Below are 56148 nucleotides of genomic sequence, written 5' to 3' on the forward strand. Positions count from 1 at the left end.
GAACTCTCTCCCCTAGGGTGGTCCCCGACGTCTGGTGGGGGGCAGTCTTCCCCCGCGATAGCTCCCTTAGGCGTTACCGGACAATTTCATCCGCGCCGCCTGGGTAAAGTCGAGCATGCGCTTGAGCGGCTTGATGGCCTGGGGAATCAGCGCCGGTTCAACGAAGATCTCGTTACTGCCCTCACGCAGGCACTGCAAGGTGCGCTCCAGGGTGTTCATGGCCATCCACGGGCAATGGGCGCAGCTGCGGCAGGCCGCTCCGTTACCGGCCGTAGGGGCTTCGATGAAGATCTTGTCCGGGCACAGCTGCTGCATCTTGTAGAAGATGCCGCGGTCGGTGGCGACGATGAAGGTCTTGTTCGGCAGGGTTTGCGCCGCGGCAATCAGCTGGCTGGTGGAACCCACGGCATCCGCCAGGTCGATCACCGCCTCCGGCGACTCCGGGTGCACCAGGATCGCGGCATCGGGGTACAGCGCCTTCATATCCGCCAGCTGCCGCGACTTGAACTCTTCATGAACGATGCAGGCACCGTCCCAGAGCAGCATGTCGGCGCCGGTCTGTTTCTGGATATAGCGACCCAGGTGCTGGTCCGGGCCCCAAATGATGGTTTCGCCGTTGTCCATCAGGCTCTCGACGATTTCCAGGGCGCAGCTGGAGGTCACCACCCAATCGGCTCGGGCTTTTACCGCCGCAGAGGTGTTGGCATAGACCACCACGGTACGTTCCGGGTGTTTGTCGCAGAACGCCGAAAACTCTTCTACCGGACAACCCAGGTCAAGCGAACAGGTCGCTTCCAGGGTCGGCATCAGCACACGTTTTTCCGGGTTGAGGATTTTTGCCGTCTCGCCCATGAAGCGCACGCCGGCGACAATCACCGTGCTGGCTTCGTGTTTGTTGCCAAAACGGGCCATCTCCAGCGAGTCGGACACGCAGCCGCCGGTTTCCTCGGCAAGTGCCTGGATCACCGGGTCACAGTAGTAATGGGCAACCAGTACCGCGTTCTGCGCCTTGAGCTCGGCGGCGATGGCGGCACGGTAGTCGGCCTCTTGCTCGGGCGTCAGCGGCTTGGGCTGCTTGGCGTCGAGGTGGGCTTGGACCAAAAGGCGTTCGGAAATCTGGGTCATGATCGCTGGACCTGCAGGCGCTTGTGCGCGTAAGTCGAGTGTATCACCGAGCCTTGGCAAATCGGCTACAGGCTCTGCAGGCAAAGCGCTGAATGGCATTGCAGGCAGAACCAAAGACCTTCTGCGGCCTCGGGTTTTTATGGGATGCCGAAGGCTACAGATAATCGAATGAATTCAAAAGGTTTTTTTAGTGAAACAGACTGCGGGGCGACTGACCTGGCGTCCCGCAGTCCAACATCAGCCTTCGGTCGGCTGCATTGCACCGAGGTTGGCCATGATCAGACTGGCAAATTGCTCGACAGTCATCTTCTGGCCGTTGAAGTCCACCATGCCGTCGGCATAGTGCAGATTGGCCAGGATGTCGTTGTCTTGCACCGTCGCCATCTGGCTTTGCAGGGCCATCATGCCGAGCATTTCACCGGCCTGGGACGCTTGCTGGGCAAGCACTTGCGCATCGCTCTGGCCTTGCAGGCGGGCCTGCAGGGTTGCAAGGTCACCAATCATTGGCTTGGACAGCTGCAGCTTGCTCTGCAACTGAGCGATGATCTGCTTGGACAGCTCAGCCGCTGGCAACTCCAGGGAGTCCGGCTTGGCCAGGTCGACGCTCAAGCTGAAGTGGCTTTCACCATTGGCCGTCTTGAACGAGAAATCCTCGAGGGCAATCTGCGGTTTGGCCGCCAGCATCTGCTGAACACTGGCGCTGACCTGGGCCTTTTCCGCCTCGGTCATCGGCACTGACGGCATTGCCTGGCCCTGCGCAGCTGCGGCCTGGATCTCCGGCAGCCGGCTCTGGTACCACGCAGCCAGCGCCTGCATCGCCGTCACATCAATATTTTTCAAGCTCCAGACCATTGCGCTGGAACCTACCGGTTGGCCGTCAAAGTTGATGTCTGCCACTTTGTAGGCAACATTGCCGGAAAGCTTGGCGCCATCGGCCTGAGATTCGCTGTTCTGCTCCAGGCCTTTCATCAGCAGCACCTTCTGCTGCTCACCGAGGGCCGCGCTGACCTCGCCGAACTTCATGTTCGTCGTGCCGACATAAAAACCGGCAGCGGTCTTGCTCATGTCGCCAACAAGGTTCAAATCCGCGAGTGTCACCTTCAATGGCGTGCCATTCTCGTCAACCAGATTGAACTGCACACTTGCCGAGCCGCCGCTGAACTTGACGTTCTCGGCATCGCGAGTACCCGCTGCGCGAATCTCCAGGCCGGAGAATTTCACCTGCGATTCTCCCGCCTCTTTCACCTCCATCGGCGGCATGATCAGCGTGCCGTCTGTCGAGCCGTCGTAGCCCAGGCTGTTCTGGCCATACAACGGCGGGACGTCGCCGCTGGCAGCAAACCACGCGGAAGTGGTCGCATCCTTTTCCAAGGCATAGTTGCTGTTAGCCATTACCGGCATGAGTTTCAACGCCTTGACCCGCGACCATGGCAAGGGACCATGCTCGATGCGATCGACAAAGCCCAGCTCGAAGCTTTGCAGTTCATTGCCGACCACCAGATTCCTGGCCTTGAGCCGATAATGCGCGGTGCTTGAGTACAGATGCGACTCCAGCGACGTCAGCTCCAGCGTCATATCGCTGCCGGCCGACTGCTTGAGCTGGGCGTTGGCTTGCGCCACGGCCTTGTCGAGCTCCGCAGGCAATTGTTTACCGGTGTACCAGGCACCCGCGGTGCATACCGCGGCCACGGCAACGACGAGCCCTGAAAGTACACCTACTGTCTTCTTCATGAATTGTTCCGCTTGTCCATTTGTTGAGAGTTGTTGCAGCAAGGCCTGTGGCCTATTCGTTGACGTCCATGAACTCACGGGCCCAGACGATGTAGTCGCCGGGAACGGTGTAGGTATGGGTAAGTTCGGTAGCGCTCAGGTCCGAGGCGCTGCTGGTGATCCGGCGCTGTTCGCGCAGGCAGTCGTAGGTAGCTTTGATCGCGGCAAAGTAAGCACCATGACCGTCGACGGCAATGCGTACGCCCAGTTGCGCCAGGCGCGCATCGTCGTGCAGTTGCGGGTTGCCGTAGGTCACCAGCATCAGGGGCACGCTCAGGTGTTTGGCAATCTGTTCGAGATGTTCGAAGTCACGGATACCGACCATGCACAGACCATCGGCGCCAGCGTTCTGATAAGCCACGGTACGCGCAATCACTTCTTCAACCGGGATCAGCGCAGCGTTGGTCCGGGCGATGATCGCCAGCTCCGGGTCGACGCGCGCCTCCAGGGCCGCACGGATCTTGCCGACGCCTTCGGCAATGCTGATCAGGTCGGTGGACTTGCGCCCGAACTGGGCGGGCAGCAGGGTGTCCTCGATGGTCAACGCCGCGATACCGGCACGTTCCAGCTCGGTTACCGTGCGCATGACATTCAAGGCGTTGCCATAGCCGTGGTCGGCGTCGGCAATCACCGGCAACTGGGCCACCCGGCCAATACGCGTGGCCTGCTCGGCAAACTCGCTGAGGGTGATCAAGGCAAAATCAGGTGCGGCCAGCACCTGCAGGGAAGCGACCGAACCACCCAGGATACCTACCTCGAAACCCAGATCGGCGGCAATGCGCGCCGACATCGGGTCAAACACGGAAGCCGTGTGGTAACAGGCAGGAGAAGCAAGGAGTTTACGAAACGCGCGACGCAGGTCTTGGTGGGAGGCTCTTGGCATGGTCTTTCCAATCTATCGACTTCATTTATTGGACAGAACATACCACTGCAGGGCCTATGGCCGACAGAGTCAGATAGCCGGCTTTTCGCTGCTCAAGTGCGCTGCTGTGCTCGTTTCAGCGTTTCGCTGGGCAGCTCTTTGAACAATTGCTGGTAGCTGCTGGAGAACCGCCCCAGGTGCCAGAACGACCAATGCATGGCCACTTCGGCGACGGTACTGGCACCGGCCCGCGCGCCCAGCAACTCGCGGCGTGCGCTGTTCAGGCGACGCAAGCGCAACCAGTGCGCGGGTGTCATGCCGGTAAAAGCCTTGAACGCTTGCTGCAACTGGCGCAACGACACCCCGGCAACCTGCGCCAGCTCCAGCAGGTTAAGGGTTTCTTCGGGACAATCGGCAGCCCACTCGCCCACCCGGCGCATGATCGAACGCTCTTCAGAGCGCCGCCACAGGGCCCCGCGATCCAGGCACACGCAGGCATTGTCGAGGATGAACAGGCAGTCTTCGAACAACTGCTCAGCCAGGGCTTCGCGGCTCGGCGGATCGATTTCCTGGCCCAGGCGCGTCAGGGTGCTGCTCAACCAGCGTCCGAACAGGGCGTTCTGCATCGAGTTGAGCGGGGCCATGAACAGCCCTTCGAGACGATTGATATCCAGCTTGTGGCGTTGAACGAATTCAGGACCGAACACCACGGCCACTTCCTGATAGTTCTCCGGGGTGATCCAGATATTGCGACTTTCGCCGTTGAGCAGGTACAGGCTGTTGTCGGTACGGTCGAAACAAAATGCCAGCGCGCCCGCCGGTGCACTGAAATTCTGCTCGACCCGGGTGTTCATGAATTCTTCGTAGATCTCTACCCCGTGCAAGTCCAGGCAACGGACCTGCCCGGCAAAATGCCCGGGTGACATCTGCTGGTAATGCTGGGTCCAGCTGGGGGTGGCACGCACTTGTTCGCCGACATCGGCGGTGCTGAAAGCTTGTACCTGGAACGGATTTACCGTTGTCATGAGTCGCTCATTACGCACTCTTTTGGTGCGTTTTATCCTGCGGAAAGTGGATAGATGGATGTGCAAGGCTCACCCAAGATAGACCTCAACGCGCTGCAGGGGAAGTCGTCCAGACGGCATACCAGCCTTGATCGCTGGTCCTGGCGCGGAATAAAACCAATAACGAGGTCTTTATGAATGCCCCTTTCGATCAGCTGTCTGCGTGGCTGAAAGAACACAAGATTACCGAAGTCGAGTGCGTGGTCAGTGACCTGACCGGGATCGCCCGCGGCAAAATCGCACCCACCAACAAGTTCCTGCATGAGCGAGGCATGCGCCTGCCGGAAAGTGTGCTGTTGCAAACGGTAACCGGGGATTTCGTCGACGACGACATCTACTACGACCTGCTGGACCCTGCCGACATCGACATGGTCTGCCGCCCTGACTCAAGCGCGGTGTATGTGGTGCCGTGGGCGCTCGAGCCGACCGCCATCGTCATCCACGACACCTTCGACAAGCAGGGCAACCCGATTGAACTGTCGCCGCGCAACGTCCTGAAGAAAGTGCTCAAGCTGTATGCCGACAAGGGCTGGCAGCCGATCGTTGCGCCAGAGATGGAGTTCTACCTGACCCAACGCTGCGAAGACCCGGACCTGCCCCTGCAGGCACCACTGGGCCGTTCGGGCCGCGCCGAAAGCGGTCGGCAGTCGTTCTCCATCGATGCCGCCAACGAATTCGACCCGCTGTTCGAAGACGTCTACGACTGGTGCGAAGCCCAGGGCCTGGACCTCGACACCTTGATCCATGAAGACGGCCCGGCGCAGATGGAGATCAACTTCCGTCACGGCGACGCCCTCGACCTGGCGGACCAGATCACCGTATTCAAACGCACCATGCGTGAAGCGGCGCTCAAGCACAATGTCACCGCCACTTTCATGGCCAAGCCTGTCGGCGACGAGCCAGGCAGCGCCATGCACCTGCACCAGAGCGTGGTCGACATCGCCACCGGCAAGCCGATCTTCGTCACTGAAGACGGGCAGATGAGCGAGCTGTTCCTGCAACACATTGGCGGCCTGCAGAAGTACATCCCCAAGGTACTGCCGATGTTCGCCCCCAACGTCAACTCGTTCCGCCGTTTCCTGCCCGACACCTCGGCACCGGTGAACGTCGAGTGGGGTGAAGAGAACCGCACCGTCGGCCTGCGTGTGCCGACCTCCAGTCCCGATGCCATGCGCGTAGAGAACCGTCTGCCCGGCGCCGACGCCAACCCTTACCTGGCCATCGCCGCAAGTCTGCTGTGCGGCTACCTGGGTATGGTCGAAAAGATCAATCCCAGCGCTCCGGTACAGGGCCGCGCCTACGAGCGACGCAACCTGCGCCTGCCGATCACCATCGAAGACGCCTTGGCCAACATGGAAGACTGCCCGAGCGTCGAGCAGCACCTGGGCAGCAAGTTCGTGCGTGGCTATGTCGCGGTAAAACGCGCCGAACACGAGAACTTCAAGCGCGTGATCAGCTCGTGGGAGCGGGAGTTCCTGCTGCTCAGCGTCTGATCCCTGCTGCGTAACAAACATCGATAAAACAATACCAAGAGGTGTCGATATGCGTTCATTGAAAACAGTTGCAAGTGCGACCCTGGCGCTGCTGGTCAGCGCCACAGCCCAGGCCCAGCCCAGTGTCAGCGTGTACAACTGGACCGACTATATCGGTGACACCACCCTGGCGGATTTCCAGGGCAGCACCGGTATCAAGGTCATCTATGACGTGTTCGACTCCAACGAAACCCTGGAAGGCAAGTTGCTGGCCGGTCGCACCGGTTACGACGTGGTCGTGCCTTCCAACCACTTTCTCGCGCGCCAGGTCAAAGCCGGCGCGTTCCTGAAACTCGACCGCGAACAACTGCCGAACTGGAAAAACCTCGACCCGGTGCTGCTCAAGGCCCTGGAAGAGAACGACAGCGGCAACCAGCATTCGGTGCCCTACCTGTGGGGCACCAATGGCATCGGTTACAACGTCGACAAGGTCAAGCAGGTGCTGGGGATCGATCACATCGACTCGTGGGCGGTGATGTTCGAGCCGGAGAACCTCAAGAAGCTCAGTAAGTGCGGCGTGTCCTTCATGGACTCGGCGGATGAACTGTTCCCGGCGATCCTCAACTACATGGGCATGGACCCGCGCAGCAGTAATGTCGAGGACTACAAAAAGGCCGAGGCCAAGTTGCTGAGCCTGCGTCCCTATATCACCTACTTCCACTCCTCCAAGTATGTCTCGGACCTGGCCAACGGTGATATCTGCGTCGCCTTCGGCTACTCCGGCGATGTGTTCCAGGCGGCCAACCGCGCCAAAGAAGCCAACAACGGCGTCAACATTGCCTACGCCATTCCCAAGGAAGGCGCCAACCTGTGGTTCGACCTGCTGGCCATTCCCGCCGATGCCAGCAACCCGAAAGAAGCCTATGCCTTTGTCAACTACCTGCTCGACCCGCAAGTGATCGCCAAGGTCAGCGCCACCGTCGGCTATGCCAACGCCGTTCCACCGTCCCAGCAGTACATGGACGCCGATCTGGTCAAGAACCCCGAGGTGTACCCACCGCAAGCAGTGCTGGACAAGCTGTACGTCTCCAACACTCCGACCCCGCAGATCATGCGCGTAATGACCCGCTCCTGGAGCAAAGTGAAGTCGAACAAATGAACCGGGAAGCCACTATGAATCCTGCTGCGCAACACGCCAGCTCCTACTACCGGGCATCGGTCGCGGCGATGCCTGAACACCCCTCACTGAATGCTGAGCTGAGCGCCGATGTGTGCGTGATCGGCGGCGGTTTTACCGGCGTCAACACCGCCATCGAACTGGCCCAGCGCGGGCTCTCGGTGATCCTCCTGGAGGCCCGGCGCATCGGCTGGGGCGCCAGTGGGCGCAATGGCGGCCAACTGATCCGCGGTATCGGCCATGAGGTCGAAGGCTTTGCCCGCTATGTTGGCCAGGACGGCGTGAAATACCTGCAGCGCGCCGGCATCGAATCGGTTGAAGTAGTCGCCAAGCGCATCCAGGAACACAACATCGACTGCGACCTGCGCTGGGGCTTCTGCGAGCTGGCCAACACCCCGGCCCAGTACGCCGCCTTTCGCGCCGAGCAAGACAGCCTGGCAGCGCTGGACTACCGCCATGAAACCCAATTGATCGGCCCGGAGCGGATGCACGAAGTGGTGGCCTCTTCTGTCTATGCCGGCGGCCTGATCGACCGCGGCTCGGGCCACCTGCATCCGCTCAATCTGGTGCTGGGCGAGGCGCGTGTGGCCGCCTCCATGGGAGTAAGGATCTTCGAACACAGCCCGGTACTGGAGATCAATCACGGCGCCACCGTTCAGGTTCGCTGCGCCCACGGCAGCGTCCGCGCCGGCAGCCTGGTGCTGGCTTGCAACGCCCACCTGGAAGAGCTGGAACCGCGCCTGAGTGGCAAGGTACTGCCGGCCGGCAGTTACATCATCGCCACCGAACCGCTGTCGCCAGCGCAGGCCAATGAACTGATCCCGCAGAACCTGGCGCTGTGCGACCAGAAAGTCGGCCTCGACTACTACCGGCTCACGGCCGATCGGCGCCTGCTGTTCGGCGGCGCCTGTCACTACTCCGGGCGCGACCCGCTGAACATTGCCGCCTACATGCGACCGAAGATGCTCAAGGTGTTCCCGCAACTGGCCGACACTCGTGTCGAGTTCCAGTGGGGTGGCAAGATCGGCATCACGGCCAATCGCTTCCCTCAGGTCGGGCGCCTGACGCAGCATCCCAATGTGTACTACGCCCAGGGTTATTCCGGCCATGGCCTGAACGTCACCCACTGGACCGCGCGCTTGCTGGCCGAAGCAATTGATGTCGGCCACAGCCAGGGTATGGATGTGTTCAGCGCCGTGCCGCACATGACCTTCCCGGGGGGCAAGGCGTTGCGTTCGCCTCTGCTGGCTCTGGGCATGATGTGGTACCGGCTGCGCGAGGTGCTGGGTTGATTGCGCCCGTTGCGAAGCAAACCCTTTTTCGGCGTGTCACGGAGTCCTGGGGACTATGACCTGGGTTGGGTTGTTATGGCTGCGGGCTTATCCATTTGGTGTAGCGCCGCTGCCGGCCCCTTCCGCCCTTACGGCGGCCTACTTTCCTCTTGGGGAAAGTAGGCAAAGCCGCCTGCTCCTGCATACGGCCCTACGCTGCGCTCCGGGTCCCTTCGCTCCGGTGCCCTCCAGGGGCATCGCGGCCTACGACTTGCTTCGCCAAGTCTACGACTCGCGAACTTCGGCCAAGGCCGAAGGGTGCTGCGCACCAGCCCCCTCCAGACACCTACACTCAGCCTCCTGAAGTCGCGAAGTTACGGGTGGCGCCTGTACTGACGCATCTTCGAAATCAGCGGCGGAGCCAGGCTGATGCCATCGCGGGGCAAGCCCGCTCCCACCGGGTTAGCTGGTCTCCCGGTGGGAGCGGGCTTGCCCCGCGATATCGACCTGCCAGTTACATCGCATCGCGGGAAAATCCCACTTCAACGTGTTGATCTTGATCTTCATCAACGCAAGTTCAGACACCGCGAACTGCGACTTCAGGAGCGAAGGGACCCGGAGCGAAGCGTAGGGCCGTATGCAGGAGCAAGCGGTTTTGGTTCCTTTTGCCAAGATGTATGGACCCGCCGTAAGGGCGGAAGGGGCCAGCAGCATCGCCACACCAAATGGATAAGCTCCCATCCGAAATCCCGTCTAGTCCAGTCCCAAGGCCCTACTCCCCTGGACTCCATGAATAACCTTCTTTTCTTTCCCAACGCTTGCGACTGACCCAATTGCAGCTACTTTCAGTTAAGTCTTTGTTTCAACATATCTCTGGCTTCGGAGGGAATCGAAGGATGATGACAGCTCGCAAGCTCCACCCTAAAAGCTGGCTGCTCGCCACACTGCTGCTGGCCATCGCTGGCTGCAGCAGTATCGACGCGCGCACCACCGAATACGTCGGTGCTCCCCACGCTGCGCCCACCAGCGCGAGCAACGTCGAGGTGTTGCGCAGCGAACCGACACGCCCGCACGCACGCCTGGGTGAGGTCGTCGTCGACGCCAGTGTCGAGCCAGCGCCACCCATCACCGAAGTCGAACAGAAACTGCGCGAACAAGCAGCCAGTATCGGCGGCGACGCCGTGGTCGTGGTCTACGACCGGATCCAGCCATTGTCTGCCTATGTCAGCGGCCCGCTGTGGAGTCGCGATATCCAGACCATCGAAGGACGCAAGCTCAAAGGTATCGTCATCAAGTACCAGTAATACCCTTGCGCTCTGCGCGTGCTGAACCTGCTTGCGCCCCAGGTCTTGCTACTGAGCAAGGGTGCCCAGGGCGACTTCAGCGTCAGCCCCGACGCAGCCCGCTACTGACGCCTGATTTGAAATGACTTGTTCAAGGAACCAAGCCATGGCGATCCGTTTTACTGCATGTCGCACGGCGTTACTCGTGCTTGCCGCTACACCGCTGCTGGGCCAGGCGGACAACGCTCGTGACTGGCAGAACATCCCCATCGACCTGAACATGGTGTTTGGTTACTACAACCGCATCGACGCCAACACCCCCATTGACACTGCGCTGCCAATCGACGGCCTGTCGCTCAAGGCTGACCTGTACATCTTGCGTCTGGCCCGCTCGTTCGACATCGATGGGCGCAACAGCGCCATCCAGCTGATCCAGCCTTATGCCGACATTTCCGCCTCCTTCGACGATGCGCGTTTTTTCGACGGGACCAAACACAACGGCGGCATGGGCGATACGCAGGTCGTCTTCGCTCACAACTTTTTTGGTGGCCCGGCGCTGACGGCCGAGGAGTTCGCCAAATGGACGCCAGAAACCTTCATGACCGGCGCGTTCTGGCTGACCGTGCCCAACGGCGACTACGACAAGGACCGGGTGATCAATATCGGCGCCAACCGCTGGGTGGCAAAACCGGAGATCGGCTTTGGCACGCCCATCGGGCCGACCTGGCTGGAGATCAACACCTGGGTCTCGCTGTTCGGTGACAACGATGACTACCTGGGTAACAGCAAGCTCGAGCAAAAGCCGCTGTACGCGGTCGAAGGCCACTACAGCTACACCATCAACCGTGCGCTCTGGGCTTCGCTGGATGCGACCTACAGTGCTGGCGGCGAAACCAAGATCGATGGGGTCGGCCAGGACAACCAGCAGGAGAACGTGCTGCTCGGCGCCAGTATGGGCTTCATGCTTTCACCGCAGTTCGGCGGCATGCTCGCCTATACCGACACGGTCTCGGAGCGCAACCAGTCGCCGGACGTGAATACCTGGACGTTTCGTTTGAACTATGTCTGGTAGGGGAACAGGATGAGCGCACTGACAGACATCAACGCCTTGCACGCGGCCATCGCCGAAGCGGTGCTCGGCCAGGACCAGGTGATCCGGCAGATCCTGGTGGGCCTGCTGGCCAACGGGCATGTGTTGCTCGAAAGCCTCCCGGGGCTGGCCAAGACCCGTACCGTCAAAGCCCTGGCCCGGCATCTGGACGCGCAGATGAGCCGCATCCAGTTCACCCCCGACCTGTTGCCCTCGGACATCACCGGCGCCGAAGTGCTGCAGCAGGTCAACGGCCAGCATCAGGTGCATTTCCAGCCAGGGCCGCTGTTCGGCAACCTGATTCTCGCCGACGAGATCAACCGCGCCCCGGCCAAGGTCCAGGCGGCTTTGCTCGAAGCCATGGAGGAACGGCAGATCACGGTGGCCGGCAACAGCCACAAGCTGCCGCAACTGTTCATGGTGATCGCCACCCAGAACCCCATCGAGCAGGAAGGCACCTACCCCTTGCCGGAAGCGCAGATGGACCGCTTTGTGATGAAAGTGCTGCTCGACTACCCCGCACCCGAGAATGAAACCCAGGTGCTGCAGCTCCTCCGCGAAGAGGAACGGCAAAACGACGCGCAAACCGTGGCCAACGCCTTCAACCTGGCCCAGGACGTGGTCTTCCAGGCGCGCGAGGAAATCGCCGCGATCCACGTCGCGCCGGCCATTGACCGCTACCTGATCGACCTGATCAACGCCACGCGCCATCCCGCCGACTACGACGCCGACCTGGCCCGCTGGCTGCAACTGGGCGCCAGCCCGCGCGGTGGCATCAGCCTGGACCGTTGCGCGCGTGCCGATGCCTGGTTGCAGGGGCAGGACTTCGTGTCGCCGGACAACGTGCGGGCGATGGTCCATCCAGTGCTGCGTCATCGCCTGCAACCGAGCTATGACGCGGTGGCCGACGGTGTCGGCAGCCAACAGATCCTCGACCGCCTGCTCGACAAGGTCGCCATTCCGGCGTGAGGAGCAAGCCATGCAGCTCAAGGCGCAAGCCGACGGCTTGGTGTATGTCTCATTGGCCCAGCTCATGGCCCTGGAAGCCGACGCCCAGGGCTTGAGCTTTCTCGCCCGGCAACCGCGCTCCAGCGTACTTGCCGGCAGCCATGCGTCGCGCTTGCGCGGGCGCGGCCTGAACTTCGACGAACTGCGCCGCTACCAGCCCGGCGACGACCTGCGCCACCTGGATTGCAAAGCCTCGTTACGCAGCGGCACGCCGATCGTGCGCACTTTTACCGAGGAACGTGACCGGCCGACACTGCTGGTGATCGACCAGCGCATGTCGATGTTCTTCGGCAGCCAGCGCAGTTTCAAATCCGCCGTTGCCGCGCAGCTCGCCGCTCTGGCCGCCTGGATGGCGCTCAAGGCCGGTGACCGGGTCGGTGCCCTGCTGTTCAACGACCGCACCATCGAGAGTCTTTCACCGCTGCGCAGCCGCAGCCGGGTGCAGGCCATCTGCGCCGCCACCGCGCGCCTCAATCAGGCCCTGGATGCCCAGGCGGGCGAAACGGATTCGGCGCAAACCCTGGATAACGTTTTGCGACGCTGCCTGAGCCTGGCTGCCCACGATCATCTGATCTGCATCATCAGCGACTTTGCCGGCGCCAGCGACCATACCCTGCACCAGTTGCGCCAGCTACGCGTGCACAACGACGTGATCGCTTTACAGGTCTACGATCCGCTGGCCCTGGACCTGCCGCGCAACGGTCGGGTGCTGGTCAGCCAGGGCCAGTTGCAGGTGGAACTGGCGGTGGAGCGACGCCAGGTGCACGCGCCATTGAGCGACTTTCTCAAGGGCCGCCTGCAGCAGGTCGCCGAACTGCTGCGCCGCAGCCAGGTGCCGCTGCTGATGTTCAGCACCGCCCAGACCGCCACCGAGCAACTGCGCCTGGAGCTGGGCAAGCGTCAGGGGCATCGCGCATGAAGGCCTCAGTGCCGAGCATCGACCAACTCCAGGAGCTGGCCCTGCCGCCTGCGCCCAGCTACCTGCCGCAAACCTGGGGTTGGGCGCTGCTCGCGGCCTTGCTGCTGCTCGCTCTGCTCGGTTATGGCGCATGGCGTTACTACCGCTGGCAACGGGACCGCTACCGGCGCGAGGCGCTAGTGCACCTGGCCGAACTCGAAGCCGCCATGGGTGACGATCAAACACGTCTGGCAGCCCTGCGCGAGTTACCCGAATTGCTCAAGCGCGTGGCCCTCTCAATGCCTGCCAGCCCCGCCGTCGCCACCCTGCGCGGCAGTGACTGGCAAGCCTTCCTGACCGCGCATAGCCGCGCTCCACTAACGGCGGATTTTGCCGAGCAACTGGCACGCCTGGCCTACGCCCCCGACAGCAGCTTGCGAACGGTCGACGCCAAGGCCCTGCTGCAACAGTGCAAAAACTGGGTGGAGCGCCATCATGTGGCAGTTTGACTATCCCTGGTTGCTGCTACTGCTGCCACTGCCGTGGCTTGGCTACCGATGGCTGCCACCCTACGTCGAAGCCCGCAGCGCCCTGCGCGTGCCGTTCTTCGACGCCATCAGCCGCGCCAGTGGCCAGGCGCCCGGTGTGCCCGGTAGCCGCCACAACGCCTGGCAACTGCTCCTGCACTGGCTGGTCTGGGCCTTGTTGACGGTAGCCATTGCCCGCCCGGTGCTGATCGAACCGCCACAGCAGCATGAGGAGCCGGTGCGCGACCTGATGCTGGCGATAGACATCTCGCAGTCCATGCAAACCACCGATCTCAAGGACGCCGACGGCAAGCCGCTATCGCGGATGAGTGCAGTCAAGGCGGTGGTCCAGGACTTCATTCGCCAGCGCCCCAAGGACCGGCTTGGCCTGGTGGTGTTTGGTAGCGGTGCCTACCCGCAGGCACCGCTGACCCTCGACCATGCCAGCCTGGCCCTCCTGCTGGATCAGACCGACGTCGGCATGGCCGGCCCGAATACCGCCATCGGCGATGCCATCGGCCTGAGCCTGAAGTTGCTGGAGCAGGCCAAGGAGCCGGAGAAAGTCCTGATCCTGCTCACCGACGGCAACGACACCAGCAGTGCTATCACGCCGGCGCACGCGGCTGACATGGCCGCCGCACGCGGGGTGGTGATCCATACCATCGGCATCGGCGATCCCCAGGCCGAGGCTGAAGCCAAGGTCGATCTGCAGAGCTTGCAGCAGATCGCTACGGCTACCGGCGGACGTTTCTTCCGCGCCGAAGATCGCGACAGCTTGCAGCAGGTCTATGCCACCCTCGATCAACTGACCCCGCATCAGGTCAAGACCCTCACCCACCATCCCAAGCGCGACCTGTTCTGGCTGGCACTGGGTGCCGCCTTGCTGCTGCTCGGTGGCTACCACCTGCTCGCGTTGTTGTTCTCCTATCGGCCACGCCGCACAACGCAGGAGGCAGTCGGGCATGGACATTGACCTGCAGGCCCTGCACTTTTTGCGGCCCTTGTGGCTCTGGTTGCTGTTGCCCGGGGTGCTGCTGCCACTGATCTGGCGCTACCGTCGTCGGCAACTGCGCAACTGGAGCAGCAACATTGCCCCACACCTGCTCGCCCACCTGCGCCTCGATGGCCAGGACCAGCATCACCTGCGTCCGGTCCACCTGATCAGCGCCCTGCTGATCATCGGCGCGCTGGCAGCCGCCGGTCCCAGCTGGGAGCAGGATCGCCCGGACTTTCTCGACAATCGCGCGCCCATGATTCTGGCCGTGGACCTGTCCGCTTCAATGGATGCCAGCGACATCGCTCCGAGCCGTCTGGAAGCGGCCAAGCACAAGCTGCACAACCTGATCCAGCGCCGCCAGGGCGCTGCCACCGGCCTGATCGCGTATGCCGGCAGTGCCCATCTGGTGTTGCCACCCACTCGCGACCCGGCCTTGCTCGATGGCTTTCTCCAGGCCCTGGCCAGCAACCTGATCGAGCGACCGGGCAAGAACGCTCTGGCAGTGCTGGAGCTGGCAAAGACCCTCAGTGCCGCCGAGGACAGCCCGACCACCCTGGTACTGGTCAGCGACGGCGCCGACAGTACCCAGCTGGGACAACTGGGCAAGGCTCTGGACGGTACCCGCCTGCAAGTGCTGATACTGGCCGTGGGCAATAGCGACAGCGGGTTGATCAAGGGTAGCGATGGTCAGCCCCTGACCGACAGCCAGGGACGGCCGCAATTGGGCCGCTTCGACAAGGATGGGCTCAAGCAACTGGCCGATGCCCTAGACGCACCGCTGGGCAGCCTGACCGTGAACGACGACGACCTCGACTGGATCGAGGCCCATGCTCAGGAGCATTTCCAGCGCGCCAGCCAGGACCGCCAGCCCCTGCACTGGAAAGACGCCGGTTACTGGCTGTGCTGGCCGCTGCTGCTGATCGCGTTCTTGTGCATTCGTCGCGGCTGGAGCCTGAACTGGAGCGCCTGCCTGCTGCTGGGGCTGCTGCTGCCAACGGACGGTGCGCGCGCCAATGGCCTGGTCGATGCCTTCTTCACACCTGACCAACAAGGTCGCTGGGCCTTCGAACATCATCACTACCCGGCCGCCGCCGCACACTTCACTGATCCCTACTGGAAGGGCATCGCCGCCTACAACGCCGCCGACTACGACCTGGCCCTGGCCAGCTTCGCCCAGCTCGACAGCGCCCCGGCGTACTTCTACCTGGGCAACATATACGTGCGCCGCTTCAAGTTCGACCAGGCCATTGCCGCCTACACCCAGGCACTACACCTGCAACCGCAGTTTGCCGAAGCCGAGGCCAACCTGGCGCTGGCCCGGGCGCTGCAGAAAGACTACGAGTCGGCCCAGGAGAATGCCCCCGACGTCAAAGCCGACAAGGTCGCCTATGACAAACCGGCGGGTAAAGGCCCGAGCAAGCAGGTAGAGATACCCCAGGTCGCTTCCGACGAACTGTGGCTGCAGAACCTGACCACCTCGCCTGCGGATTTTCTGCGGCGCAAATTCAGCCTGCAGGATCAGGCAGCCGTAAGGAGCGCACCATGAAGGCGCTGGTGCTCCTCCTCGCCCTGTTCAGCGCCAGCCTCCTGGCCGCCGAGCCGCAATTGCGGGTACGGGCGCAACTTTTGCCCGCTGACTCGGCGGTGGTGGGCGAGACCGTGCAGCTGCAACTGGACGTACTCACCGACACCTGGTTCACCAGCGCGCCACAGCTACCTGAACTGAACCTGCCAGGTGCACTGGTGACACCCCCGGGTGACTATTCCGAGCACTTGACCGAGCGTCTGGCCGGCACCCCGTTTTTCGGCATTCGCTATGTGTTCCAGATCACGCTGCAGCAAGCCGGCGATCTGCACATCCCCGCCCTGACGGTCAGTGCCAGTCCCGGTAATGCCCAGGCCCCGCTGAGCGCCAGTTCTCAGCCGCTGACCCTGCACGGCCAGCTACCGGCAGGCGTCGCTGCCGGCCAGCAAGTGCTGGTCGCCAGCCAGGTCAGCCTCAGCCAACAGATCAGCCCGTCCGTCACCACGCTGAAAGTCGGCGACAGCCTGACCCGCAGCGTGACCCTCAAGGCCGACGGTGCCCTGAGCCTGATGCTGCCGGTCATCCCGCTGGACGAGGTTGCCGGCCTGAGTCGCTACCTCAAGACCCCGCAAGTCACCGCGCTCGATGATGGCCGCGGGCATCCACTGGGCGGGCAGCGCATCGACAGCGCCAGCTATCGCATCGAGAAACCCGGACATTACCAATTGCCGGCCTTGCAAGTGCAGTGGTGGAGCAGCCAGGACAAGACCCTGCACAGTGCGCAGTTGCCGGCCATCAGCTTTACGGCCAGCGCCAGCCCCGCTTACCAGCCGCCGTTTTCGGTCAGCGAAGATCTGCAGCGACTCGGCCAGCAGACACGCCTGCATCTGTCCAGGCACTGGCTGACTGCAGCACTGGTGCTGACGCTGCTGGCACTTGTCAGCGTGCTGGTACGCCGCCATGGCGGGCAGTGGCAAGCGGCCTGGCAGCGTTGGCAAGCTGAGCGCAAGGCCCGTCAGCAAGCATCGGCCGCCTACGCCTGGCAACAGGTGCCCGGGCAATTGCAGCAACGCCCGGCGCAACTGACCGCCCTGTACCTGTGGTGGCGACGCAGCCAGGGTCGCTTGCGCCTGGGCAGTGGCGGTGATGAGTTGCTGCGCCAGTGCTACGGCGGCCACAGCGCCAGCGACGCCGCGCCAGAAAGCCTTATCCCGCGCTTGAACACCCTGCACCAGCAAACCACCGCGCATAGCCACGCAGCTTCCAGAACGCATTCATTGCGTCCCCTGAACCCGAAACACCACAAGGAGTCGCCATGAACCTCAACCCTCGCCAGCCGCTCTGGCTGCTGCTGTTACTGCTGCTGCACTGGCCCTTGCAGGCCGCCGAGCCCCTGCCCAGCTGGCGCGAAACAGCCCCTCGTGCAACCTTGCTCAGCTTCGTCGAGCAGGTGACGACCGAAGGTTCGAAACAGTTTGTCCCGAGTGAACAACGCATCGCGGTGTTCGACAACGACGGCACCTTGTGGAGTGAGCAACCAGCGTATTTCCAGCTGCTGTTCGCCTTCGACGAGGTCAAGCGCATGGCGCCGGATCATCCTGAATGGAAAGACCAGCAGCCCTTCAAGGCCGTGCTGGAAAACGACCAGGAAGCTCTGGCCGCCGCCGGCATGGACGGCCTGCTGAAAATCGTCGGCGCAACCCATACCGGGGTCAGCACCGAAGTGTTCATCGAGCGGACCAAAGCCTGGCTGGCCAAGGCCCGTCACCCCAAGAGCGGCAAACCCTTCACCGAGATGATCTACCAGCCGATGCATGAACTGCTCGACTACCTGCGCAGCCAGGGCTTCAAGACCTACATCGTCTCCGGGGGCGACACCGCCTTCATGCGCGCCTTCGCCGAAGAGGTCTACGGCATCCCGCCAGAGCAGGTGATCGGTTCCACCTTTATCACCCAGTACCAGATGGTCGATGGTCGGCCGTCAATCCTGCGCACGCCCAAAGTTGCCCACAACGACGATGGTCCCGGCAAGCCGGAGAGCATTGACGCGATCATCGGCAGACGACCGATCCTGGCCTTCGGCAACTCCGACGGTGACCTGCAGATGCTGCAGTGGACCGCCGCTGGCGAGGGGGCACGGTTCATGGGCCTGGTGCATCACACCGACGCTGCGCGTGAATGGGCCTATGACCGGCAATCGAAGATCGGGCGCCTGGACAAGGCCCTGGATGAGGCCAGAAGTCAGGGCTGGACCATCGTCGACATGGCTTCCGACTGGGCACGGGTGTTCCCGTTCGAGGCCACTTCGAAATGAGTTTATGCAGTGAAGCTGTCAACAGGTAACGCAGTGAGCAACTCATTGGTCGTCGCTTGACGATCTGGATCGCAAAAGGGAGCAAGTCGAATGACGGGCAATCGCAGATGGATACCAAGGCTCGCGCTGGTCGCAGCCTCCGTGCTTGGCATTACCGCAGGGGCCGTCAGTGCTGCGGACAAACCTAACATCCTGGTGATCTTCGGCGATGATATCGGCCAGACCAATATCAGTGCCTATTCGATGGGCGTGGTCGGCTACAAGACCCCGAACATCGACCGTATCGCCAAGGAAGGCATGATGTTCACCGATTACTATGCGGAGAACAGCTGCACCGCAGGCCGCTCCAGTTTCATCACCGGCCAGTCGCCGCTGCGTACCGGCCTGTCCAAGGTCGGCGCACCGGGTGCACCGGTGGGCCTGCAGGACCGCGATATCACCATTGCCCAGGCGCTCAAGTCGCTGGGTTATGCCACCGGACAGTTCGGCAAGAACCACCTCGGCGACAAGGACGAATACCTGCCGACCAAGCATGGCTTCGACGAGTTCTTTGGCAACCTCTACCACCTCAACGCCGAAGAGGAGCCCGAGCGCCCCTACTGGCCCAAGGACCCCAACGATCCCTTCGTCAAGAACTTCAGCCCGCGCGGGGTGATCCACGCCTTTGCCGATGGCAAGATCGAAGACACCGGCGCGCTGAACACCAAGCGCATGGAAACCATCGACGACGAGACCACGGCAGGCGCCCAGGCGTTCATCAAGAAGCAGGTCGAAGCCGACAAGCCGTTCTTCGTCTGGATGAACACCACGCGCATGCATGTGTTCACCCATGTGCGCGATTCGATGAAAGGGCAAAGCGGTATGCCCGGCAACGACTATGCCGACGGTATGCTCGAGCACGACGGTGACGTCGGCAAATTGCTGCAAACCCTCGATGAACTGAAAATCGCCGACAACACCATTGTCGTCTACACCACCGACAACGGCCCCAACCAGTTCTCCTGGCCAGACGCCGCTACCACTCCGTTCCGCAGTGAGAAAGACTCCAACTGGGAGGGCGCGTTCCGCGTGCCGGCGATCGTGCGCTGGCCAGGCAAGATCCAGGAAGGCACGGTTTCCAACGAGATGTTCTCCGGCCTCGACTGGTTCCCCACTCTGCTGGCCGCGGCCGGTGCACCGGACGTGAAGGACAAGCTGCTCAAAGGCTGGGCACCGACCTCGGGCGGCAAGGACTTCAAGGTTCACCTGGACGGTTTCAATCAGCTGCCTTATCTGACCGGCCAACAACCCAAGGGAGCCCGTGACGAGTTCTACTACTTCAACGACGATGGCGACCTCGTAGCCATGCGCTTCGGTGACTGGAAAGCGGTGTTCTGCGAACAACGCCGGCCTGGCGGTTTCGAAGTCTGGCAGGATCCGTTCGTATGCCTGCGGGTGCCGAAGATCTTCAACCTGCGCATGGACCCCTATGAACGCGCCGACGTGGTCTCCGACCAGTACAACGACTGGCTGGCGAAGAACGTCTACCTCACCGGCATCGCCACCATGAAGGCCAGTATGTTCCTGGAAACCTTCGTCGATTATCCGCCCAGCCAGCATCCGGCGAGCTTCAGCATCGACCAGGTGCGCAAAAGCGTCGACGCCAGGATCGAAGCGAAAATGAAACAGAACAAGCAATGATCCAGCCCTGATCGCGAGGCACCGCACTTCAACCTGCGGTGCCTCGCTCCCTCTCGAAAACACCCTGCGACCTTCTACCTTGCACATCCGGGCGGGACTGGCACCTTGCTTGGCGTTTCAGCTGCTAGGCTCAAGCACTGACAGTGCGCTATACAGCACTCTACGCAGACCCATACAAGGCCTTCGCCCCGATGCCGGTAGCCAGTACCTCCCGACGCCGCAAAGCCATCGTCAACACCAACGCCCGGACTCACACCCACCTGCCTCAGGCCGCCCTGCTGCTATTGGCTTCCGGCGCGGCGGCGTTGATATATCAGGTGCTGTGGATCAAACAGCTGTCACTGGTGGTCGGCGTCGAGGTCTATGCCATCACTGCCGGCATCAGCGCTTTTTTCGCGGGACTCGCCCTCGGCGGCCTGTGGCTGGGACGACATGCCGACCGGCTGCTACGGCCCATGCGCTTCTACGCGCTGCTGGAAGTAGCAGTGGCGGCCTGTGGTATCACCGCGACCTGGGGCCTGGGCTGGGCCGCCGGCCCTTTCGCCCGGCTTGAGAACAGCGTCGGTCTGCTGGCCTGGGCGCTGCCCTTTGCCCTGGTCGGCGTGCCCGCGTTGTTGATGGGCGGTACCTTGCCGGTACTGGTTCGTGCCGTGACCCGTGATGCCGACGACATCGGCCGCGCCGGGGGCCAGCTGTATGCTGCCAACACCGCAGGTGCCATCGTCGGTACCCTGATGGCGGCCTTCGTGCTGATTCCGCTGTTGGGGATTCGCGGCAGTGCCTGTGCCGCCGCGGTGCTCAACCTGCTGGCCGCCGCCGGGGCCTATTGGCTGGCCCGGGGCAGCAGCGCCAGCGAGCCTGCAAGCGCCCCGGCGCAACCGCGCAAAGGGACTGCCTACCTGGCGCTGCTGCTGTATGCCATGGCCGGCGGCATCGCCCTGGGCTACGAAGTGGTCTGGTCGCAGGCCATCGTTCAATTCATGAGCACCCGCACGTTTGCCTTTGCCGTGGTCCTGGCGACCTACCTCGCTGGCCTGGTGCTGGGTAGCGCACTGTATGCGCGGCGCGCCGACCAGATCCGCGATCCCTGGGGAGTGTTCGCCCTGTTGATAGGCGCTGCCGGGCTGCTGGCGCTACTGGAAATGGCCGGCCTCGGGCGCTGGCTGATCAGCCTGCAGAGTCAAGCTGAAGCGGCGGTGCTGGCCCTTGGCGGCAGCGCCCTGGCCGGAATGTGCGCACGCTTTGCAGTTGTCGCCCTGAGCATTGTGTTCTTGCCGACCACCCTGCTTGGCGCGGCCTTTCCGCTGGCCTTGCGACTGGTCAGCGAACAAGGGCACATCGGCCGTGACGTCGGCTCGGTGGTGGCGTTCAACACCCTGGGGGGCATTGTCGGGGTGATGCTCTGCGGATTCGTGCTGGTGCCACAGCTGGGATTGATACGCACCCTGGGCCTGCTCGCGGTGCTGGCGGCGCTGGTCGCCCTGCTGGCGGTGCTGCGCGGTGAACGGGTGAGCGCAGGTAAACGCCGGGCGGTGTTCGCCCTCGGCGCAGCCAGCCTGGCTCTGGCACTGCTGACACCGGTTGATCGCCTCGCCCAGTTGCTGCCCGGCGCACGCAACAGCGAGCTGGTGTTCTACCAGGAAGGCCGCGGCGGCACGGTGGCCGTAGTCGAGCAACAAAAGCGCCAGGGCAGTTTCCGCCGCCTGTACATCCAGGGTGTGTCCAACACCGGCGATGCCATGCCGTCGCTACGCTATATGCGCCTGCAAGCCCTGTTGCCCCTGCTGATTCACAATGGCGAGCCGCGCTCGGCGCTGGTCATTGGCCTGGGTACCGGGATCACTGCCGGTGCCTTGTTGCGCTATCCGGGGCTGGAACAACGGGTGGTTGCCGAATTGCTGCCCGGTGTGGTGAGCGCCTCTGCGCTGTTCCAGGGCAACTACAACGCCGCCAGTGATCCGCGCCTGCAGGTGCGCCTGCGCGATGGCCGCCGCGAGTTGCTTGGCAATCCACAGACCTATGACCTGATTACTCTTGAGCCACCACCGCCCTCGGCCGCCGGTGTGGTCAATCTGTACTCGCGTGACTTTTATCAGCTGGCTTCCAGCCGTCTCAATCACCAGGGCCTGGTCGCCCAGTGGCTACCCTTGCCGACCCAGAACGACGAAGACAGCCGCGCCCTGGTTCGCAGCTTTCTCGATGTGTTCCCGCATGCCTCGCTGTGGACCACCGAGTTCCACGAGATGCTCCTGATCGGTTCGCAGCAGCCCGTCGAGCTGGACCTTGCGCGTATCCGCCAACGCCTGCAACAGCCCGAAGTACAAAGCAGCCTGGCGCAGGTCGGCATCGATTCAGCGGCCAGCCTGCTGGCCACCTGGGTGACCGATCGCGACGGCCTGGAGCGCTATGCCGCCGATAGCGCTGCGGTGACCGATGATCAGCCGCGCATCGAGTACGCCCCCTGGGTGCGCAGTGATGAAATCACCCGCGTGCTACCGACACTTTTGGCCCTGAGCAGCCCACCTCCGCTGCTGGGTGCCGACACCTTGTTCAGTATGCAGCTGAGCGATCAGCGCCAGCGTCTGCACCGCTTTTATCAGGTTGGTCTCACGGCCTACCGGGGACAGCGTGAAGCCTGGGCCCGGCAGGTACGCGAAGTGGCCCGGGAAGACGGCCAGAACCCATACTTTCGCTGGTTTCTTGGCCTGCCTTGAACCCTTTGACGCTCTGCCCTCGCCTCACCCAAGTTGCCCTTAGTTCATCGGATCACGGAAGTCTGCATGTCCAAGCCTCACCGCAAGCGTACCGATACCCCGCCACCGGCCTCGCCCTCTCGCCGTTGGTTCTGGCCCGTGCTGGCGGGCCTGGCCCTGCTGCTGACCGTGATCGCCTGGGTACTGATCGATCAGACCGCCCCCGTCACAGCCGTGACCACCGCCCCTCCACCCTCTGTACCGGTACCGGTACCTGCGCCAGCAACGCTGGTCGATGAAGCGCAATGCCAGGGCTGTCATCAGGAGCAAAGCAAGCAATGGACAGGCTCGCATCACCAGTTGGCGATGCAGACTGCCACTGATCAGTCGGTCCTGGGCGACTTCGCCGACAAGGTGTTCAAGGGCGAAAACGAAGTCACCCGGTTCTTTCGCCAGGGTGCGGAGTTCTGGGTCAATACCGTCGGTACCGATGGCCAGAACAAGGATTTTCGTGTGGCCTACGCCTTTGGTGTCGAGCCGCTGCAGCAATACCTGATCGACACCGGCGAAGGTCACCTGCAGGCCCTCGGAGTGGCCTGGGATACCCAGAAAAAACGCTGGTTCCACCTCTATCCCGGCCAAGGTGTGGACTTCAAAGACCCTTTGCACTGGAGCAAGCCGCAGCAGAACGCCAACTTCATGTGCGTGGAGTGCCATACCACTGGCTACAAACGTAATTTCAATGCGGTGAGCGGCGCCTTCGACAGCCAATGGAACAGCCTCGGCGTTGGTTGCCAGGCCTGCCACGGCCCCGCCTCGCGCCACCTGGAGTGGGCTGCAGCCAAGCCAGCCACATCGGCCAATGCGGGCTTCAGCCGCAGCCTGGCGCCGAGCAACAACCTCAGTGAAGTCGAGACCTGCGCCCGCTGCCATGCACGCCGTGCGCCGTTGAGTGACGGCTTTCACAACGACCGCCGGTTGATGGACGACTACCTGCCCAGCCGTCTGACCCGCGAGCTGTATGCGCTCGACGGCAAGATCAAGGATGAAGTGTTCGAGTACGGCGCCTTTACCCAGAGCAAGATGTTTGCCAAAGGCGTGCGCTGCAGCAATTGCCATGACCCGCACAGCACCCAGCTCAAGGCGCCCGGGGATGGCGTGTGCCTGCAATGTCACAACCCGGCGGGCAAAAGCGCGATTGCCGGCATCGATGGCGCTGGTCTGAAAGCCAAGGATTACCAGTCCGTCGAACACCACCGGCACAGCCCCGGCCAGCCCGGCTCGCAGTGTGTGGATTGCCACATGCCGGGCAAGTTCTACATGGTCAATGACTGGCGTCATGACCACGGTTTCAGCATTCCGGCGCCGACCCAAGCGTTACAACTGGGCACACCGGATGCCTGCCTGAGCTGTCACCAATCCAGCGCTGGCCAACGCGTCGCCGAACAGTTCCGCCTCTGGTACGACAAGGACGCTGGTTCGACCTATGCCAGCAGCCTGGACCTGCTGCGCAGCGGCAAACCGGGCGCGGCGCAGGCATTGCTGGAACAGTTGCAAAGCTCCGGATTGCCGGCCATCCGCCGCGCCACTCTGCTCGCCGAGCTGGCCAACTATCCTAGCGAAAAAGCCTTCAAGGCCGCCGTCCACGACTTGAAACACAGTGACGCGCAAGTGCGCCTCAGCGCCCTGGAGGCGGTCGCGGCCCTAATGCCGGCGGAGCAACGTCAGGGCCTGCTGGCACCGCTGTTACGCGACCCGACCCTGGCCGTACGCATCGCCGCCGCCTATGCCCTGCTGCCGGCGCGCGCAACGGGACTGGGAGCGGACACATCGGCGTTCGACAAGGCCATCGGCGAATACGAAAAGGTACAGCTGAGTCTGCTCGAGCGCGCTGAAGCCAATCTCAACCTGGCCATGCTGTATCAGGCCAATGGCCGTGACGCCGATGTCGAGGCCTATTTGCGCAGCGCCATCAAGCGCGATGCCGACTTCATCCCGGCACGCGTGGCGCTGGCGCAGTGGCTCGACAGTCATGGCCGCAGCAGCGAGGCTCGCACCGAGCTTGACCAGGCATTGGCGCTGCACCCTGAAGCCGCACTGCTTCATCAAGCCAATGGCTTTGCCCTGATTCGCCAAGGACAACGCGAAGCCGCACTCAAGGCCTTGCACAAGGCCGTCCAGCTCGAGCCCGAGAACACCGCCTACGGCTATGTACTGGCGGTAGCGCTGCATGACCAGGGCCAGCCAGCAAAAGCTCGCGAGCAACTCTGGCGTAGCCTGCAACAACAACCCTACAACCGTGATGTGCGCCTGGCGCTGATCCACTACCTGCAGGAGAACCAGGAGCCGGGTAAAGCCGATGAGTTGCTTCAGGCCTTACGCCAGATCAACCCTCATGACCCGCTGCTGCAGCCAAGGCCGGTGCAGGGTGGCTGAGTTCAGCCTGCGGCAGGCAGCACACTCAACGGGTCAATCGGTTTACCGTTCTGGCGAATCTCGAAGTACAGCTGCACGCGATGGGTATCCAGATCGCCCGCTTCGGCGATCTTCTGGCCCTTGCTGACGGTTTGCCCTTCCTTGACCAGCAATTTGCTGTTGTGGCCGTAGACACTGGCATGGGACGTGCCGTGCTGGAGGATGATCAGGTTGCCATAGCCGCGGATATTGGTGGCGAATGCCACCTTGCCGCCAAGGCTGGCAAAAACCGGCTGTCCCTGGGTAGCGGCGATGCGAATGCCCTTGCTGAGCTTGTCGGCTGCGGAGTAACGGCCAATCACCGCCCCCTGCAGCGGCCACGCCCAACCGCGCAAGGTTACTTTGCTAGCCGGGGCAACGGGCTTGCTCTTGCTGGCCGTTGTGGTCGTTGTGCGCGTCGTCGTTTTCGAGCCACCAAAACGAATGGTCTGCCCCACATTCACCGCGTAAGGCGGGCTGATGCCGTTGTAGCGCGCCAGCTCCTTGAAATTCCAGCCATGGCGCGAGGCGATCGAATACAACGTGTCACCACGCTTGACCTTGTAGACGCCACTCGCAACCTTGGTGGTGGCGACACCTGAGCCGGTGGGTTGAGAACTGCATGCAGAAATCGCCAACAACATGGCGACCAGAACTAATCTGAACAACACGGCGCTTGCACCCACTGGTAAGGAAAAATGGCCGAAAACGAAAAAGCCCGCGACCTTCTCAGGACGCGGGCTCTCTCTTACAGCGTATGGTGGGTCGTGTAGGATTCGAACCTACGACCAATTGGTTAAAAGCCAACTGCTCTACCAACTGAGCTAACGACCCGTTGGATGGCGCGTATAATACTGATTTCTAACAGGAAATCAACACCCCATCGCAAAATATTTTAAAAATATCGTGTTGGGTCTGCAACGCCTGCCACTTTGAAGCCGTCGGCACGCAGGCGGCAGCTGTCGCATTTGCCGCACGCCCGGCCTTCATCGTCGGCCTGATAACAGGAAACCGTCAGGCTGTAGTCCACCCCGCGGGCCATACCGGCCTGCACGATCTGCGCCTTGCTCAGGTTCTGCAGTGGCGCCTGGATGCGGAAGCCCTGCCCTTCGACACCGGCCTTGGTAGCCAGGTTGGCCATGCGCTCGAACGCCTCGACGAACTCCGGGCGGCAATCAGGATAACCGGAATAGTCCACGGCATTGACGCCGATGAAGATATCCCGCGCTTCCAGCACCTCAGCCCAGCCCAACGCCAGGGACAGGAACACCGTATTGCGCGCAGGCACGTAAGTGACCGGGATACCCTCACTCGGCACCTCTGGCACATCGATGCTGCTGTCGGTCAGGGCCGAACCGCCGATACCGTCCAGGTTCAGGCCGATAACCTTGTGTTCGACCACACCCAGGTCACGGGCTACCCGCGCAGCGGCGTTCAGTTCGGCACGATGACGCTGGCCGTAGTCGAAGCTCATGGTGTAGCACTTGTAGCCTTCATCTTTGGCCATCGCCACCACAGTAGCCGAATCAAGGCCACCGGAAAGCAGGATAACCGCACGTTTTTCAGTCATTGCATTCACTCCTGTCAGCGTCCTGGCTCGTCGTTCCAGAGCAGCTTGTGCAACTGCATCTGAAAACGAACCGGCAAATTATCGGCCACGATCCAGTCGGCGAGGTCCGTGGCACTCACCTGATGATGACTCGGCGAAAACAGTACTTCGCCCGCACGTTGCTCAAGACCGTACTGAATGAGTTTGGACACCGCCCAGTCGTAGTCTTCACGCGAACAGATGACGAACTTGATCTGATCGTTCTGAGTCAGCAGTTCAATGTTCTCGTAGCGGTTACGGTGCACTTCTTCAGAGCCGGGGGTTTTCAGGTCAACCACCCGACTGACACGGCTATCCACCTTGGAGATATCCAGTGCGCCACTGGTCTCGAGGGAAACATCGTAGCCTGCATCGCAGAGCTGCTTGAGCAGTGGAATGGCATTGGGCTGGGCCAGCGGCTCACCACCGGTGACGCAGACATAACGCGGCCGGAAGCCTGCGACCTGCTCAAGGATCGAATCGAGGGTGCGAATGCTGCCGCCGCTGAACGCGTACTCACTGTCGCAATACTGACAGCGCAATGGGCAGCCGGTGAGACGAACGAAAACCGTGGGCAAGCCAGCGGTACGCGTTTCACCCTGCAAAGAGTAAAAAACTTCGGTAATACGTAATGTGTCTTGCATAGTCGCCACGGGCGTAACAGCTAAACAGGCTGTCCGCCTCCGTCAGGCACCGCTGAAAACCCGTCATCGCGTAGTTCTCAGCAGCGTATTTCAATAAAAGGGCAAAGATTCTAACGAAGAACCGGGCAATTAGTCCAGAAGCCTTGATTTTACTGGGTTTGAGCCGTTTGTCGGTTCGTTGCGTCACGTCCGGTGCACAGGGCTTGTGCCCCACTAGAACGGTACATGTAGGCCAAGTCGGATTGGCGAAATCTGCATTCACATATCAAACTGCCAGCACCATTAAGAGGAGATTCCCATGGAGCAGTGGCAGGTATTGTTGTGGGGCGGTATCGGCTTCCTCTTGGCTCGCTGGCAATACACGCGCAATGGCGATATTGCCGTACGCCAGCAAGCCGTGTGCGGGGTCTACTATGCCGAGCAGTTGGCAGGTCGTAACCTGGAGGACTGGGAAGTTAAAGCCATCGCCGGGGGCTACTTCTCGACACGCGGGCAATACCTGGATGCCAAGGATTCGAGCCGGTTCTTAGAAAGGCCATTCCAGCAACCATAGAGGCCAAGGCCGTGCAGGCGGGCCATCCAACAGTTAACCAATAGTCGCCGCGAAGCCGCCCAGACCACCGCCGTGCAAGACGCGGCGGCTCCGGTCCAGAGAGCTATTGCCCACCGCCGCCTCCTGGAATCGGTGAGGTGTACGGGCCAGGCGCTCGCCTACTTCCGCCTGTAACTGCTCCAATGCGGCTTGGCTCACGGCAACCAGCACACTGTGCGGCAGGACTACACGGCCACCTTGAGCATCGGCCTCACGGTAAAGGACAGCGCCACGGGTACTTAACTTCACCAGAGACGCACCAGCCCGGAATGACAGGTCAGCAGCCGATAGGCCAGCGCCAGGCAGAGTGGCTGGAATGATCTCACTACCCGCCAGCGCCACCAGCACCTCAAGGTCAGTCAGTACCAGTTCAGCGGGATCAACGCCAGCGGCAAGAAGCACCATCAGGCCCCGGCCAGCGGCCATGACAGGCAGGTCGGCGGCACCGGCGGTGTTCAGTTTCTCGCGGGCTACGAGGTCCAGCGCGGTTGCGGCCATAGTCTTGTTACCGGCGCCAGCGGCATCCCGCACCACGTCAGCGCCCAACACGCCGCGCACATGCAGAACCGCCAGCAGGTCGGCCAGCCAGGTCTGGATCGCCTCAGCCTGGCGGGCAGCGTGGGCATCGCTGGAGCGCAGGTACTCGGCCTGCTGCCCCCGGTACTGCCTCGCCTCATCGTCGTACTGAATGGCCGAGGGAAGGTCGGCCAGTGGCATGCCGGATCGTGCGGCCTGGGCAAGTACAGAGCCCAGCTCCCGCGCTACATCATCAGCGCCAGTGCGCTTGCCCTCGGCTCGGGCCGGGTCAATGAAGCGCTCAGCCATACGGCTCAGCCCGGCTTTCACATCGGCGTAGTTCTGGGGGACAGCGGGCGCGGTGAGTTCCGGCACGTCGAGGCGGCCCAGGGTAATGGCGGTGCGCAGGGCGCCTAACAGGGCTTGGGTGCGCGGCGATACGATTGCGTTGATAACTTGCTTATTGATCTTAGACATTTGTGTTCTCCGGTGCGTGTTCATGTAATTGGTTTGGATCGAGGTCGTGAATGCAGCCAGTCAGGTATTGATGCCGAGAGAGGAGCCTGGACGCTGGCGGCGAGTGGCTGCGGCATTGCCGCCTGCGATCACCTCAGCGGTGAACTGCTCGACTGTGCCGCTGCTGATAGCTGCCTGTGATTGGACGGCCTGCTGCGCCTCTCGGGCTTGGCGAAACTGATACGCCTGCATTGAGAGTTCGGTAAGGTCGGCATGAGTCAGGCCACGTTGTCGCCGGGCCATAGCCTCCGCCCTGGCAGCCTCGGTCTCAGGCGTTTCCTGCACCGACTGAATCATGCCAATCAGCTCGTGGATGCCCCCTGTATTGCTGGCCGGGATCATGCCACTGCCTCGACTGGCGAGCGCTTCCACTTGCCTCGGCGATCACCATCTTTGCCGGTGGCCTGTAACTGGGCTCGGGTGCAGAGCAACCACGCCAGTGCCTGAGCCTTCTCACCGAACGGGAATTCTTTTTGGTAAAGCACCCCGTCGCGCTGGACGTGGGCAATCCACTTTAGGCGTTTGGTCAGGGTCAAGCCGCGCACCTTGTCGTGGGACATCATGCGCAGTACGACCGCCAGAGCGTTGTGATCCAGGGTCAGCGCGGTGGCTGGATTGTCCTTGACGATGTGGGAATAACGGGCAGTCATGTTGGTTCTCCTTGGATGCCGCCCACGGCTTCGCCTACGCCAATAGAGGCGCATTGGGAAGGCTTGGGCATGGGTTTGCTAGGTTCGCGCCTGAGCGACTACAAGGCCCTGGGGGCGGGCTTGCAAGACTGGTCAGATAACGAACAATCTAGGGAAGGTGTACACGGGGGTGTACACGCGTGTACACCTGAAACACACCTAATTTCTATAAGTACTACGTACCCTAAAGAATTCTCATGCGTTCCTCAGTAGGTAGTTCGACACTGCGCTACGCCCCTGGCCAATAGCCTTGGCTATAGCTCCATAGGTGGCACCCTCAGAACGCAGGCGCTTGGCTATGTCGTGCCAGTGCTCACCTACCTGCTGGCGCAAGATGGCACGGGCGGAAGGACGCGCAGCATCCAATGCCCGGTCGTGCGCTTCGGTCATCAGATCCAGCACCTCCCCGGCGGTTGCATAGCGTCCACAGTAGCCAATAGCGTGCAGCTCTTGGGACAGCTCGCGGTGCAGAGCCTTCACCTTGCCGTGATGCCGACGCACTACAGCCTGAGCGTTCTTCGGAGTCGTGCCGGTGCGGTTGTAGTCCGCCTCTAGCTGGTCGACAAGTCGATCCATCTCCGCGCCTCGGAGGTTGGGATTCTGGCGGATCACTTGCATTAGGACAGCGACGCGGTCGAAGGGCGGGCGCTCGGTAGAGGCGGTTACTTCGGCAGCAGCTTGGCCTTGCTGTTTTAGTCGTTCGAGATTAGTGGTCATGGTTCCTCCGGTCGAAAGCTCCAGGCCGTCGGTATCAGGTTGCGGGGTCGGCTAGGCCGTACTCAGCAAGAAGCGCTGTGCGGTCGGCGGGATCGGTTTGAATCGGGAGTGCAGAGGTTGCAGATTTGGCGAGGGGCTGTCGCTTAGCGTCAAACTCTGCACGCAGCTTGGCCAGCTCGTTGGCACTGTCACCCTCACGGGCTGCCTTCGCGGCCTCTATGAGCTTGAGCAGGGAGACCGAGGCGCTAATGGTCGCGGCATCGACAGGGTAGCCCTGCTCCTTCGCGTCCTTGTAACGCTGTTGGGTGCCGTCGATAGTCGCTGCCAGTAGCTCCAGGCCGAGCCGGTCGAGATTTATTTTGCGAGGTCGGGCCATCAGGGCTTACCCCGCCGGGCGCCTTGGAGCACGATCAGCAGAGTCGTCTCGGCGCGGGCCGACTGGCGAACCTGCTCGGACGACAGGTTGATTGCCCAGGTACGATGCTGCGTGCCTAGCAGGTATTCACGCACGTTGGTTCCACTGATATTTCGGACCAGAAGACCGGCCTCATCGCGTAGCCATTGCACAGCGCGCAGGAGGCTGGACGCTGGGAGGTCGGGTAGATGCTTGCGCAAGACAGCGGTCGTAACCGGTGCATTCTGGTACTGCAAACGTCGCATTACCTCGACAATGCGGGCAGCAGCCAATGGCTTGCGGCCACGCCGCTTGTAAAGATCGGACACGGTGAATCCTCCTTATCAGGATACAAGTCACGTTATTAAAAAAGGGGAACGCCTTGCGTGGCGTGGGATACAAAGATGCTGCTATCGAACCTATCCAAGAAGACGACGAGTGCCGTTCGGTATCTCAGATATCGCCAAAGGTGGGTTCGTATGCCCAGACCGTTGCATGGCCGGGCGGACAGCGATGATGTTCAGTGCTGAGGGTAAAAAGCACGGCGCCCACTTAGGGTGGCAGACGCCGTGAACACGTAGGTACCGGACAGAACCAGCAGCAAAGCCAGGTGGATATCCCTGCTGCTATTGTATGTGACAGTTCTCCAGGAATAGCCAAAGACCCATGGCGCAAGGGCTGGCGGGCAGGTAGCCCAGACAAGGCCTGGAACGGCTCTCGGCGCGGAGCCAGCACAGATCAGGCCGGGAGTGCAGAGCCAGGCTAGATCAGGGGAAGGCAATGCCCTGACGCTCTAACAGCCGCTTCACCTGCATCGGGTTGAACGATGCGCCACGCGCAGTCCGATGCCCTTGATCGTTGAGCCACGAGGCCATAGCAGCCAGCGTCCGGCAGCCATCGAACATCCCGGCCTTGATATGTGAGGCCATGCTATCGGCCCAACGGTCCGCCTTCGCCTTTACTGCATCCACAGCAGCGGCCTGTCCCGCTACCTGCCCTACTGCGCGCCCCTTTGAGCGTCGTTCGACTTTCGCCAGCGCCTCTGTATCTCCGCCCTCGGCACGTGCCTTGAGGGACGCCAGAGCGGCCTTGGTACGCTGACTGATAAACGTGCGCTCTTGCTCGGCTAGGGCCGCGTAGAGATGGAGTTGCAAGGTATCTGCGTTGGGCATGGTGGCGACACGGAACTCAGCCCGCTTCATCATCCCAGAGATATGCTCTACGTCGCGGCTCAGGCGGTCCAGCTTGGCCACCACCACCGGCAGACCGTGACCAAACGCCTTGGCCCCCTCCGGGCGCTCCAGGGGATGCACGGTGCCGCTGACACCTGCCTCGGTATACTCGGCTACCACTTCCCACCCTGCCTGCTGCGCGGCGGTCTGGATGTACTCCCGCTGAGCCTCCAGCCCCAGCCCAGAGCGCCCTTGCTTCTCGGTCGATACTCGGTAATAGGCGACGACTTGCATGCTGCTGACTCCTTGCTGGGTGGCTTGGGGTCGAGCATAACAATCTGTTGTCGTTCGTCAAGGGCTTGTTAAACGCTCGCCATTGACTAGCGTCAGTAGACAGGTGCCACATCTAATTGCTAGCGTCACCACTCCTATCCGCAAATGGAGAGTCACTGATGGCCGAGGTTGCGTACTTCTATGTTTACAAGGATGCAGCAAAGGAATGGCGCTGGAAGTTTGTAGCAAAGAACTCAAAGACCATCGCCGTTAGCTCTGAGAGCTACCACAACCTAACCGATTGCGAGCACTCCATCAGCTTGCTCAAGGGGCAAGGCCCTACCGCCCCGGTCGTCGGAGACGATGAGTTCAAACGACTCCGCGCCAAGTAGCGGCGAGGGCTTATGGCGCATAGCGCTGTCAAAACCCTTGCTATACATGCCCTACGGGGGAGTTTGGCCTTGATCGGGTCAGACTCCCGCCGCGCACGATTGCAACGAATTTAGGCCGGAGGACTTTCAAGCAACTGGCGCACCTTGCCCAGCAGTTCCCGTTGAGCAGTCAAAGCCGACTTGCCACCGTAGATGCTGGTCATGCTCTGTTTCCCAACGTGCCCAAGGATTGCCCCGGCCTGCTGCTCAGTGGCCCCAGCATGACGCATCAGGTCAGCCACGGTGTGCCGGACACCGTACAAGGTGTAACCAGCAGGCAAACGACGGCCAAGTAGGTCATGCAACCGGCGTACCCGCTGCTCCGTCCTACGACCCGGGTCGGCTGGCTCTCCCCTCTCGGCCAATACCAGCCTGAATAGCCGAGCATCATCCTCATGCACGGGTAGGTCACGGCGGCTAGCGTCGGTCTTCCTGCCGGACAGCCCCGCCTGGAACACCAGCTCCTTGCCGCCCATGATGTCCTCTCGCACCACCAATGCTCCCGGCCCCTCTCTCAACAACTCGGACGGGCGCAAACCGTATCGAGCCAGGATGAGCAGCGCTGCGCAGTCGGCTTCCGGTGCGGTATTGCACATGTTCTGGATACACGCACGGAGCATCGCCACAGGGATCGGCTGGCGGGCCTCCTTCCTGGCACCAGCGCCGGAACGAATGGTCTTGGCAGTGGCGTCCAGCTTGGGCAGTTTGATCCCCTCCCAACCCGGCATGCAGCGAAGCACAGCCAGAATTGCATTGGTGCTGGTATTAAGAGACGACGCTTTCATGCCCTCGGCAAGGCGCCGCTGGCCATAGTCGAGGATGCTTTGCACTTGCTCCGCTGGGGTGGCTGGCCATCGAAGGGCGTCCCGGCACAGCGTCTGAACCTGCTGACCACGTCGAGGCGTAGCCTGGGCCAGGTATTTGTCCAAGGTTCGCTGAAACTCGTCGGCCGTGGTCTGCCCATGCCGCGCCCGTTGTGCAGGAATTGTAGACGCAGGTTGCTCTGAAACAGGCGCAGCAGGCGCCAAAGCAGGCACGCCCTGGGTGTTGGTGGCTTGGCCCAGCGCAGGTATCTCCCCACGTCCCAACGCCTCCAAGGACCGGTATACAGCCATCGCTTCCAGAGGGCTGTATTTAGTTGCATCTGGATGCTGGCCCTTTGAAACAGCTAGCCAAGCCTCCTTTCGCCATTCCAGTTCGGCAGCCCAGGTAGGAGTCAACCGCTGGCTTGGCTCAACCGCCTCAATGACCGACCGGGTAGCCTGTTCTACAACAGCCTGTAGGCGCTCTAGGATCGCGTCTGCCGTCACCCTCTGAGAAGGTGCGCCAGGGGCCGGTTGCCCTCCCGCACTGCCTGCCGATGCGGTATGGCCCATTGCTTCGGCACAGGTACGGTCGAAGTCCACGGACACCACTCGGGCAAGCTGTAATGCCTCCTTACGGTCGCTGGTGCCGAGGGCCTTTCGGAACTCGGTTCGGCCCACAATGCTGGCAACTTCCACAGGGAAGCGGCGGCGGTAGATGAACCGTCCGTCTCGTTTCATCAGATGATCCGACATGGCGCAACTCCTGGCAGCGGGTCACGTGCACCGGGCATGCGCCCAGGTGGAATGGCCCTCTAAATGGCTGTTGTGCCCCAGTCAACCCAGGGCTGAAAGGCCCGCAGAATGGGGCCTGCGCCATTATTCGGCAAGGAGTTTGTGCACCATCCCTCTAACGAAAAAACCCGCGACTGGCGCGGGTTTCTTTTGAAACAGCTGACTTAGAGCTTCTGCAGGTCGCGCTGGGCCAGTTGTGCAGCAGAGGTACCCGGGTACTGGGTAATCACTTGCTGCAGAATGCCTTTGACCCGGTCGGTGTGACCCAGGCGGCGTTCTACGTCGGCCAGCTTGTACAACGAATCCGGCACTTTGTTGTGCTTGGGATACAGCTGGCTGACCTTGGCGAAGGCTTGCCCTGCGGCTTGCAGGTCACCTTTGGCCAGGTTCACCTCACCCAGCCAGTACTGGGCATTGCCGGCGTACTGACTGTTGGGGTATTTGCGCAGGAAGGCGTTGAACGCCTGACTGGCCTTGTCGAAATCCTTGGCTTTGATCAGGTCAAAAGCAGCGTCGTAATAGAGCTTCTCTTTGGCCGGATCGCCAGGTTCGCCACTGGCTGCTGGTGGTTGCGCGGCGGCAGCACCTGCAGCGGCGCCGGCGGCGGCTTCGCCACCGGCTGGAGAATTCTGTGGAGCCTCGGCAGGAGCACCGGTTCCAATACGCCGATCCAGGTCCTGATAACGCTCCAGGCTTTCCTGTTTCATGCGCGCAACATCGTTTTGCAGCTCTTCGATGATGCCTTGTTGACGCGACAGCTGATCCTGCATCTGCTGCAGTTGCATGAACAGCTGACCCTGCGCCGAGGCAGGGGCCGTAACCCCTCCCCCGGCGTAGGCGCCGTTCGTACCATAACCCGATGGCGGATAGCTGCTTGCGCCACTATAGCCAGCGTTGTCATCAACAACAGGAACCTCAGCCCAAGCCACGAGGGGCAGGCTGAGCGCCAGGACGGTTACAGCACGACGGCACATTCGCATATCGAATTACTTACGCAGTTCGACGCGACGGTTTTGAGCCCAGGACTGCTCGTCGTTGCCGGTGGCAACTGGACGCTCTTCGCCGTAGGAAACCAGTTCCAGTTGGGCAGGAGAAACGCCTTGCAGTACCAGGTAGCGTTGAACGGCTTTCGCACGACGCTCGCCCAGAGCCATGTTGTATTCGCGAGTACCACGCTCGTCGGTGTTACCTTCCAGCACGACGCGAGCGCCGTTGCCTTTCAGGTCCTTGGCATGAACGTCCAGAGCGCGCATGGCTTCTGGCTTCAGGTCCGAGCTGTCGTATTCGAAGTAGAAGGTGGTGATTGCGCGCAGAGCAGCTTCTTCGCTCAGGCTGCCGTCAACAGCGCCAGTGTTGGCACCGTAGCCAGCGTTAGGGTCAACAGCGCCTTGACCAGCGTCGTCGCCGCCTTTCGAAGAGCAACCTACAGCTACGGCCATGGCCAGAGCCAGCGCAGCAAACTTACCAAACTTCAGCATTTCCATCGTGAAACTCCTAATGAACCCCAATGTGTTAAGTACAACGTAAAGCGCCGCGTCAGTTCAGGTAAGGGGACCAGGACGGTTCTCTGACTTCGCCTTGAGCGGTAGGAAGCGGGAGCCTCACGCGTCCGTTGAGAGAGACGAGCATCAAGACTCCCCGGCCCTGCTGGCGGGTGGCGTAGATTAGCATGGTGCCGTTGGGCGCAACAGTAGGAGACTCATCAAGACTTGTTTCTGAGAGAATCTTTACACTACCGCGTTGCAAATCTTGTGCAGCCACCTTGAAGTTGGTGAAACCTTGTTGACGATGAATCATCACCAGGGTCTTTTCATCCGCCGAAAGTTTAGGGTTGGCGTTGTAGTTACCAACAAAAGTTACACGCTCGGCACCACCACCAGAAACATTGGTTTTATAGATCTGAGGCTTGCCACCACGGTCGGAAGTGAAATAGATGGTCGAGCCATCTTTACCCCAGAACGGTTCGGTGTTGATACCAGGACCGGCAGTAACGCGCGACAGTTGGCGCGAGCCCATGTTCATCACATAGATGTCAGGGTTGCCGTCCTTGGACAGCACGAATGCCAGGCGCGAACCATCCGGCGACCAGGCAGGTGCACCGTTGAGGCCTTCGAAGTTGGTGATCTGCTCACGACGGCCAGTGTCGATGTGTTGAACGAAGATGCGCGGACGCTTCTGCTCGAACGACACATAGGCAATGCGCTTGCCATCCGGGGCAAAACGTGGAGACAGGATCGGCTCACGCGATTGCAGCAGGGTCACTGCACGGGCACCGTCATAGTCCGAACGCTGCAGGGTGTAGCGGGTGTTGTTGGTGGAAAAGCGCTCAGCCGTTACGTACAGCATACGGGTAGAGAACGCACCCTTGATGCCGGTGAGTTTCTCGAACGACTGGTCGGCAATGTAATGCGACATGTCACGCAGCTGGTCGACGCCGCCGGAGACGCTGCCGGTCAGCACTTGCTGCTCGGTGGCGACGTTGAACAGGGCGTACTGCACCTGCAGGCGACCGCCGGCTGGCACGATGCTACCGACCATGACGTACTGGGCACCCAGGGCTTTCCAGTCACGGAAGATCACTTCGCTGGCCTGGCTTGGCTGGCCGATCATGTTCTGCCGTGGGATCGGCGAGTAATAACCGGAGTTGCGCAGGTCATTACCGATAATGTCGGCCATGTCCTCGGGCAACACGCTACCGCCCTGCACACCGAAAGGTACGACGGCGATAGGCGTGGCACGATCACTTCCGCTGGTGACCAGAATGTTCTTTTCTTCTGCCACGGCCATCCCTGCTGCGCAGCAGAGAACGACCAGCAGTCCTCGAAGAAGTTTAATCACAAGGCTAGATCCTCAGGTGTGAATGTCATCTTGAATGAACGATAGGGATTGAATTCGCTCGGTTTCAAGCCCTGCATCTCGGTTAAACGACCAATGTTCTTGACCGCGGCAACTGCCGAGCTGTCAAACGGACCATCGCCACTGGAGCGGGCTACGCTCACCGAGGTAATGGTGCCATCCGGCAACATGCCGATCTGCAGAACCACCGTCATGTTCTTGCGCGCAGAAGGTGGACGCGCCCAGCCCTCGGCCGCACGTGCACGGATCAGGTCGTCGAAATCGCCGGCCACCTGGTCACCCTGCTCGTCTGCCAATGCCTGTTGCCGCTCGGTGGTGTCGGACAGAAGCTCGGCCAGGGCCTGGGCTTTCTTGTCTTCCGCCGCTTTGCGGGCTGCATCCTGTGCCTTCTTCTTGGCTGCATCGGCTGCAGCTTTCTTCTTCGCGTCTTCAGCAGCCTTTTTCTTCGCTTCTTCGGCCACTGCTTTCTTCTTGGCATCCTCGGCCGCCTTTTTCTTGGCGTCCTCGGCTGCTTTTTTCTTGGCCTCTTCAGCCGCCTGCTTCTTGGCCTCTTCGTCAGCCTTTTTCTTGGCTTCCTCTTCGGCCTTCTTCTTGGCGATATCAGCCTGTTGCTTCTCGGCAGCCTTTTTAGCCTCTTCGGCTTTCTTGGCTTCGGCGGTTTTCTTTGCCTCGTCAGCCTTCTTGGCTTCCTCGGACTTCTTCGCCTCGGCTTCGGCGCGCGCTTCTTCCGCCTTTTGAGCAGCTTCTTCTTTCTTTTGTTCCGCAGCTTTTACTGCTTGCTGCTCGACCTTCTTCTGCTCCATCTGTTCTTCTTCGGTCTGGCGCGAAGCGGTTTTCTTCGCTTCACCCGCAATCTTCTGATTGGTCTGGGTGGTCGCCTGACTTTTCGATTTCAGCTGGTACAGGGTTGCCTGGACAATAGGCTTGGCCGGCGGCAGTTCCGGGGTCATGGCAAAACTGACGAACAGCATGCCGAACACCAGAACGTGCAGCGCAATGGCCCAGACACTGGGCCAGAAATAGCTTTCCGAGGCGGATGGCTCTCGCTGTTGCATCAGGGCGCCTCGGTAATCAGGCCAACGTTACCGACACCTGCCTTCTGCAACCCGCCCATGGCACCCATGACCGCGCCGTAGTCGACCGATTTGTCGCCACGGATGAAGACCTGGGTCTGTTTGCCCTGGTCACGTCCGGCGGCGATGATCTTGGTCACGGCGTCGGTCATTTGCGGCAAGGTCATAGCCTTGTCCATCTGCTTTTCGGTGTCGACTTCACTGCCAAGGTTCCAGAAGTAGGTCTTGTCAGCCTTGATCGAAATGGTCAGGACCTGGACGTTGTTGTCCTGCGGCAAGGCTTCGCTGGAAACCTTGGGCAGGTCGACTTTCACGCCCTGGTTGAGCATCGGTGCGGTCACCATGAAAATGACCAGCAGTACCAACATCACGTCGATGTAGGGCACCACGTTCATCTCGGCGACCGGCTTGCGTTTGTGGCGAACTCGGGCCATGGGCTTTTACCTGATCACTCTTCGCTGGTGTGCACTTTACGGTGCAGGATGGCCTGGAACTCGTCGGCGAACGTGTAGTAACGGCCGATCAAGACTTCACTGCGGGCAGCGAAACGGTTGTAGGCAATAACCGCTGGAATGGCGGCAAACAGGCCGATCGCGGTAGCAATCAGCGCTTCGGCAATACCCGGGGCCACGGTGGCCAGGGTCGCTTGCTGCGCCGAGGCCAGGCCGCGGAAGGAGTTCATGATGCCCCATACGGTACCGAACAGACCGATGTACGGGCTGGTGGAACCGACGGTGGCCAGGAACGGCAGGCTCTGCTCGAGTTTTTCTTCTTCACGCGAGATGGCAACGCGCATGGCCCGGCCAACGCCTTCCATGACCGCGTCAGGGTCGACACCAGGCTGCTGGCGCAGACGGGAAAACTCCTTGAAGCCGGCACGGAAAACCTGCTCGACACCCGAATCCGGGTCTGGATTGCTGCCCGCCTGACGGTACAGCTTGGACAGGTCGATCCCCGACCAGAAGCGCTCTTCGAAGCTGTCCAGGGCTCGACGACCGGCGCGCAGCATGGTGCTGCGCTGGAAAATCATGATCCATGACGTTACCGATGCGGCAACCAGAATCAGCATGACCAGCTGTACCACGATGCTGGCATTGCTGACCAGGCTCCACATGGAGGTATGGTCGACGACGTTAGCTTCCACGCTTAATCTCCTGCATTTGAATGAGTACCCGGATCGCCAGCCGCGGCAAAGGCCGCTCGCAGCGCTGGGGGGATGGCCCGGGGTTTGAAAGTGTCGGCGCGCACACAGGCCACCAGGAACTGCCCCTCGCAGAGCAGCGTTGCATCTTTTTCGCGCCAGACCTGCTGTAGGAAACGCAGGCTGGCACCGTTCAACTCAAGCACTTGCGCGGTAACCCGCAATTCGTCGTCCAGCCGTGCTGGCGCGTGATAGCGCGCCTCGCTGGAGTGGACCACGAACAGCAGGTTGTCCTGCGCCAGTGCCGACTGGGCAAAGCCCAGTGCGCGTAACCGCTCGGTGCGGGCACGCTCCATGAATTTCAGGTAATTGACGTAATACACCACGCCGCCCGCATCAGTGTCTTCGTAGTAGACCCGACAACGGTGTGCGAACGGCTCAAGCCCATTTTGCGCGCGCATACTCTAGTGCTTACTCCTCAGCTTGCCAATCCGCCCCGGCAACTGTTTTTTCATCATTTATGTCGTATTGCCAGCGTGGTCCTTCCATGACTGGCGATAGGACCACGAAAACAGCAGATAAATCTGTCATTCATCGGTCTGGGCAGAAAAACCTTCGCCATTGACCGACTCGCCAAGGCGACCGGGGATATTCAGACCGAAGTGCAAATAGGCGTGACGGGTCACCACCCTGCCCCGTGGCGTGCGCATGATATAGCCCTGCTGGATCAGATAGGGCTCAAGCACGTCTTCGATGGTGTGGCGCTCCTCACTGATTGCCGCCGCCAGGCTGTCGACACCGACCGGGCCGCCATCGAACTTCTCGATCATGGTCAGCAGCAAACGGCGGTCCTGGTGATCGAAGCCGCGCTCATCAACATCAAGCAGGTTCAACGCCATGTCGGCAATCGGCTTGGTGATATGGCCCTTGCCACGCACTTCGGCATAATCCCGTACCCGGCGCAGCAGGCGATTGGCGATCCGCGGCGTGCCACGGGCACGACGAGCGATCTCGAAGGCACCTTCGTCTTCGATCGGCAACCCCAGAATGCCACCGGAACGACTGACAATGGTTGCCAGGTCCTCGGTGTTGTAGAACTCCAGACGCTGGACGATACCGAAACGGTCGCGCAACGGGTTGGTCAGCATACCAGCCCTGGTGGTAGCACCCACCAGGGTAAAAGGTGGCAGGTCGAGCTTGATCGAGCGCGCCGCCGGCCCTTCACCGATCATGATGTCGAGCTGGAAGTCTTCCATGGCCGGGTACAGCACTTCTTCGACGATCGGTGACAGGCGATGGATTTCGTCGATAAACAGTACATCGTGGGGTTCGAGATTGGTCAGCAACGCCGCCAGATCGCCGGGACGCTCGAGAATAGGCCCCGAGGTACTTTTGATCGAAACGCCCATTTCCTGGGCAATGATGTTGGCCAGGGTGGTCTTGCCCAACCCTGGCGGGCCGAAGATCAAGGTGTGATCCAGGGATTCGCTGCGCCCACGGGCAGCCTGGATGAACAGGGCCATCTGCTCGCGCACCACCGGCTGACCGATGTACTCGGCCAGGCGCAGGGGACGGATTGCCCGGTCCTGGACCTCTTCGCGGTCACGCCCGCTGGCGGCTATCAGTCGGTCGGCTTCAATCACTTAGATCATTCCCTTCAGGCTGCGGCGGATCAGCTCTTCGCTGCTCAAGCCCTTGGCATCGACGGCGGCCACGGCCTTGCTGGCTTCCTGGGGTTTGTAACCCAGGGAAATCAGGGCACTGACAGCATCGGCTTCAGCACTGGAGACCGTGGCAATCGGTGCCGGACCGTTGGGCACCAGGGCGAACATGGCTGGCGAGGTTTCCCAGGCCTTGAATCGATCCTTGAGTTCGACCAGCAGGCGCTCGGCGGTCTTTTTACCGACACCCGGCACCTTGACCAGCGCCGAGGCGTCCTGGGCCTGGACGCAGCGTACCAGTTCGTCAACCTCAAGGCCCGACATCAACGCCAGGGCCAGTTTGGGACCGACGCCGTTGAGCCGGATCAGCTCACGAAACAGCTCGCGCTCGCGCTTCTCATGGAAGCCATAGAGCAGATGTGCATCCTCACGGACCACCAGGTGAGTATGCAAGGTTACCGCCTCACCGATCTTGGGCAGGCGGTACAGAGTGGTCATTGGCACTTCAAGCTCATAGCCCAGGCCATTGACATCAACAATCAGGTGCGGCGGCTGCTTTTCAGCCAGTGTGCCGCGCAAACGTCCAATCACGTTACGATCCTTCCTCATGGGCGCCGGCAAACAACCGGTCAACCCTAACAGCAAATGCAATGGCCGATGGCATTGCCCGGTCAAAATTTGTTTCAACGCATGATGCTATCAGAGCCGCAAGCGCCCGCTACGACTGCGAGCCGCTCCCAGGCCGTGAGGCAACAAGCTGGAACGGGTATGGGCATGACACAGGGCGATGGCCAAGGCGTCGGACGCGTCGATTTGCGGCTTCTGGGTCAACTTGAGCAGGTGCATGACCATCATCTGCACTTGCTCCTTGTTGGCCCCGCCAGTACCGGCAACCGCTTGCTTGACCTGGGTAGCGCTGTATTCGGCGATCTCCAGCCCTTCTTCGATGGCCGCGACGATAGCCGCACCGCGGGCCTGACCCAACTTCAGCGCCGAATCGGCGTTGCGAGCCATGAACACCCGCTCAATGCCCATCGTCACCGGCCCGTATTGTTTGATGATTTCGCGCACGCCGCGGAACACGATCTGCAAGCGCTCGGGCAATTCACCACTGCCGGTTCGGATGCACCCTGAGGCCACATACTCACAACCCCGCGCGCCCTGACGCACCACACCGTATCCAGTGATGCGCGATCCGGGGTCGATGCCAAGAATCAGAGTCATAACGCCTACATACTCAATGACGCACGATCGCGCCGTACTAAAAACAGAAACCGGACCGGCCTGCAGATGCTATGCAACTGCAGGCAGATCCGGCCTTGAACAAAACCCGGCGGGAGCAGCCATTGAAGCCTAGCCGAGCTGTTCCATGACGTCGTCGGGAATCTCGGCATTGGAGTAGACGTTCTGCACGTCGTCCAGATCCTCAAGCATGTCGATCAGCTTGAGTACCTTCTGCGCGCCCTCCAGATCCAGTTCGGCACTGGTGGTCGGCTGCATGACGATTTCCGCGTCCGCCGCCTTGAAGCCTGCTTCTTCCAGCGCGTTACGCACGGCATAGAAACTGGCAAACGAGGTGAACACATCAAAGGAGCCATCTTCATTGCCGACCACATCGTCAGCGTCGGCCTCCATCGCCGCTTCCATCAGCGCATCCTCATCGACGCCCGCAGCAAAGCTGATCTGCCCCTTGCGCTCGAACAGATAGGCCACGGAACCGTCGGTACCGAGGTTGCCACCGCATTTGCTGAAGGCATGACGAACGGCAGCAGCGGTACGGTTGCGGTTGTCGGTCATGGCCTCAACCATGATCGCCACGCCGCCCGGGCCGTAACCTTCGTAGCTGAGCTCTTCGACGTTGTCAGCCTCAGTCGCGCCAGCACCACGAGCAACTGCCCGATCGATGATGTCGCGACTCATGTTGGCACCCAAGGCCTTGTCCAGGGCCAGGCGCAGACGCGGGTTGGAGGTCGGATCGCCGCCGCCTTGTTTGGCGGCGACGGTCAGTTCACGAATCCACTTGGTGAAGATCTTGCCCCGCTTGGCATCCTGACGCTCTTTGCGGTGCTTGATGTTTGCCCATTTGGAATGACCAGCCATAACGACTCCGAATCCTTTGAAACAATGCCACGCCCCTGCCCGGCATACACAGGGCAGGAACCATAAATTCCGTACTGCTCAACGCAAAGGCGCATCCATTTGGATGCGCCCGGGGTCTGCTTACTCAGCCTTGGGCTGTTCGCGCAGACGGATATGCAACTCACGCAGGGCCTTGGCATCGACCAGGCCTGGGGCCTGGGTCATGACGCAAGCGGCGCTCTGGGTTTTCGGGAAGGCAATGACTTCGCGAATCGACTGGGCGCCGGTCATCAGCATGACCAGACGATCCAGACCGAAGGCCAGACCACCGTGTGGCGGTGCACCGAACTTCAGGGCATCGAGCAGGAAGCCGAACTTCTCTTCTTGCTCAGCCGCCTCGATACCCAGCAGGCGGAAGACTGCCTGTTGCATTTCCTTGCGGTGGATACGGATCGAACCGCCGCCCAGCTCGGTACCGTTGAGGACCATGTCGTAGGCACGCGACAGCGCGGTGGCCGGGTTGGCCTCCAGCTCTTCCGGGCTGCACTTCGGCGCGGTGAACGGGTGGTGCAGCGCAGTGAAGCTGCCGTCGTCGTTCTCTTCGAACATCGGGAAATCAACAACCCACATCGGTGCCCATTCGCAAGTCAGCAGGTTGAAGTCGTTACCGACCTTCAGACGCAGGGCGCCCAGCGCCTCGCTGACGATCTTGGCCTTGTCGGCGCCGAAGAACACGATGTCGCCATCGACCGCACCAACGCGATCGAGGATCACATTGAGGTTGGCCTCAGGGATGTTCTTGACGATTGGCGACTGCAGGCCTTCGACGCCTTTGGCGCGCTCGTTGACCTTGATGTACGCCAGGCCTTTGGCACCGTAGATGCTGACGAACTTGGTGTACTCGTCGATACGGCTGCGCGGCATGCTGCCAGCACCCGGCACACGCAGGGCGGCAACACGGCACTTCGGATCGTTGGCCGGGCCACTGAAGACTTTGAAATCGACGTCTTTGAGCTGATCGGCAACATCGACCAGTTCCAGCGGGTTACGCAGGTCCGGCTTGTCGGAACCGTAACGGCGCATGGCTTCTTCGAAGGTCATGTGCGGGAACTCACCGAACTCCAGGTCCAGGACTTCCTTGAACAACTTGCGGATCATGCTCTCGGTCAGGCCCATGATCTCGGATTCATTGAGGAAGCTGGTCTCAATGTCGATCTGGGTGAATTCCGGCTGACGGTCGGCACGCAGGTCTTCGTCGCGGAAGCATTTGGCGATCTGGTAGTAACGGTCGAAACCGGCAACCATCAGCAATTGCTTGAACAGCTGTGGCGACTGCGGCAGGGCGAAGAAGCTGCCGGCGTGGGTACGGCTTGGTACCAGGTAGTCACGCGCGCCCTCAGGGGTGGCACGGGTGAGGATCGGCGTCTCAACGTCGAGGAAGCCGTTTTCATCGAGGAAACGACGGATGCTGGTGGTAATGCGTGAGCGCAGACGCAGCTTCTCGGCCATTTCCGGACGACGCAGGTCGATGAAGCGATAACGCAGGCGGGTTTCCTCACCAACGTCGGAGAACTCGTTGAGCGGGAACGGCGGGGTTTCAGCTTCGTTGAGCACGGTCAGCTCGTAACCCAGCACTTCGATGGCGCCGGAAGCCATGTTGGCGTTCACCGCACCTGCCGGACGCGGACGCACCTTACCGGTGATCTGCACCACGTACTCGCTGCGCACGCGATCGGCGGCGGCGAAGCTGTCAGCGCGATCCGGGTCGAAAACAACCTGGGCCATGCCTTCGCGGTCACGGATATCGAGGAAAATCACCCCGCCGTGGTCGCGGCGACGATGGACCCATCCGCAAAGGGTAATTTCCTGACCTTCCAGGCTCTCGTTCAGTTGGCCGCAATAATGGCTGCGCATCATGATGGTGGTTTCGCTTCTCGTCATTCGTATGTTCAGTGGAGGCCTTGGCGCCACAAAGGGCTAATAGTGCAAGACCCTGCCGGTGCAATTCAACTCAGTCGGCTTTGTCGCCGCCTGCAAGGTTCTTTTTTGCACCGGTCTTGAAGTCGGTTTCGTACCAGCCCGTGCCGCCCAGGCGGAAGCCAGGCGCAGAAATCAGCTTCTTCAGCTCGGGCTTCTGACACGCCGGGCAATCGCTCAGCGGCGCGGCGCTGATCTTCTGGAGGACTTCCATCTGGTGATCACAGGAAGCACATTGATAGTCGTACAGGGGCATAGGCGTGTCTCGTTAACCACAGCGCGGGCTGGTTCAGGCAGTAAAGAGCGGGATTATATATGGTTAAGGAGTGCTGTGCAGCCCGGTAACCGACTAGCGTGCCACCTGTGTGCCGAGCAGATAGACCACACAGACCACCCGGATCAGGCCGCTGAAATTTTTCACCCCGCCATGGCGCAGGTGCACCTCGCGGTCTACATAGGACAGTACAGCGTTGACAGTGCACTGGTTGGCCTCGGCGATCCGTTCAAGAATTCGCCAATAGACCTCTTCCAGCCGCAGACAAGTGGCAAATCCGTTCAAACGCACCGAGCGGGACAATGGCCGGGCCAAGCCCATGTTGAAATTCGCCTCGAACGGATCGACCCCCTCCTTGCCCAGGCCGCCCGCCAAACGCCCTCCGCGATTCATCCATGAAGACATACAAACACCATGCGATCTGACTAACAGGGAAATACCTCCGAGCAGTTGTTGTCACTCAGAGACTTACCCTAATAAAGCGCTGCGGTGCGGTTTGCTTCCAGCAGACAGGCTTACTCTCGCCGTAGGATTGCTCGGCAAGATGCGTTGGATCGCATCACGATAGAACGCCTTCCTTATTAAGGCTAAATGCCCGGCCCCTCAAGGGAACCGGGCATTCATGCCTTAGCGCTTATTACCCTGGTGGACTATTTGCCCTCCAGCAACGAGCGCAGCATCCAGGCGGTTTTTTCGTGCACCTGCATACGTTGGGTGAGCAGGTCTGCAGTCGGCTCGTCACTGACCTTGTCGAGCAGCGGGAAAATGCTGCGCGCCGTGCGGGTCACCGCTTCCTGCCCTTCCACCAGTTGCTTGATCATCTCCTCGGCAGGCGGCACGCCCTCTTCTTCCTTGATGGAAGACAAACGGGCATAGATCGAATAGGCACCCGGCGCAGGAAAACCCAGGGCACGAATGCGCTCGGCAATGGAGTCCACCGCCAGGGCCAGTTCGTTATATTGCTCTTCAAACATCAAGTGCAATGTGCGAAAGGCCGGGCCGGTTACGTTCCAGTGGAAGTTATGGGTCTTCAGATAAAGTACATAAGTATCCGACAAGAGTCGCGACAATCCATCGACAATGGACTTGCGATCTTCTTCGCTGATACCGATATCAATAGCCATGCGATTCCCCTTTCCATGATGTTTGATGATCAAGCAGGTACACCCCACTCTATCAAGACTTGCCACTGCCTGCAGCCTTGCTGCTTGCGGCATAGCGTTGCAGGCGCCGAAGGCTCTGCTCCCGAAGCAAGCGACACACGGCTGGCCGATGATTTGAGAAGCCCCGGGCTTTGCTGTTAAATAGGCAGCGTGCCGCCCCTGACGATTGTCAGTGCAGGGGCGCATAGGCTGGCCTTTTCTCACGTTTTTGCGCTTCTCAAACCAATGCGCGCCGTGATGTCAGCTCTTCCTGTGATTTGCCTTATAAATGTGAGCCAACCAACATGTTCAAGATCGTCCACCTGTTGACGGGCGCTGCAGCTTTGCTGCTGTCCTTCATACCCAGTCTGAGAACTGATGCAGTACCTCTGCTGCAACAGCCGGAAGCCGTTTACCTGGCTCTCTTCGGCTTGCTCAACCTGCTCCTCGCTCCCGTGGTGCCACAGCACTACCAGGGAGCACGACTGCACCTGCAGCGCCTGTCCAGCGGCCTGCTGGTACTCGCCGTGGTGCTGCAGACCCTGACCCTGCTGGCCCGCCCCGAGCTCGGCAACCTGCCAGCACTGGGCTGCACCTTGCTGGCCGTCGCCCTGCACCTGGTTGCCGCCTTCATCAAAACCGGCGGCGCCCGCAGCCAGCAGCCGCAGTACGACATGAGCAACCGCGATACCGGCACAGTGAAGTGGTTCAACACCTCCAAGGGTTTCGGCTTCATCTCGCGCGATTCGGGTGATGACATCTTTGTGCACTTTCGCGCCATTCGCGGTGAAGGTCACCGCGTCCTGGTCGAAGGCCAGCGCGTGGAGTTCTCGGTGATGAACCGCGACAAAGGCCTGCAAGCAGAAGATGTGATCGCCGCTCCACGGCGCTGATCCCGCGACCAATAAAAAACCGCGGCGCCTGGGCGACCGCGGTTTTTTTATGCCTGAACCATGCGCATCAATAGTGAGGCGGCGGCGCCTCTTCCTCGCTGCTCTGGTACTGACCGACCATTTCCTCGTAACGCTTGAGCAGTGCAGCCATCTGCAACTGCAGGCGTTCAACCACCCGCTGCTGCTCGACCAGCACATCATTAAGGGTCTGGATTGTATCGTCCTGGAAAGCCAGACGGCTTTCCAGTTCTGTTACCCGCGCTTCAACTGTCATTTCTCACACCTCGGCGAATGTGAAGTTGTCATCGAGCACGGTCGCTAGACGCTTGCGAATTTCCACAAGCTGCTCGACGGTATAAGCAGTTGCCGGTTTGTTCCCCCAGACCGGAGCAGGCCAGGCCGGGTCATTGCGTCGACGAACGATGACGTGCATATGAAGTTGCGCAACGACATTGCCCAGGGTCGCGACATTCATCTTGTCGGCAGCGAAACTGTCCTTGAGGGTTTCAGCCAGCGCTGTGGTTTCTTCCCAGAGTTGTTGCTTATCATTGTCATCAAGTTGAAACAATTCGCTGATATCGGCTCGCCGCGGCACCAGAATAAACCACGGATAGTTGGCATCCTTACTCAACAACAGCCGGCAAAGAGGAAAGTCGCCCAGCACATAGGTGTCTTCTTGAAGACGTGGATCCAGATCAAACACAGGGCAATCTCCTACAACTATTTAATACCTTGCCTGCGCACCGCTAGCCCCACAGCGCAGACTGCATTGCAATAGGATACCTGTGATCACGCGATGGAGCATTGCCAGGCAGGCACCCGCGCGAACAAACGCACCGAATTGGCCACTTTTTTCACCCTCCACCCCAGAGAAATACAGAGGTAACAGCCTGCAGAGTAACGAAACGCTACTTTTCGCACCAAAATGAGGCTTGCCTCGCACTCCAGGCCCCCAAAGTATCCGCAAACTACTCAGCATCTGGCTTTCACGGTAACGCTTTGACTTAACGGACAACTTTCGCCCTTATTCCAGAACACGCTTCGCAAGCGAACCATTGGATCTTAGCCCCCGGTTTTACGGCGCTTTGCGCCCCTTCCTGAGGCGTTCGTGAAAATTTTGTGAACTGACCCCGCTTTTGAGCACGCTTGTTGCATTCACATCCGCCACAGTCGGCACGACACCTGCATTGATGCGGTGAAGTGCGACAAATAACAACAGTTGCATGGGTAAACCAGGGAGTTCGGGGCGTGGGGGCTAGATTATTTTTACCTATCCTTACGCCGCCCGGAACAGCGCTGGAGTTGTACGACCCGCAAAAATCGGGGCGTGATTTGCGACAGGGACCTAACCGTTAGCGACATGACCGTAAAGTTACCGAAAGGATCTTTACCCCCATATCGCCAACTACAGTCTGCGTGATATACATTTCCGCCGACACAAAAAGAAAGAGCCGCGCCGCATAAAAAAACCAATCGGCGACGGCAGTACTCTTCCTAAAAACCAAAGGAGCAAATCACGATGCGCGTGATGAAGTGGAGCATTATCGCCCTGGCTGTTGCAGCAGGCACCTCGCAAATGGCATTCGCCTCTTCGCAAAGTGAATCCAAAGGCTTTGTTGAAGACAGTACGCTGGACGTAAAAACCCGCATGCTGTACTTCAGCCGTGACCCTCGCAACAGCGAGGCTCCGCCACCTGGTACCCCACGACGCTCTGAAGAAACCGGCCTGGGCTTTCTCGGCACCTTCGAATCCGGCTTCACTCAAGGCACCGTCGGTTTCGGTGTTGACGCTATCGGCATGCTCGGCCTGAAACTGGACAGCGGCAAAGGTCGCAGAGGCACCGGCCAGTTCCCGACCGGCTCCGACGGTCGCTCCGAAGATTCGTTCTCTGAAGCCGGCGGCGCAGTCAAAATGCGCATCTCCGACACCGTCCTCAAGTACGGCACCCAGTTCACCGCCATGCCGGTTCTGGCCACTGACGACAGCCGCCTGCTGCCAGAAACCGTTGAAGGCTTCCTGCTTACCAGCAAGGAAATCAAGGGTCTGGAACTGAACGCCGGTCACTTCACCGCGCTCAACGCTCAGTCGCAGTCGTATCACGACAGTATCGGTGGTCTTGACAGCACAACCCGCGAGAAGAACCCTGGCCTGACCGTGGCTAACGTGGTCGGCGGCACTTATGCTTTCACCGACACCCTGAGCACCAGCCTCTACTACTCCAAAGTTGAAGACTACTGGCGCAAGTACTACGCCAACGTCAACTGGGCGCTGCCAATCAATGACGAGCAAGGCCTGGTATTCGACTTCAACATTTATGACACCAAAAGCGACGGCGACACCCGGTATACCGCCTTTGACGGCGACAAGCTGGACAACCGTGCGTTCAGCCTGTCGGCTGCCTACAACATTGGCGCTCACACCTTCACCCTGGCTCACCAGCGTGTAACCGGTGACGGCGACTACGGTTATGGCGTCGACGGTGGCGGTTCGATCTTCCTGGCCAACTCCATTGCCCGTTCCGACTTCAACGCCGAAGACGAGCGTTCCTACCAGGCGCGCTACGACCTGAACATGGCCAGTTACGGCGTGCCAGGCCTGAGCTTCATGACCCGTTATGTCAAAGGTACCGACGCCAACGTCGAAGGCACCAACAACGGCAAGGAATGGGAACGTGACATCGAAGCCAAGTACGTCCTGCAAGAAGGCCCTGCCAAGGACCTGAGCTTCCGCGTGCGTCAGGCCACCTACCGTTCCGCCGACGGCGTTTACTACGGTTCGCCATCGCTGGACGAACTGCGTCTGATCGTCGAGTACCCGCTGAGCATCCTGTAAGCCCCGGGCTTTCAGTATCCCCAGTTCGAAAGAGCCCGGCACTGCCGGGCTTTTTCTTGTCTCGAATCGGGCTGACAACGCCTTCGTGCTCCGGCATCCTGTACGTCACCGAATCGCCCCCGTACAATGCGGGGTCATTTTAAGTCTTAAGCAACCGACAACGGCCTACCATGCGCACCAGTCAATATTTGCTCGCTACCCAGAAAGAAACCCCGTCCGACGCGGTCGTCATCAGCCACCAGCTCATGCTGCGTGCCGGCATGATCCGCAAGCTCGCATCCGGCCTTTATACCTGGCTGCCGATGGGCCTTCGGGTAATGCGCAAGGTTGAAACCGTGGTCCGCGAGGAAATGAACGCCGCTGGCGCCCTGGAAGTGCTGATGCCAAGCATCCAGCCAGCAGAGCTGTGGCAGGAATCCGGTCGTTGGGAACAGTACGGTCCTGAGCTGCTGCGCCTGAAAGACCGCCATGGTCGCGATTTCTGCGTGGGCCCGACCCACGAAGAAGTCATCACCGACCTCGCCCGCAACGAACTCAACAGCTATAAACAGCTGCCATTGAACATGTACCAGATCCAGACCAAGTTCCGCGACGAAATCCGTCCGCGCTTCGGCCTAATGCGTGGTCGCGAGTTCATCATGAAGGACGCTTACTCCTTCCATGCCGACCAGGCTTCCCTGCAGGAAACCTATGACCGCATGCACCTGGCGTACAGCAACATCTTTACCCGCCTGGGCCTGGACTTCCGTCCTGTACAAGCCGACACCGGCTCGATCGGCGGTAGCTACTCCCACGAATTCCATGTGCTGGCCGAGTCCGGTGAAGACGATGTGATCTTCAGCGACAGCTCCGACTACGCCGCCAACATCGAGAAGGCCGAGGCCATTCCACGGGAAACCGTGCGCCCTGCGCCAACCGAAGAGTTGCGCCTGGTCGATACCCCGGACGCCAAAACCATCACCCAACTGGTGGAAAACTACAATCTGGCGATCGAAAAGACCGTCAAGACCCTGATCGTGCGCGCCGCCGAAGAAGGCAAGCTGATTGCCCTGATCGTGCGTGGCGACCACGAGCTGAACGAAATCAAGGCAGCCAACCTGCCAGAAGTCGCCAGCCCACTGGTCATGGCTACCGACGAAGAACTGCGTGACGCCATCGGCGCTGGCGCAGGCTCCCTCGGCCCGCTGAACCTGCCACTGCCATGCATCATCGACCGCTCGGTCGCGCTGATGAGTGATTTCGGCATCGGTGCCAACATCGACGACAAGCACTACTTCGGCGTCAACTGGGAGCGTGACCTGCCCGTTCCACAAGTCGCCGACCTGCGTAATGTCGTCGAAGGCGATCCAAGCCCTGATGGCCAGGGTACCCTGGTGATCAAGCGCGGCATCGAAGTCGGGCACATCTTCCAGCTCGGCACCAAGTACAGCGAAGCACTCAAGTGCCAGGTACTGGGCGAGAACGGCAAGCCAGTGACCCTGAGCATGGGTTGCTACGGTATCGGCGTATCCCGCGTGGTGGCTGCAGCCATCGAGCAGAACTACGACGACAACGGCATCATCTGGAGCGACACCCTGGCCCCGTTCCAGATCGCTCTGGTACCGCTGCGCTACGAAACCGAACAGGTCCGCGAAGCCACCGACAAGCTCTACGCCGAACTGACTGCCGCCGGTTTCGAAGTCCTGCTGGACGACCGCGACAAGAAAACCAGCCCGGGGATCAAGTTTGCCGACATGGAACTGATCGGCATTCCGCACCGGATCGTGGTCAGCGACCGTGGCCTGGCCGACGGTAACCTGGAATACAAACACCGCACTGAACGTGACGCGCAACCGCTGCCAGTGGCCGAGGTGCTGTCGTTCCTGCAAGCCCGCATCCGCCGCTAAGCCAACGCAAGAGTAATCATGTTCAAGCGAAGTACCTTTACCCTGGGGGGCGCCACACTGTGTGGCGCCCTGTTGCTCAGCGGTTGCGCCAATCAGATGTCCCAGCGCAGTGAGCATGAGGAACGCATCGAGCGCAAGCTGCTCGAACACAGCCTGCAGATCGATGTCGGGGACCCGAAGGTGCTCGAACTGCCACAGCGGCGTGTGCGCATTCACGAACAGAAAAACTTCGAAGTCACCGAGTTCGAAGTCACCCGTCGTTATGATCGCTACACGCCCTACCAGCCTTGGCGGGAAATCTACGAGATTCCGCTGGGTGCGGTGGCCGTGGTAGCCGGCGTCGGTGCCAACGTGGTCAATATCTTCGCGCTGGGCAACCTGCCCGATAGCGTCACGCGCGACTGGCTCAGCTATGGTATCGACGGCCTCAACCCGGCCATGAATGCTCAGTCCAATGGCCGCGCCCAGCAAAACCTTGCCGGGATCACCGAGGTACAGAAGGACAAACGCCAGGAGTACACCAGCCTGCCGTGGAGTGATCGTCCGGTTGAGGTCAAAGCTGGCAAGGTCAGCCACATGCTGACTACCGACCGCAACGGGGTGCTGCTCCTGAACCTGCTCGACAGCCCGTTCTCCGAACAGAACCTGACCCACATCGGTACCCTGCACCTGCAGGTCGCCGATGAAGACAACAACGTGCGTGGCGATGCCAGTCTGCTGATCAGCAGTAACCTGCGCAGCAAGCTGGTGGAAGCCCACGACCTGATTTTCGACGATCTTGAAGACGATGAAGTCAGCCAGTGGGTGCACCGGGTCAAGCGCCTGTCCGAACTGGGCCTGGAAGAAGAAGCCAGCGAGCTGGAGCAGAGCCTGATCGAACTCACCCGCAACGATCCCGAGCTGCAGCAGGAGTTTCTCCAGTCACTGACCAAGGATGCCGGCCGTCTGGTCGCCGACCCTGGCGTGCACTGATACCCCTGCCCTGCTCTGAAAAAACGCCAGCTTGCTGGCGTTTTTTCATTCAGTCGCAGCTAAACAGCTCCAGTTGCTCATGCCCGGCACGCAAGTCCTGCAAGCGCACGCCAATACCCAGGAGCCTCACAGGTTTGCCTCCGCGGGCGAACGCCTGACTGAGCAATTGCTGATAGCTGGCCAGGTCACGCCCGGCGCCAGCTTGCTCCAGTGTCGTCTGGGTAAAATCGTGGAACTTCACTTTGACGAAAGGTTTGCCCGGTCGATAACTGTCATCGATGCGAGCCATGCGCCCCGCCAGGGTTTCGATCAGTTCCGGCAGCTTCTCCAGGCAACTGGCCAGGTCAGGCAGATCCGTATCGTAGGTATTTTCGACACTGACCGATTGGCGGCGACTGTCGTTGTGCACTGCCCGCTCGTCGATACCACGCGCAAGCCCCCACAGTCGCTCACCAAAACTGCCAAATTCACGCGCCAGCGCCAGACGACTCCAGTCACGCAAGTCCAGACAACTGGTAATACCCAGGCGACCGAGCTTGTCCGCTGTCACCTTGCCCACGCCGTGCAATTTACTCACCGGCAATACAGCGACAAATTCTTCGACTTGATCGGGGGTGATCACAAACAGGCCATTGGGCTTGCGCCAGTCGCTGGCAATCTTGGCCAGGAACTTGTTCGGCGCGACACCGGCTGACACGGTGATATGCAACTGCTGGGCAACCCGACGACGAATGTCGGCGGCAATCCGCGTTGCACTGCCTGCGAACCAGGAGCTGTCAGAGACGTCCAGGTAGGCTTCATCCAGCGACAGCGGCTCGATCAGATCGGTGTAGTCGCGAAAGATGGCGTGAATTTCTCTGGACGCTTCTTTATAGGCATCCATGCGTGGCTTTACGATCAACAGATCGGGGCACAGGTTCAAGGCGTGCCGCGACGACATTGCCGAACGCACGCCATAGGCCCGCGCCTCATAGTTGCAGGTGGCGATCACTCCCCGACGCTCAGCCGAGCCCCCCACCGCCAGCGGCCGCCCTGCCAGACGTGGGTCGTCACGCATTTCAATAGCGGCATAAAAGCAATCGCAATCGATGTGGATGATTTTGCGCAGGGACATCAAACCGTAGCCACAGGTAAATAATGGTGTAGGCAGTATCTCACCCCACTTGGCAGAAGCACCACTGACACTGGATAAATATACACACTTAAAACCTGAAGCCCTCACCAGCGCTACCTCGCAGCGCCCGATGAAAGCGCTAAGCATTTGAAGAAAAAAGGTTTTCTTGAAATGAGTGCTTGACACTCCAGCGCAGAACTGTGAGAATTCATCTCACAGGCGCGGGATGGAGCAGCCTGGTAGCTCGTCGGGCTCATAACCCGAAGGTCGTCGGTTCAAATCCGGCTCCCGCAACCAGATTCAGGAAAGGCCACTCTTCGGAGTGGCCTTTTTCTTTGCCTGAAGAAAGTGCTCAGGCATAAATTTATTGTAAATCAACAATTAAGCGTTGACAGCTGGTCCAAACGCTGTAGAATCCGCCCCACAGACGCGGGATGGAGCAGTCTGGTAGCTCGTCGGGCTCATAACCCGAAGGTCGTCGGTTCAAATCCGGCTCCCGCAACCAAACAACAGAAAAGGCCACTTTGAAAAAAGTGGCCTTTTTTGCATCTGCGATTCAGCCCCTCTCCCCATGCCTGCGCGGCAATATAAATATTCTTTAACTATCCTCTAGGCAGGCAGTGGCCCGATCATAGTCGCCACTACTTTCCATAGGGATTGGTACCTTGGCTGGATACGTTCCTCCTGGCGTGCACCATCCACGAGGTATTTGATGCGCAGCCAGACCTCCGAAACAGACGCGCCCGTCACCTCCGTTCTGCCCAACGCCGCCCAGCATTTGCGCTGGATTGACCGCTTGAGCCGTTATCGACAGCCCATCGGCCTGGCCGTGACCTTGCTGTTGTTCAGCATTGCCCTGATCGCTTGTCGCCATCTGCTGAGCGAACTGGACATTTATGCCCTGCATGATTCGCTGCTCAGCGTGCCCCCAACCGCTCTGGCGGGAGCATTCCTGGCAACGGTTGTCGGCTTCATCATCCTGCTCGGCTACGAGTGGTCGGCCAGTCGTTATGCCGGCGTGCAATTGCCGCCACAGACATTGATCACCGGTGGCTTCAGTGCTTTCGCGATTGGCAATGCGATTGGCCTGTCACTGCTCTCTGGCGGCTCGGTTCGCTACCGGTTGTATGCGCGCCAGGGGGTTGGCGCCGCTGAAGTCGCGCGCATGACCCTGTTCGCCAGCCTCTCGCTGGGTTGCGCATTGCCACCGCTGGCGGCCCTGGCGACCCTGAGCAACCTGCCTGCGGCGGCGACAGCCCTGCATCTTCCCGAAGCGCTGCTGGCAGGCGTCGCACTGGCTGTACTGGGTCTGGCGGGATTACTGGTCTACGGTCTTTACCGCCGACGTCTGCCGGAGCAACCCCAGGCAGACAATCTGCTGGTCCAGGTCGGGCGTCGCACCCTGCGCCTGCCGGGCGCGCGTTTGACCCTTCTGCAACTGCTGATCACCGCCCTGGATGTTGCCGCTGCGGCGACCGTGTTGTACCTGCTGCTGCCTGAAGCGCCACCCTTCGGTGCCTTCCTGCTGGTCTACCTGCTGGCACTGGCTGCCGGCGTGCTGAGTCATGTCCCGGGTGGCGTCGGGGTATTCGAGGCCATCCTCCTCGCCGCGTTCGCCGATCAGCTGGGTGCAGCGCCCCTGGCAGCCGCCCTGCTGCTCTACCGCCTGATCTATGTGGTACTGCCGTTGCTGCTGGCCTGTGTCTTGTTGCTGGCCAGCGAGGCGCGGCGCTTCATTGTTGCCCGCCAGGCCATCAAGGTAGCCTCGGGCCTGGCCGCCCCGGTGCTGGCAGTGCTGGTGTTCCTCTCCGGGGTGGTGCTGCTGTTTTCCGGGGCCACTCCGGAGATCGACGGTCGCCTTGAACACCTGGGTTTTCTCATCCCCCATCGCCTGATCGACGCCTCGC

Annotated in this window: 56 protein-coding genes, 3 tRNA genes and 1 pseudogene (1 of these 60 only partly in view); 24 read left to right on the plus strand and 36 right to left on the minus strand. The window is 60.7% G+C overall.

Annotated elements, in window-relative coordinates; genetic code table 11:
• Positions 1 to 66 precede the first annotated feature (66 nt).
• From nadA to ACO6VD_RS03220, 4 genes are all read right to left on the minus strand, one after another.
• Entirely contained in the window at positions 67 to 1125 is a 1059-nt protein-coding gene (gene nadA, locus ACO6VD_RS03205) for a quinolinate synthase NadA (protein ID WP_400173868.1), read from the minus strand.
• A gap of 237 nt (positions 1126 to 1362) precedes the next feature.
• Positions 1363 to 2856, minus strand: coding sequence for a YdgA family protein (locus ACO6VD_RS03210; protein ID WP_422417006.1), 1494 nt, complete (start codon positions 2854 to 2856; stop codon positions 1363 to 1365).
• 52 nt (positions 2857 to 2908) lie between these two features.
• Positions 2909 to 3778, minus strand: a complete 870-nt coding sequence (locus ACO6VD_RS03215; protein WP_400173866.1) for an oxaloacetate decarboxylase — start codon at positions 3776 to 3778, stop codon at positions 2909 to 2911.
• A 92-nt stretch (positions 3779 to 3870) separates the two neighbouring features.
• The gene (locus tag ACO6VD_RS03220; protein ID WP_422417007.1) at positions 3871 to 4782 is read right to left on the minus strand and encodes a helix-turn-helix domain-containing protein; all 912 of its coding nucleotides are present in this window, start codon (positions 4780 to 4782) and stop codon (positions 3871 to 3873) included.
• 173 nt (positions 4783 to 4955) lie between these two features.
• Here ACO6VD_RS03220 and ACO6VD_RS03225 point away from each other — a divergent pair, with 173 nt between their 5' ends.
• The 15 genes from ACO6VD_RS03225 (at position 4956) to ACO6VD_RS03295 (ending at position 25192) form a co-directional block, all read left to right on the plus strand.
• A complete protein-coding gene (locus tag ACO6VD_RS03225) occupies positions 4956 to 6314 on the plus strand; it encodes a glutamine synthetase family protein (protein WP_422417009.1) in 1359 nt (452 codons plus the stop codon).
• A 49-nt stretch (positions 6315 to 6363) separates the two neighbouring features.
• Positions 6364 to 7452: a polyamine ABC transporter substrate-binding protein gene (locus tag ACO6VD_RS03230; protein WP_400173863.1), complete on the plus strand. Its 1089-nt coding sequence runs from the start codon at positions 6364 to 6366 to the stop codon at positions 7450 to 7452.
• A 14-nt stretch (positions 7453 to 7466) separates the two neighbouring features.
• Positions 7467 to 8762 (plus strand): NAD(P)/FAD-dependent oxidoreductase, encoded by a 1296-nt coding sequence (locus tag ACO6VD_RS03235; RefSeq protein WP_422417011.1) that lies wholly within the window; start codon positions 7467 to 7469, stop codon positions 8760 to 8762.
• A gap of 875 nt (positions 8763 to 9637) precedes the next feature.
• Positions 9638 to 10045 (plus strand): hypothetical protein, encoded by a 408-nt coding sequence (locus ACO6VD_RS03240; RefSeq protein WP_400173308.1) that lies wholly within the window; start codon positions 9638 to 9640, stop codon positions 10043 to 10045.
• 145 nt (positions 10046 to 10190) lie between these two features.
• Positions 10191 to 11096 (plus strand): transporter, encoded by a 906-nt coding sequence (locus ACO6VD_RS03245; protein ID WP_422417013.1) that lies wholly within the window; start codon positions 10191 to 10193, stop codon positions 11094 to 11096.
• A 9-nt stretch (positions 11097 to 11105) separates the two neighbouring features.
• Positions 11106 to 12083, plus strand: coding sequence for an AAA family ATPase (locus ACO6VD_RS03250; protein ID WP_422417015.1), 978 nt, complete (start codon positions 11106 to 11108; stop codon positions 12081 to 12083).
• A gap of 10 nt (positions 12084 to 12093) precedes the next feature.
• On the plus strand, positions 12094 to 13041 hold the full coding sequence (locus ACO6VD_RS03255) for a DUF58 domain-containing protein (RefSeq protein WP_422417016.1): 948 nt from the start codon (positions 12094 to 12096) through the stop codon (positions 13039 to 13041).
• The gene (locus tag ACO6VD_RS03260; protein WP_422417018.1) at positions 13038 to 13529 is read left to right on the plus strand and encodes a DUF4381 domain-containing protein; all 492 of its coding nucleotides are present in this window, start codon (positions 13038 to 13040) and stop codon (positions 13527 to 13529) included. Before ACO6VD_RS03255 ends, ACO6VD_RS03260 begins: the two co-directional genes overlap by 4 nt.
• Complete coding sequence (locus ACO6VD_RS03265) at positions 13516 to 14520, plus strand: vWA domain-containing protein (RefSeq protein ID WP_422417019.1); 1005 nt, start codon at positions 13516 to 13518, stop codon at positions 14518 to 14520. Before ACO6VD_RS03260 ends, ACO6VD_RS03265 begins: the two co-directional genes overlap by 14 nt.
• Complete coding sequence (locus ACO6VD_RS03270; RefSeq protein WP_422417020.1) at positions 14510 to 16090, plus strand: VWA domain-containing protein; 1581 nt, start codon at positions 14510 to 14512, stop codon at positions 16088 to 16090. The genes ACO6VD_RS03265 and ACO6VD_RS03270 overlap by 11 nt, the downstream gene beginning before the upstream one ends.
• Positions 16087 to 17388, plus strand: a complete 1302-nt coding sequence (locus tag ACO6VD_RS03275) for a hypothetical protein (RefSeq protein WP_422417021.1) — start codon at positions 16087 to 16089, stop codon at positions 17386 to 17388. Before ACO6VD_RS03270 ends, ACO6VD_RS03275 begins: the two co-directional genes overlap by 4 nt.
• The gene (locus tag ACO6VD_RS03280) at positions 17385 to 18383 is read left to right on the plus strand and encodes an HAD family hydrolase (RefSeq protein WP_422417022.1); all 999 of its coding nucleotides are present in this window, start codon (positions 17385 to 17387) and stop codon (positions 18381 to 18383) included. The genes ACO6VD_RS03275 and ACO6VD_RS03280 overlap by 4 nt, the downstream gene beginning before the upstream one ends.
• A gap of 90 nt (positions 18384 to 18473) precedes the next feature.
• The gene (locus ACO6VD_RS03285) at positions 18474 to 20063 is read left to right on the plus strand and encodes an arylsulfatase (RefSeq protein ID WP_422417023.1); all 1590 of its coding nucleotides are present in this window, start codon (positions 18474 to 18476) and stop codon (positions 20061 to 20063) included.
• A gap of 191 nt (positions 20064 to 20254) precedes the next feature.
• Complete coding sequence (locus ACO6VD_RS03290; RefSeq protein ID WP_422417024.1) at positions 20255 to 22777, plus strand: fused MFS/spermidine synthase; 2523 nt, start codon at positions 20255 to 20257, stop codon at positions 22775 to 22777.
• 66 nt (positions 22778 to 22843) lie between these two features.
• Positions 22844 to 25192 carry a tetratricopeptide repeat protein gene (locus ACO6VD_RS03295; RefSeq protein ID WP_422417025.1) on the plus strand — a complete coding sequence of 783 codons (2349 nt, stop codon included), beginning with the start codon at positions 22844 to 22846 and terminating at the stop codon, positions 25190 to 25192.
• A 2-nt stretch (positions 25193 to 25194) separates the two neighbouring features.
• Here ACO6VD_RS03295 and ACO6VD_RS03300 read toward each other — a convergent pair whose 3' ends face one another.
• From ACO6VD_RS03300 to queE, 4 genes are all read right to left on the minus strand, one after another.
• Positions 25195 to 25881, minus strand: coding sequence for a peptidoglycan DD-metalloendopeptidase family protein (locus tag ACO6VD_RS03300; protein ID WP_422417026.1), 687 nt, complete (start codon positions 25879 to 25881; stop codon positions 25195 to 25197).
• A gap of 87 nt (positions 25882 to 25968) precedes the next feature.
• Positions 25969 to 26044, minus strand: a tRNA-Lys gene (locus ACO6VD_RS03305).
• 61 nt (positions 26045 to 26105) lie between these two features.
• Positions 26106 to 26780: a 7-cyano-7-deazaguanine synthase QueC gene (gene queC, locus ACO6VD_RS03310; RefSeq protein ID WP_422417027.1), complete on the minus strand. Its 675-nt coding sequence runs from the start codon at positions 26778 to 26780 to the stop codon at positions 26106 to 26108.
• Positions 26781 to 26794: 14 nt separating this feature from the next.
• Positions 26795 to 27442, minus strand: a complete 648-nt coding sequence (queE, locus tag ACO6VD_RS03315) for a 7-carboxy-7-deazaguanine synthase QueE (protein WP_422417029.1) — start codon at positions 27440 to 27442, stop codon at positions 26795 to 26797.
• Positions 27443 to 27740: 298 nt separating this feature from the next.
• Between queE and ACO6VD_RS03320 the strand changes: the two genes are divergently transcribed.
• Positions 27741 to 27995, plus strand: coding sequence for a hypothetical protein (locus ACO6VD_RS03320; protein ID WP_422417030.1), 255 nt, complete (start codon positions 27741 to 27743; stop codon positions 27993 to 27995).
• A 33-nt stretch (positions 27996 to 28028) separates the two neighbouring features.
• Here ACO6VD_RS03320 and ACO6VD_RS03325 read toward each other — a convergent pair whose 3' ends face one another.
• The 7 genes from ACO6VD_RS03325 to ACO6VD_RS03355 form a co-directional block, all read right to left on the minus strand.
• Complete coding sequence (locus ACO6VD_RS03325) at positions 28029 to 29027, minus strand: hypothetical protein (protein WP_422417031.1); 999 nt, start codon at positions 29025 to 29027, stop codon at positions 28029 to 28031.
• Between the two features lie 60 nt (positions 29028 to 29087).
• Entirely contained in the window at positions 29088 to 29363 is a 276-nt protein-coding gene (locus ACO6VD_RS03330; protein ID WP_422417033.1) for a hypothetical protein, read from the minus strand.
• 41 nt (positions 29364 to 29404) lie between these two features.
• Positions 29405 to 29716, minus strand: a complete 312-nt coding sequence (locus tag ACO6VD_RS03335) for a hypothetical protein (protein ID WP_422417034.1) — start codon at positions 29714 to 29716, stop codon at positions 29405 to 29407.
• Between the two features lie 234 nt (positions 29717 to 29950).
• Complete coding sequence (locus ACO6VD_RS03340) at positions 29951 to 30331, minus strand: hypothetical protein (protein WP_422417036.1); 381 nt, start codon at positions 30329 to 30331, stop codon at positions 29951 to 29953.
• A gap of 175 nt (positions 30332 to 30506) precedes the next feature.
• Positions 30507 to 30848 (minus strand): hypothetical protein, encoded by a 342-nt coding sequence (locus ACO6VD_RS03345; protein WP_422417037.1) that lies wholly within the window; start codon positions 30846 to 30848, stop codon positions 30507 to 30509.
• A complete protein-coding gene (locus ACO6VD_RS03350) occupies positions 30848 to 31195 on the minus strand; it encodes a hypothetical protein (protein WP_422417038.1) in 348 nt (115 codons plus the stop codon). The genes ACO6VD_RS03345 and ACO6VD_RS03350 overlap by 1 nt, the downstream gene beginning before the upstream one ends.
• A 438-nt stretch (positions 31196 to 31633) precedes the next feature.
• Positions 31634 to 32332: a recombinase family protein gene (locus ACO6VD_RS03355; protein WP_422417039.1), complete on the minus strand. Its 699-nt coding sequence runs from the start codon at positions 32330 to 32332 to the stop codon at positions 31634 to 31636.
• Between the two features lie 158 nt (positions 32333 to 32490).
• Here ACO6VD_RS03355 and ACO6VD_RS03360 point away from each other — a divergent pair, with 158 nt between their 5' ends.
• On the plus strand, positions 32491 to 32703 hold the full coding sequence (locus tag ACO6VD_RS03360) for a YegP family protein (RefSeq protein ID WP_422417040.1): 213 nt from the start codon (positions 32491 to 32493) through the stop codon (positions 32701 to 32703).
• Positions 32704 to 32813: 110 nt separating this feature from the next.
• On the opposite strand, the gene ACO6VD_RS03365 is transcribed toward ACO6VD_RS03360, so the two are convergent.
• The 17 genes and pseudogenes from ACO6VD_RS03365 to ACO6VD_RS03445 form a co-directional block, all read right to left on the minus strand.
• Positions 32814 to 33671 (minus strand): hypothetical protein, encoded by an 858-nt coding sequence (locus ACO6VD_RS03365; protein ID WP_422417062.1) that lies wholly within the window; start codon positions 33669 to 33671, stop codon positions 32814 to 32816.
• 462 nt (positions 33672 to 34133) lie between these two features.
• Positions 34134 to 34301, minus strand: a pseudogene (locus ACO6VD_RS03370) (DUF6538 domain-containing protein); the annotation flags it as partial.
• A 203-nt stretch (positions 34302 to 34504) separates the two neighbouring features.
• A complete protein-coding gene (ybgF, locus tag ACO6VD_RS03375; RefSeq protein WP_422417041.1) occupies positions 34505 to 35320 on the minus strand; it encodes a tol-pal system protein YbgF in 816 nt (271 codons plus the stop codon).
• Between the two features lie 6 nt (positions 35321 to 35326).
• Positions 35327 to 35824, minus strand: coding sequence for a peptidoglycan-associated lipoprotein Pal (pal, locus tag ACO6VD_RS03380; RefSeq protein WP_028943075.1), 498 nt, complete (start codon positions 35822 to 35824; stop codon positions 35327 to 35329).
• Positions 35825 to 35876: 52 nt separating this feature from the next.
• A complete protein-coding gene (tolB, locus tag ACO6VD_RS03385) occupies positions 35877 to 37127 on the minus strand; it encodes a Tol-Pal system beta propeller repeat protein TolB (RefSeq protein WP_400173309.1) in 1251 nt (416 codons plus the stop codon).
• A 47-nt stretch (positions 37128 to 37174) separates the two neighbouring features.
• Positions 37175 to 38251, minus strand: coding sequence for a cell envelope integrity protein TolA (tolA, locus tag ACO6VD_RS03390; protein WP_400173291.1), 1077 nt, complete (start codon positions 38249 to 38251; stop codon positions 37175 to 37177).
• Complete coding sequence (gene tolR / locus ACO6VD_RS03395) at positions 38251 to 38703, minus strand: protein TolR (protein WP_028943072.1); 453 nt, start codon at positions 38701 to 38703, stop codon at positions 38251 to 38253. Before tolR ends, tolA begins: the two co-directional genes overlap by 1 nt.
• 14 nt (positions 38704 to 38717) lie before the next feature.
• Complete coding sequence (gene tolQ / locus ACO6VD_RS03400) at positions 38718 to 39413, minus strand: protein TolQ (RefSeq protein WP_010223192.1); 696 nt, start codon at positions 39411 to 39413, stop codon at positions 38718 to 38720.
• Positions 39414 to 39415: 2 nt separating this feature from the next.
• Positions 39416 to 39871: a tol-pal system-associated acyl-CoA thioesterase gene (gene ybgC / locus ACO6VD_RS03405; RefSeq protein ID WP_422417043.1), complete on the minus strand. Its 456-nt coding sequence runs from the start codon at positions 39869 to 39871 to the stop codon at positions 39416 to 39418.
• 126 nt (positions 39872 to 39997) lie between these two features.
• On the minus strand, positions 39998 to 41053 hold the full coding sequence (gene ruvB, locus ACO6VD_RS03410; protein ID WP_422417044.1) for a Holliday junction branch migration DNA helicase RuvB: 1056 nt from the start codon (positions 41051 to 41053) through the stop codon (positions 39998 to 40000).
• On the minus strand, positions 41054 to 41662 hold the full coding sequence (gene ruvA, locus ACO6VD_RS03415) for a Holliday junction branch migration protein RuvA (protein ID WP_422417045.1): 609 nt from the start codon (positions 41660 to 41662) through the stop codon (positions 41054 to 41056).
• Between the two features lie 108 nt (positions 41663 to 41770).
• On the minus strand, positions 41771 to 42295 hold the full coding sequence (ruvC, locus tag ACO6VD_RS03420; RefSeq protein ID WP_422417046.1) for a crossover junction endodeoxyribonuclease RuvC: 525 nt from the start codon (positions 42293 to 42295) through the stop codon (positions 41771 to 41773).
• Positions 42296 to 42424: 129 nt separating this feature from the next.
• A complete protein-coding gene (locus ACO6VD_RS03425) occupies positions 42425 to 43171 on the minus strand; it encodes a YebC/PmpR family DNA-binding transcriptional regulator (protein WP_422417047.1) in 747 nt (248 codons plus the stop codon).
• Between the two features lie 120 nt (positions 43172 to 43291).
• Complete coding sequence (gene aspS, locus ACO6VD_RS03430) at positions 43292 to 45067, minus strand: aspartate--tRNA ligase (RefSeq protein ID WP_400170495.1); 1776 nt, start codon at positions 45065 to 45067, stop codon at positions 43292 to 43294.
• Positions 45068 to 45161: 94 nt separating this feature from the next.
• Positions 45162 to 45383: an FmdB family zinc ribbon protein gene (locus tag ACO6VD_RS03435; RefSeq protein WP_422417048.1), complete on the minus strand. Its 222-nt coding sequence runs from the start codon at positions 45381 to 45383 to the stop codon at positions 45162 to 45164.
• 93 nt (positions 45384 to 45476) lie between these two features.
• On the minus strand, positions 45477 to 45806 hold the full coding sequence (locus tag ACO6VD_RS03440) for a ribbon-helix-helix domain-containing protein (protein WP_422417049.1): 330 nt from the start codon (positions 45804 to 45806) through the stop codon (positions 45477 to 45479).
• A 245-nt stretch (positions 45807 to 46051) separates the two neighbouring features.
• Entirely contained in the window at positions 46052 to 46525 is a 474-nt protein-coding gene (locus ACO6VD_RS03445) for a Dps family protein (protein WP_157194793.1), read from the minus strand.
• A 323-nt stretch (positions 46526 to 46848) separates the two neighbouring features.
• Between ACO6VD_RS03445 and ACO6VD_RS03450 the strand changes: the two genes are divergently transcribed.
• Positions 46849 to 47436 (plus strand): cold shock domain-containing protein membrane protein, encoded by a 588-nt coding sequence (locus ACO6VD_RS03450; RefSeq protein ID WP_422417050.1) that lies wholly within the window; start codon positions 46849 to 46851, stop codon positions 47434 to 47436.
• A 67-nt stretch (positions 47437 to 47503) separates the two neighbouring features.
• Here ACO6VD_RS03450 and ACO6VD_RS03455 read toward each other — a convergent pair whose 3' ends face one another.
• The 3 genes from ACO6VD_RS03455 to ACO6VD_RS03465 form a co-directional block, all read right to left on the minus strand.
• Positions 47504 to 47710: a SlyX family protein gene (locus ACO6VD_RS03455; protein ID WP_400170489.1), complete on the minus strand. Its 207-nt coding sequence runs from the start codon at positions 47708 to 47710 to the stop codon at positions 47504 to 47506.
• A gap of 3 nt (positions 47711 to 47713) precedes the next feature.
• Positions 47714 to 48139: an HIT family protein gene (locus ACO6VD_RS03460; RefSeq protein ID WP_400170488.1), complete on the minus strand. Its 426-nt coding sequence runs from the start codon at positions 48137 to 48139 to the stop codon at positions 47714 to 47716.
• Between the two features lie 372 nt (positions 48140 to 48511).
• On the minus strand, positions 48512 to 48661 hold the full coding sequence (locus ACO6VD_RS03465) for a hypothetical protein (protein ID WP_422417051.1): 150 nt from the start codon (positions 48659 to 48661) through the stop codon (positions 48512 to 48514).
• Positions 48662 to 48955: 294 nt separating this feature from the next.
• Between ACO6VD_RS03465 and ACO6VD_RS03470 the strand changes: the two genes are divergently transcribed.
• From ACO6VD_RS03470 to ACO6VD_RS03480, 3 genes are all read left to right on the plus strand, one after another.
• Positions 48956 to 50269, plus strand: coding sequence for an OprD family porin (locus ACO6VD_RS03470; RefSeq protein ID WP_422417052.1), 1314 nt, complete (start codon positions 48956 to 48958; stop codon positions 50267 to 50269).
• Positions 50270 to 50439: 170 nt separating this feature from the next.
• Entirely contained in the window at positions 50440 to 52155 is a 1716-nt protein-coding gene (locus ACO6VD_RS03475) for a proline--tRNA ligase (RefSeq protein ID WP_422417054.1), read from the plus strand.
• An 18-nt stretch (positions 52156 to 52173) separates the two neighbouring features.
• Complete coding sequence (locus ACO6VD_RS03480) at positions 52174 to 53127, plus strand: hypothetical protein (protein WP_400170485.1); 954 nt, start codon at positions 52174 to 52176, stop codon at positions 53125 to 53127.
• 49 nt (positions 53128 to 53176) lie between these two features.
• Here ACO6VD_RS03480 and dinB read toward each other — a convergent pair whose 3' ends face one another.
• On the minus strand, positions 53177 to 54235 hold the full coding sequence (gene dinB, locus ACO6VD_RS03485; RefSeq protein WP_422417060.1) for a DNA polymerase IV: 1059 nt from the start codon (positions 54233 to 54235) through the stop codon (positions 53177 to 53179).
• 226 nt (positions 54236 to 54461) lie between these two features.
• Between dinB and ACO6VD_RS03490 the strand changes: the two genes are divergently transcribed.
• The 3 genes from ACO6VD_RS03490 to mprF all read left to right on the plus strand — a co-directional run.
• Positions 54462 to 54538 (plus strand) — tRNA-Met (locus ACO6VD_RS03490).
• A gap of 131 nt (positions 54539 to 54669) precedes the next feature.
• Positions 54670 to 54746 (plus strand) — tRNA-Met (locus ACO6VD_RS03495).
• 207 nt (positions 54747 to 54953) lie between these two features.
• Positions 54954 to 56148, plus strand: partial view of a bifunctional lysylphosphatidylglycerol flippase/synthetase MprF gene (gene mprF, locus ACO6VD_RS03500; RefSeq protein ID WP_422417056.1) — the 5' portion only. It continues 1448 nt past the right edge of the window; the window shows 1195 of its 2643 coding nt (coding positions 1–1195); its start codon is at positions 54954 to 54956; its stop codon lies beyond the right edge, outside the window.

It is taken from the genome of Pseudomonas sp. GZD-222, assembly GCF_049310525.1.
GTDB lineage: Bacteria > Pseudomonadota > Gammaproteobacteria > Pseudomonadales > Pseudomonadaceae > Aquipseudomonas.

Bases quoted from the DNA above. Each gene is read 5' to 3' on its own strand.
- nadA (WP_400173868.1), bottom strand. From the start codon at position 1,125: ATGACCCAGATTTCCGAACGCCTTTTGGTCCAAGCCCACCTCGACGCC.
- ACO6VD_RS03210 (WP_422417006.1), bottom strand. From the start codon at position 2,856: ATGAAGAAGACAGTAGGTGTACTTTCAGGGCTCGTCGTTGCCGTGGCC.
- ACO6VD_RS03215 (WP_400173866.1), bottom strand. From the start codon at position 3,778: ATGCCAAGAGCCTCCCACCAAGACCTGCGTCGCGCGTTTCGTAAACTC.
- ACO6VD_RS03220 (WP_422417007.1), bottom strand. From the start codon at position 4,782: ATGACAACGGTAAATCCGTTCCAGGTACAAGCTTTCAGCACCGCCGAT.
- ACO6VD_RS03225 (WP_422417009.1), top strand. From the start codon at position 4,956: ATGAATGCCCCTTTCGATCAGCTGTCTGCGTGGCTGAAAGAACACAAG.
- ACO6VD_RS03230 (WP_400173863.1), top strand. From the start codon at position 6,364: ATGCGTTCATTGAAAACAGTTGCAAGTGCGACCCTGGCGCTGCTGGTC.
- ACO6VD_RS03235 (WP_422417011.1), top strand. From the start codon at position 7,467: ATGAATCCTGCTGCGCAACACGCCAGCTCCTACTACCGGGCATCGGTC.
- ACO6VD_RS03240 (WP_400173308.1), top strand. From the start codon at position 9,638: ATGATGACAGCTCGCAAGCTCCACCCTAAAAGCTGGCTGCTCGCCACA.
- ACO6VD_RS03245 (WP_422417013.1), top strand. From the start codon at position 10,191: ATGGCGATCCGTTTTACTGCATGTCGCACGGCGTTACTCGTGCTTGCC.
- ACO6VD_RS03250 (WP_422417015.1), top strand. From the start codon at position 11,106: ATGAGCGCACTGACAGACATCAACGCCTTGCACGCGGCCATCGCCGAA.
- ACO6VD_RS03255 (WP_422417016.1), top strand. From the start codon at position 12,094: ATGCAGCTCAAGGCGCAAGCCGACGGCTTGGTGTATGTCTCATTGGCC.
- ACO6VD_RS03260 (WP_422417018.1), top strand. From the start codon at position 13,038: ATGAAGGCCTCAGTGCCGAGCATCGACCAACTCCAGGAGCTGGCCCTG.
- ACO6VD_RS03265 (WP_422417019.1), top strand. From the start codon at position 13,516: ATGTGGCAGTTTGACTATCCCTGGTTGCTGCTACTGCTGCCACTGCCG.
- ACO6VD_RS03270 (WP_422417020.1), top strand. From the start codon at position 14,510: ATGGACATTGACCTGCAGGCCCTGCACTTTTTGCGGCCCTTGTGGCTC.
- ACO6VD_RS03275 (WP_422417021.1), top strand. From the start codon at position 16,087: ATGAAGGCGCTGGTGCTCCTCCTCGCCCTGTTCAGCGCCAGCCTCCTG.
- ACO6VD_RS03280 (WP_422417022.1), top strand. From the start codon at position 17,385: ATGAACCTCAACCCTCGCCAGCCGCTCTGGCTGCTGCTGTTACTGCTG.
- ACO6VD_RS03285 (WP_422417023.1), top strand. From the start codon at position 18,474: ATGACGGGCAATCGCAGATGGATACCAAGGCTCGCGCTGGTCGCAGCC.
- ACO6VD_RS03290 (WP_422417024.1), top strand. From the start codon at position 20,255: ATGCCGGTAGCCAGTACCTCCCGACGCCGCAAAGCCATCGTCAACACC.
- ACO6VD_RS03295 (WP_422417025.1), top strand. From the start codon at position 22,844: ATGTCCAAGCCTCACCGCAAGCGTACCGATACCCCGCCACCGGCCTCG.
- queC (WP_422417027.1), bottom strand. From the start codon at position 26,780: ATGACTGAAAAACGTGCGGTTATCCTGCTTTCCGGTGGCCTTGATTCG.
- queE (WP_422417029.1), bottom strand. From the start codon at position 27,442: ATGCAAGACACATTACGTATTACCGAAGTTTTTTACTCTTTGCAGGGT.
- ACO6VD_RS03320 (WP_422417030.1), top strand. From the start codon at position 27,741: ATGGAGCAGTGGCAGGTATTGTTGTGGGGCGGTATCGGCTTCCTCTTG.
- ACO6VD_RS03325 (WP_422417031.1), bottom strand. From the start codon at position 29,027: ATGTCTAAGATCAATAAGCAAGTTATCAACGCAATCGTATCGCCGCGC.
- ACO6VD_RS03330 (WP_422417033.1), bottom strand. From the start codon at position 29,363: ATGATTCAGTCGGTGCAGGAAACGCCTGAGACCGAGGCTGCCAGGGCG.
- ACO6VD_RS03335 (WP_422417034.1), bottom strand. From the start codon at position 29,716: ATGACTGCCCGTTATTCCCACATCGTCAAGGACAATCCAGCCACCGCG.
- ACO6VD_RS03340 (WP_422417036.1), bottom strand. From the start codon at position 30,331: ATGGATCGACTTGTCGACCAGCTAGAGGCGGACTACAACCGCACCGGC.
- ACO6VD_RS03345 (WP_422417037.1), bottom strand. From the start codon at position 30,848: ATGGCCCGACCTCGCAAAATAAATCTCGACCGGCTCGGCCTGGAGCTA.
- ACO6VD_RS03355 (WP_422417039.1), bottom strand. From the start codon at position 32,332: ATGCAAGTCGTCGCCTATTACCGAGTATCGACCGAGAAGCAAGGGCGC.
- ACO6VD_RS03360 (WP_422417040.1), top strand. From the start codon at position 32,491: ATGGCCGAGGTTGCGTACTTCTATGTTTACAAGGATGCAGCAAAGGAA.
- ybgF (WP_422417041.1), bottom strand. From the start codon at position 35,320: ATGCGAATGTGCCGTCGTGCTGTAACCGTCCTGGCGCTCAGCCTGCCC.
- pal (WP_028943075.1), bottom strand. From the start codon at position 35,824: ATGGAAATGCTGAAGTTTGGTAAGTTTGCTGCGCTGGCTCTGGCCATG.
- tolB (WP_400173309.1), bottom strand. From the start codon at position 37,127: ATGGCCGTGGCAGAAGAAAAGAACATTCTGGTCACCAGCGGAAGTGAT.
- tolA (WP_400173291.1), bottom strand. From the start codon at position 38,251: ATGCAACAGCGAGAGCCATCCGCCTCGGAAAGCTATTTCTGGCCCAGT.
- tolR (WP_028943072.1), bottom strand. From the start codon at position 38,703: ATGGCCCGAGTTCGCCACAAACGCAAGCCGGTCGCCGAGATGAACGTG.
- ybgC (WP_422417043.1), bottom strand. From the start codon at position 39,871: ATGCGCGCGCAAAATGGGCTTGAGCCGTTCGCACACCGTTGTCGGGTC.
- ruvC (WP_422417046.1), bottom strand. From the start codon at position 42,295: ATGACTCTGATTCTTGGCATCGACCCCGGATCGCGCATCACTGGATAC.
- ACO6VD_RS03425 (WP_422417047.1), bottom strand. From the start codon at position 43,171: ATGGCTGGTCATTCCAAATGGGCAAACATCAAGCACCGCAAAGAGCGT.
- aspS (WP_400170495.1), bottom strand. From the start codon at position 45,067: ATGATGCGCAGCCATTATTGCGGCCAACTGAACGAGAGCCTGGAAGGT.
- ACO6VD_RS03435 (WP_422417048.1), bottom strand. From the start codon at position 45,383: ATGCCCCTGTACGACTATCAATGTGCTTCCTGTGATCACCAGATGGAA.
- ACO6VD_RS03440 (WP_422417049.1), bottom strand. From the start codon at position 45,806: ATGTCTTCATGGATGAATCGCGGAGGGCGTTTGGCGGGCGGCCTGGGC.
- ACO6VD_RS03445 (WP_157194793.1), bottom strand. From the start codon at position 46,525: ATGGCTATTGATATCGGTATCAGCGAAGAAGATCGCAAGTCCATTGTC.
- ACO6VD_RS03450 (WP_422417050.1), top strand. From the start codon at position 46,849: ATGTTCAAGATCGTCCACCTGTTGACGGGCGCTGCAGCTTTGCTGCTG.
- ACO6VD_RS03455 (WP_400170489.1), bottom strand. From the start codon at position 47,710: ATGACAGTTGAAGCGCGGGTAACAGAACTGGAAAGCCGTCTGGCTTTC.
- ACO6VD_RS03465 (WP_422417051.1), bottom strand. From the start codon at position 48,661: ATGCAACTGTTGTTATTTGTCGCACTTCACCGCATCAATGCAGGTGTC.
- ACO6VD_RS03470 (WP_422417052.1), top strand. From the start codon at position 48,956: ATGCGCGTGATGAAGTGGAGCATTATCGCCCTGGCTGTTGCAGCAGGC.
- ACO6VD_RS03475 (WP_422417054.1), top strand. From the start codon at position 50,440: ATGCGCACCAGTCAATATTTGCTCGCTACCCAGAAAGAAACCCCGTCC.
- ACO6VD_RS03480 (WP_400170485.1), top strand. From the start codon at position 52,174: ATGTTCAAGCGAAGTACCTTTACCCTGGGGGGCGCCACACTGTGTGGC.